Below are 40,659 nucleotides of genomic sequence, written 5' to 3' on the forward strand. Positions count from 1 at the left end.
AAATGGTGAGACCGTCATTGCAAGGAGAGGGGAGAAGTTTTTTATTTAAGACGGACTTCAACTCCCCCGAAGCAATCACATTTACGATGTTTATATGTGAAGCATCAGCGGTGAGATGACGGGAAAAAGGAGTCCAGCCAAAGATGTAGAAATAATGCATTATGACCACCAGGACCGTCCAATAGCCTCGCAGAACGGAAATCTGAGGGGGCAAAACAAATGGTACTACACCAAATATGATGCACTAGGTAGGGTAATCATGACCGGTATCACTTCCCAATCCCCTACAGGTGCCGGTTCCGGTAGCAACATGCCGAATTAAATGCGCGTACAGCTGAAATAAAAACAGGATCCCAAAGGTGGAGGTTTAGGTGCCGGACTTACAGGTGGTGATTTTTGGAGAGGGGCGGCAGTAGGTGCGACAGTGGCAGGATTGAATCACTTAGCACACCGAATGCAAGAAAATCCTTGGGAAAATACAGGGAAATATGAAAAAAGCGGAAGGTTAATTGGTGTCCATAGGGTAATCAGCCAAAAGGATGGATATATAACCAATGCGGATAAAAGAGGTACCTTTTTTACCTTGCATACAAATGGTGACATTGTAATTAATAGTATTATTAATGACCCGGTTATTCCAGATAGTTATATCTATACTTCAAAATCACCAAAAATTTAATATTAACATGAAACCAACAACAATTTACAAGACTAAAGAATTTAAGTTTGATTTTATAAAGAATGAAGTGCAGTTGTTTAGAAATAGGTATAACTATTTAACTATACCTTTTTCAGAGGTAAAATATATTGAAATCAAGAAAGAGAGGGTCGTTCAAAATGTTTGGCTTTTGACATTTATTGGTGTATCCCTGTTTTTCTTAGGAATATTTCTCGTGAGCAACTTACTCTTTAAACTAAATGAAAGTCCGAATTACATTCCTTTGAACCATAGTGATATCAGAAGGATTGGAGCAAACATAATCCTTTCTATTTCAACTTTATTTTTTGCTTTTTATATTTTTTATTCTATCACAAGAAAAGATGTAATCCTTAAAATTAACCAAAAAAGCAAGCCTTTTCCCTTAAAAGAACTGTCAAAAAAAGGATTACAGGAACAGTTTATTGAAGAGTTAAAAATTGTATTTACAGGAGTTAATTTCGATATATAATGTTTATATAACGAAGATCAGTATTAATTAAATAAATATTGGTTTAGTTTGTTGTTTTTCAGCTGGATAGTAGACAGGGTTGGAGTATATTGAACCTATTTGAGCATAGCGAGGTCTTTAAAAAGGTCGAACTTTTCTTTTTCGGTAGCCTAACGTAGTATCCAGATCTTTGCGAGTTTTTTGGCAGCTTCGATAGAAGGGGTCATATTTTCCTTTTCAAAATTTAACGATAGTGAGGCCGTGGTCCAAATGAAGGGGGGGCAAGATCGTTCAGTGTGCTGCCGGGGGATACGATCAGAATGGAAGTTTATGGAAAATACATAGATCTGGCCAAAACCAATCCTGCAGTGATGTCAGTATTGATGGGGCTGACAGGAGGAAATGCTACAGGTTTAGGTATAGACGGCAATGGTGTCGCCCAGACCGGATCATTGGCAGGAGGCAACAAAGGTTTATCTGGTCTGCTTGGAGGTAAAAAGCAAAAGGGCGATGCACCTCCCGCTTACCTGAACTACCTGTTCTTTGATACCGAGATGAGGTTTAAGTACGGAGGCTTTGTCCAGATGAGTGAGGCGGCCTACGAGGACCGATCCAACACCGCCCATGAAAGATTATCTTAGGACCGAGCGTATAAAAAGCTTTGATAAAGCTTTTAGCGAGGGGCCAGCAGGTGGGGAGGCGTGGCAGATGAAGCGGGATATTTCTATATTTACTTGAGTAACGGCCGGGCAGTTTCGTCTACAAGGTAATCCACCGTTACGCTGAATGCATCGGCGATTTTCTTTGCCGTCTCTACCGAGGGTAAGGCTTCGTTGCGTTCATACTTGCCAATAGCCTCTCTTGAAGCTCCGATTTTTTTAGATAGTTCATCCGTTTTGCTTGCGTAGCTGCGCTATCCTGTCACCTGTTTTAGTCATGATTACACTTTTAAAAGGATGATCATGCAGTAATAATCCAAAAATGCGGTAAAAAGATGCATAAAAAAGATGATAGTAGTTTTTTTGAGTATAGGGATGATTTTATAGATTTGCGTCTGATTATACACATTATAAAAAAAAAATAGAGATTTTTGGTATGGAGATCCAGGCGATAAAGTCCCGGCTTGCGCTATCCCAGGTACGCTACCAATACGGATTCAAGCCTGATTTTAGAGATCATTTATTTGTTCATGAATATGGGCATTATTTGCAAAGCCAAAGAATGGGACCTCTTTACCTGCCATTTGGAACAATGCCAGGACAACCTTATTTTGGGCCAGGGCTGCCACAAATAAATCCTCATAATAATAATTTTATAACACTGTTATGAGTAAGATAGAGGATTTAAATTTTAAATTAACTTCACAAGGTATTCATTTGACAAGAAACAAATATACTTACCATATAATTTTATATGATGAAATTGAAAAATCATATTTAATAAAAGGTAAGTCTATAAAAAACTATGTTTTGATTTTTATTATTGGAATAATATGTATAGTTTCTTCTGGGATTTTATTATATAATTTAATAATGGGATTAAATATTGGAGAAAAGTCTGTTAGGTTTTATAATTTATTGGGCAATGGTTTAATTGTGGTTATTATGTTAGGAGGAGCTGGGTTGATTTCAATTATAAGTGCTCTTAAAAATACACCTGTTATAATAATTGTAGTAAAAAATAAAACCTATAAACTTAGAATCAACCGTAGAAAAGTAACAGAAATCTTGGATTTTTTAAGTTTGTATGGAATTAATGTTGATACACGCAATTAGAGTGATTAATTTTAGTTCTGTTTAATCATAAGTCAATGCCGATTAGTTTTATATTTTCGCTCAAATTTTCTTGTCAGCCATATTATTTCACGTGTTTTGTACACAAAAGTAACATAGGGCAAGTTGGATTAAGGTATACTACTATAATAGGAAGATTTGCCGGTAGAGCAGTACCTGTTATAGGATAGGGTATGGTAGCCTACGATTCCGGTAGTATTCTCTATCATACTCAAGTAAGGTACAATCAAATAACAGCGAGATAATATGAATAATGAATTGATTTTTAACCAAATTGTTGACTTGGTAATTAAACATAGAGGAAGGTATAAACGAAATCTTACTCGAGACACTCGGTTAAGTGAAGATTTAGGAATGAGTGGTGATGATGCTGGTGAATTTATTCAAGACTTTGCAAGATCTTTTAATGTGGACTTATCTGAATTTAATTTTGATAATTATTTTGCTAATGAAGGGTTCAATTTATTCAGTTTTATTTATTCCATAATAGGGGGGGATTATCAACCTATTACAATAGGAGATTTAGAGAAATCCGCAAAAAATGGAAAATGGATCAAGGGTCGATAAACCATCTAAGCCTTCTTTCATACTTTCAATGTTGCTGCCCAAACACTGCCTTTAGCAAAGCTTGTGGAGGTAGTGGTAATCCAGAGGTTCGGTAAGCATATTTGGAGGCAAGGCTTTACATGAACTAGGAAGAGCAGCGGCTCATGGTTATGGTAATATGATGGTTGGAAATGCATTTGGTCAGCAAGCTAGATTATCAACATTTGCACCTGCTGGGTACCGGCGGCGGAACTGACAATAAAAACAAATAGGTTTATGGATATATTTAGTATACTATTTGGAGTATGCCTAATTCTTATTTCAATAATTATTTTTACAATTCAAATGAGAGATAAGACATATACAAAAAAAGAGTTTCATATGGGGAATGTCAATATATACTATGCTGGAATAGCCTCATTATTGGCGGGATTGTATTTCTTTATTAGTGCGTTTTAGTACAAGTGGGCAAAGGAAAAGCACCGTATGCCGGTGCTTTTCCAATTCAATAAATATCCTTTCTGTGTCCTAAATCAATCACATCCACGAGAAGTACGCTTTCCTTAATCTCGTAGATGATTCGGTAATCGGCCACACGTACACGTTAGCCGTCCCTTCCTTTTAGCTTCTTGCAGCCTTTTGGGCGTGGATCGTTTCCCAGGTCCAGTATGGCGGTTTTGATATTGGAATAATACGGTTCCGGAATCTTGGCGAGCTTTTTCTGCGCTTTGCGCTCAACACGGACTTTGTACATTATTTTTGTTTTTGTCCGCGTTTTTTCTCAATCTCCCTTAAAGCCTGTTCCGCGTCTATAAACTCCTGTTTGCCCTTTTTGGCGGCATCATAGAGTTTAATGTCTTCGAGTTCTTCCAGATCATCCACCATTTTGTTGTACTCCTTGATGGGAAGAATGACGGCAAGTTTTTTGCCATCGTCGTCAGTTATAAATTGTGTTCTCATTGCATATAAGCTTTTTGGGCGTTTCTGTCCCGGATCACCGTATCGATCAAAAAGAAAAGTTTGTCCTTTATCGTTGGGCTCAGGGCTTCGATATCCTGCAGCCGCTGTACTGTTTTTTTGTCAAACCTGGCGTTTTGCCCTACTCCCACGAGATAATCCAAAGACACCTCAAAGGCATCTGCGATTTTCTTGGCGGCATCGATGGACGGAATGGCTTCCCCCCGTTCGTATTTACCGATCATTACACGGGATACGTTGCTGTTGTTGGCCAAATCGGTCTGTGACCAGTTCTTGGAATCCCTTAAAGTAGCAATTATTTTGCCTGATTCCATACCTGATAGGATACAATTGTACTTCGTAATCCATGTTTAAGACTAATTTACGTAAATAAAAGATAGATTTTAAAAATCACCCTAATGATTTCGAAATTTAAGCGATTGAAAGCGCAACAGGAAAGTCTGATTGAATTAATTTCCGAACAGCAGAAAAAGCTGGAGGGAGGACTGAGAGATATGAATACGGGGGAATGGAGTTTTCCACAATCGGACCCTGTATAGGAAAGTGTATTAACCTCACACATGATGCCTGATAACCACCGATTATCCGAAGATGCGGAACCGGATGTTCGTGACTCCTATCTTTGATATCAAAAGCTAATGGAAGGTCTGGGTAAGCATTTTAAGATGCATCGGATGCGGCGGTGCAAGCCATATATCCGGAAGCAAAATTGGCCGTACCCGAACATTTTTGTCCGTTCACATGGGCTGAAATTATCCAATAGGCCTTATAAAGTCATTTTCAACAATGATTTCTTGGCATAACTATAGAACAGTATCTTGAAATCCAAACATGTTTTGGAAGAAAGTCTTTATTGTCCAGTGTCATTGAAATAAATTGGCCTATGCATGGTAATATCCTTAAAATAGCCTTCAGAAATTTCTGGAAAAGCAAATCCATTTCCTTAATCAATATTCTCGGGTTTTCTATGGGAATAGCGATATGCATGGTCATCTCGTTGTTTTTGGTAAACGAACTGAGCTATGACCATCACCATGAGCGGGCAGACCGCATCTATCGGACCAATACCACTTTATGGTATGGAGGAAACCACCTGAACATGGTGTATGCGCCGGCCCCACTGGCAGAGACGCTCAAAACGGAATTTCCCGAGGTGGAGGCAGCCGTTCATTTCCGTAATCAGGGTGCTTTTTTGGTAAAACGTGAAGAGGAGAATATCAAAGAAGGCAAAGTCATTTTTGCGGGGAAGGATTTTTTCCGGATTTTCACGGTCCCCATCCTGGAAGGGGCTGCCAAGGGAGCGCTGGATCAGCCCAGAACGATGGCGGTCAGCCGGCAAATAGCGGAAAAGTTCTTCCCCGGTGAGGAGGCGGTAGGCAAACAACTGATCCTTAACAATCATGTGGCTTATCAGATCACCGCGGTTTACGAAAACATGCCGACTACCAGTCATTTTGACTTTAATATGATCCTGGCCGCCGAAGGGCTGAGTGAAGCCAAATCTGATTTTTGGTTGGCCAATAATTTTCAGACCTACCTCCTGCTGCAGCCCGGTGCGGATCCTGCCGCACTGCAATCGAAACTCCGGGGCTTGGTAGATAAGCACATTTCACCTGCCTTTTCACAGATTATCGGAGAGGAAACTACCCTGGATAAATTTGAGGCCGCCGGAAATAAACTGGAATATACCCTCCAGCCCCTGCTGGATATCCACCTGCAAAGTGATCTGATGGGTGAATTTGAGCCCAACTTCAGCATCACCTACATCTACATGTTTGGTGCCATAGCCCTTTTTATCCTGCTGCTCGCCTGTATCAATTTTATGAACCTTTCCACGGCCAAATCAGCCACCAGGGCCAAGGAGGTAGGGGTGAGGAAGGTGATGGGATCTTCCAGAAAAGACCTGATCGGCCAGTTTATGCTGGAGACGATCCTCATGAGTCTGGTTTCCTTTGCAGTGGCCACCGTGTTGGCCAGCCTGCTTTTACCATTTTTTAATGAAATTTCCGGCAGGACCCTAACTGTTCCTTTTACTTCTCCGATCTTTTATATGGTGGTATTGTCCGGGGTGGTGCTGGTGGGTATAGTGGCAGGGATATATCCTTCATTCTTTTTATCCGGATTTTCGCCCGCTAAGGTTCTCAAAGGAAATGTAGCTCTGGGAATGAAAAGCGGGACCATCAGAAGTAGCCTGGTCGTCTTCCAGTTTGCTGTTTCCATTATATTGATATTTGCCACCCTGGTGGTCTTTAACCAATTGAATTTTATACAGAATAAAAACCTGGGCTTCAATAAGGACCAGGTGATCATGATAGAAGATATCTATACCCTAGGGGATCAGGTCCATTCTTTTAAAAATGAGCTGGTACAGAGCGATCTGATAGAGCAAGGTACCTTAAGCAGTTTCCTTCCAGTCTGGGGCACCAGCAGGTCGGACAATCCCTGGTGGGTGGAGGGCAAGGATCCCCAGCTGCCGGAAAACATGGTCAGCAGCCAAAACTGGTCCGTGGATGTGGACTATATCGAAACCCTAAACATGAATATCCTCGAGGGAAGGAATTTCTCCTTGGACTTCCCCTCGGACACCAACAGTGTAATCCTAAACGAATCAGCGGTCCGCCATTTTGGCTTTCAGGGAGATCCGATAGGCCAGCGGGTGGCAACCTTTGATGGGGATGAGGCGGGTTTTGATAAAGATAATCTGCTTTATAAAACCGTGATAGGGGTAGTGGAGAATTTCCATTTCGAATCATTGAAAGAGAATATAGGCCCCGTCATGATCTATCTGCAACTAAAGCCGCAGGGCTATGCTTCATTTAGGTTTCAGGCACAAAGTACAGGGGAGGTGGTAGAGCTCATCGAAACCAAATGGAAGGCGATGGCACCCGGACAGCCTTTTAACTATTCTTTTTTGGACGAAAGGTTTGATAGGATGTATGAGGCAGAGACGCGTATAGGCAAGGTCTTTCTGGTATTTACATGTTTTGCCATATTTATAGCCTGTCTTGGATTATTTGCATTGACGGCTTTTACCGCAGAGCAGCGCAGGAAAGAAATAGGCATCAGAAAGGCTCTAGGTGCCGATACCATCAGTATTGTTTATTTGCTTTCCAAAGAGTACACACGCCTGGTAGTCATCTCGTTTGTGATAGGTGCGCCCCTGGCTTGGATCGGCATGGGCAAATGGCTGGAATCCTACCAATATAGGACCGAAATGGGATGGGAGGTATTTACGTTTTCGGTCGGATTGGTCATCCTAGTGGCCTGGGCGGTGATGGGGTATCAGTCCATAAGGGCTGCCCTGGCCAACCCCATCAAAAGCCTCCGCAGCGAATGACCACTCCCTATCGGCCGGTCGAAAAAAACGACGTATTATGGTTTCCGTTTCCCCTCCCGTCCCCTCCATACGCCGTCCTCTAGAAACCCTTACCCATGACCATAAAAGGGTCAAACCCATCAGTAGCCATGGGTAGCCCCTCATGGGGAACAGGGATTCGTCATCCCCACGACCCTATAGGGGTGGAACTTACCCTACGCCGTCACGTCGACCGGAGCGGAGAGGTCTCCCATACGGATCCAATAACGTGCGTCCCCTAGAGGTATCCCATACCGATTCAATCCCGTAGCTGAGATTTCTCCGCTCCCTATCGGTAGGAAAAATGAAAGGTAAAGATTACACCTGAGGGAACTTAATGGTGCTGGGAAATAAAAAAGCCTCGCCTTTTGATTATTTAATAGGGGGATGACCTAATTTAGAGGCACAAAATGATGGTACAGCGCACGGCATTGGCCTGTGGTTAAACTGCGCTTTCCAAGGTCCATTATTGTCTGGGAAAAAGAATGAATGAAAACGACACAAAAAGGCTTTCAAGGCTGACGGCCATACTCACGCAGCTGCAGACCAGAAGGCTTTTGACCGCTACCGGTCTGGCAGATAAATTTAAGGTGAGCATTAGGACCATCTATAGGGACATCAGGGCATTGGAACAGGCAGGCGTTCCCATAGTCACCGAAGAGGGAAAAGGCTATACCTTGATGGAGGGTTACAAAATTCCGCCCATTATGTTTTCTGAAAGCCAGGCCAATGCCCTCATCCTGGCCGAACAGCTGGTATTGAAAAACAAAGACATATCCTTTATAAAAGATTATTCAGAGGCAATAGATAAAATCAAAGCGGTATTAAAACCTTCCGATAAAGACAAGGCAAATTTACTCGGTGAAAGGACCCGCTTTGAACAGAACATCAACAGAGAAAGGAACAGTAACAATATCTCCCGGCTGCAATATGCCCTTACCAACTTTTACCTGGTCAAAATTGACTATACCAACGAAAAGAATGTAGTTTCCAGCAGGACCATTGAGCCCTTTGCATTGATCAGCACGACAGATAACTGGTTGATGATCGCCTGGTGCCGTTTGCGGATGGGGTTCCGGTATTTTCGTTTAGACAGAATTACAGGTATGATGATTCTGACAGAGAAATTTGAACCCCATAAACTGACATTGCAGGAATATTTTGATAAATTTTATTAGGATCGTTTTACCCCTGACATAAGGCTGTCATAAGGGCCCGCTACTTTTGTATATCACTATTTAAACAATGTAAACATGCAAAAGAAAACATTCGACCCTTGGGCCTGGGGCAAAAACACCAATTCAGTACAGGCTGTAGAAATTAAAAACCCAGAAGGAACCCTTTACTGTTCGGGACAGGTGGCCCTGGACGCTAATGGGGTACCCAGTGCTGAAGACATGAGGACGCAGCTCGTCCAGACCATCCAGAACCTGGAGCAGCTCATCATGGAAGCCGGATATGACTGTGGGGGGATAGTACGGCTGAATGTATATACTACCTCTACCCAGACATTCTTCACCACCTGTATGGATGTCTATGTGCCTTTCCTACAGAAATACGGCATCCAGCAGGCCACCACTTTGCTGGAAGTGAAAGGGCTTTTTGCTAACTTGACGGTGGAGCTGGAAGCCACTGTAGTAAAATAATATGGAAAAAAGTAAAATAGAAATATTTTATCCGGCAAGCCTTACCGCGTGGAGAAGATGGTTAGAGAAAAATCACCTTTCAAAACAGGCGGTATGGCTTGTTTTTTATAAAAAATGCTCGGGTAAAAAATCCATTACCTGGAGCGGGGCAGTGGAGGTGGCACTTTGTTTTGGCTGGATAGACAGTAAGAAAGTCAAAGTGGACGAAGAAAGGTCACACCAGTTTTTCAGCCAAAGGAAACCCAGGAGTACCTGGTCAAGAATCAACAAACAGAAAGTCGGGGAACTTATCCAAAAAGGGCTGATGACCGAAGCCGGGTATAAAAGCATCACAACCGCTAAAAATAACGGCTCCTGGAACATCTTGGACGAAGTAGAAGATTTACTCCTTCCAAAGGACCTGGAAGCAGCCTTAGACCTCAGCCCTAAAGCTAAGGATTTTTATCATAGTTTGAGTCCATCCAATAGAAAGGCCATTCTGCAGTGGCTAGTAATGGCACGAAAGGCAGAAACCCGGCAAAAAAGAATAAATGATATCATCCTGAATGCAGAACAAATGCTAAAGCCGGCACACTTACGGTGAGCCATATTATCTGTAAAAGCCATTATCGCATCTGGGGTCTCCCCCATATGCTAAACTTCCATGGTTCTTGCCGATTTATCCCCGGTTAAATCACCGTCTCTTTTTTTACGTACAGCTTACCCTCCATAAGGACTGCACAGCTACCCCAAAAAAAGCTGATAGCCCATACCATCCCTACCGCCGAGCATGGATAATGGTGAATGTTCACATTATTCCGATAATTATTTTCTACAAAAACCTCTTTAAACCTAAAATAAAATAGAATTTAAATTTGTATTTAGCATTTTTAAGTTGTTTCATTTTAATTTTTTAACTAAAAACAAAATATAATTTTTATATATTTTTAACAGGGCCTTTTACGGTATGCTACCTTAAAATTATCAAACGGCTAAAAAGTTAACATTTTGAAAATATTCAATAAAGCTTATTGAATATTTGATCATATATTTTTGTCATATGTAAAAATAATAAAAATCTAAACCTGACTTATTTTAAATTACACGATATAAAAATAAATCTTTTTTAAAATATTTAAAGAAGTATTGTTTTTAACAATCCATTTTGGTTTATTTGGTAAATGGCTGTCTATCAAAATTAAAAGTAGGTCCATCTGCCTGGGGACAAAAAATAAACAAAGGCTATTCAGACCGGAAATAAAGAAAACCAAATCCGGAATCGGCTCAATTCAGTAAAAAATCTATTCACAATCAATCAACTTATCATTATGAACCAAAGATTACCAGTAAAATGTAAGAGGACCGGTACTAGGATGCTGCCACTGCTCTTGGCATTGATTGGCCTACTGCCTTCAAAAGGCTTTGGATCCGTCCTGCATACAGCTGAGGTATCTTACCTGCTGGAAAATTTAACTTTATCCATGGAAACCCTCGTAGATTTTCAGGACACACAGGTTACCGGGGTGGTCAGAGATGGTGAGGGGCAGCCTTTGCCAGGGGCCACCGTAGTTTTAAAAGGTACCTCCCGCGGTACAGTGACTGATTTGGATGGCAGGTTTACCATCAGTACAGCAGGAAGCCCACAGCCTGTTTTGGTCATTTCTTATATAGGATACCATTCACAGGAAATCATAGTGGGCAACCAGGCTTCCTTTGACATATCCATGCAGGAAGATGCCACCTCCCTTGATGCCGTAGTGGTGGTAGGATATGGTACCCAAAAAAAGGCCACCCTTACAGGAGCAGTCAGCCAGGTAACTGCAGAAGTATTTGCCAATAGGCCTATTACCAATATAAACCAGGGTATTCAGGGCACCATGCCCGGAGTCACCATAACAGGGGCATTGGGAGCGCCCGGGCAAAATGCCGGAACGATACGGATCCGAGGTATAGGTACCTGGGGAAACGCTACTCCGCTGGTGGTCATCGATGGGGTACCCGGGGGAAATCTGAATATCCTGAACCCGGATGATATCGAAAGCATCTCGGTACTGAAAGATGCAGCGTCCTCCTCTATATATGGAGTAAGGGGGGCCAACGGTGTGATAGTGATCACTACTAAAAAAGGGGCAGGTGCCCAGCCGAGTATTTCTTACACCAATTATTTCGGTAGACAGGCCCCCACTGCTTTGCCCACTTTTCTGGGATCCCCTGATTATATGACATTGTTAAATGAATCATTGCTGAACGTAGGCAGAAATCCCACTTATACCGAGGAAGAGATTGAAATAGCCAGAAATGGTTCCGATCCTAATTACTATGCAAATACCAACTGGTTAAATGAAATATATAAGCGGAGTGCACCACAGCAAAATCACAGTCTGAGCATTAACGGCGGGGATAATGACTTTAATTACTATTTGTCTTATGCCAATCTCACTGAAGGGGGATTGGTGACAGGAGATAATTTTCACGCCAACAGGCATAACCTTCGTACAAAATTCACTGCTAAAATATCGGAAAGACTGGAAGTAACGGCCAATCTGGGGTATATAGAAAGGTCATATACCGGGGCAGCATCCGGAACAGGCCCTATAGCAGCAGCCCATTCCATACTGCCCCTGGTACCTGTAAGGTTTACCACCGGCACCTGGGGATACATAGGAGGACAGTCCAACCCCATAGCAAATGCCACGGATGGAGGGACGGATGATTTTTCCTCCCAGGAATTTACCGGAAATCTGAATGCAGTACTGACTCTGGCAGAAGGCTTACGGTTAAGAGGGCAATACGGTATGTTCCGTTCTAATTCGAAGCGAACCATATTCACCAAAACCATAAACTACTTTAGCCCAGAAGATGGGTCAATGATCTATAGGACCGGATATCCCAATAAAATTGATACACGGGATTATACGGGACTGGACCAGTCCTTCATAGGAACGCTGGAGTATGACAGAATATTCAATAACCAGCATGATGTAAAGCTAATGGTGGGGGTGTCCCAGGAACAAGGGTTTACCGATAATTTTGAAGCGTCGAGAACCAATCTCGCCTCCCAGGTGGTAGGGCATATTAACCTAGGGACAGAAAACCAGCTAAACAGTGGTAGTGCTACTCAGTGGGGGCTAAGGTCACTTTTCGGCAGGGCCAATTATACGTTCAGGGATAAATACCTGGCTGAGGTTACCTTCCGCTATGATGGTTCAAGCAGGTTTGCCGAAGGCCTCAGATGGGAACTCTTTAAGGCCGCTTCACTGGGCTGGGTCTTCTCCGAAGAAGGGTTTTTTGATGGGTTGAGAAATAAAATTGAATTCGGTAAAATAAGGGCATCTTACGGTACCCAGGGAAACGATAGGATAGGGGATGGATCAGCTGCTAATAATAGGCTACAGAATTATGCCTTTAGGGACATTTTGGGCCCAGTAGCTACCATGCCCATAGGCAACACTAACACAATAGGTTACCGGCAGACTGTGGTAGCCAATAGGTTATTAAGATGGGAAACGGCCATTAAAAAGAACTTAGGATTGGATCTCGCCCTTATGGACAACAGACTGGATCTTACTGCTGATTACTTTATCAATGAAAGTGACAACCTGCTGCTTACTTTGCCTTTGCCGGATGTATTTGGCGCCCCTTACCCCACCCAAAATGCCGGAAAAGTAGAAAACAGGGGCTGGGAGATACAGGTAGGCTGGAAAGACCAGATCGGACAGGTTCAGTATGGTCTGAATTTTAATATGTTCGATGTGCGCAATAAAGTAGTCGACCTGGCCGGTACTCCTCCGACCATCGGTGATAGGGTCAGAATGGTGGGCCATCCCCTGGACGCCTTTTACGGATTAGTGGCAGAGAGAATAGCACAGGAATCTGATTTCAGGTACAATCCCGAAACGGGTACCTTTGTCCCCGATTTTCCTACCGTGGTGGGGGATCCTGTAGCGCCCGGAGACATCATATACAGAGATCTGAATGGTGATGGTGTGATCAGCCTTGATGAAGACAGACAGGTGATAGGCAGCCATATTCCAAGGTTTACGTATGGTTTGAGAGGAAATGTAGCCTGGAACGGTTTTGATTTCAGCTTCTTTTTCCAGGGAGTGGGCCAGGCAGAAGGCTATCTTACCGGCTCTACCCGCCATGCTTTTATCGATCAAAGTACAATGCCCCAAACACTGCACCTGGACAGATGGACGCCGGAAAATCCAGGGGCCAGCTACCCCCGGCTAGCCTTCCAGCAGACATTCAACCAGCGGCTGTCCACCTATTGGCTTGAAGATGCCTCCTATATAAGACTTAAAAATATCCAGTTGGGCTATACGCTCCCATCCGAACTTACCCAGCGGTTTAGGATCAGCAGGTTCAGGGTGTATGCCTCGGCAGACAATCTTTGGACCATGACCGACTACTTCTATGGATATGATCCAGAATCTCCTGTAGGAGGGGCTAGTTTTTATCCACAGGTAAAGACATATGTAGTAGGCCTTAATATCAATTTTAAATAATATTTGCCATGCAGAAATATATAATTTTCAGTTTACTGGCCGGTACCCTCTCATTGGGGGCCTGCAATGATGATTTCCTGGATATGCCCCCCTTGGATGTGGTGACCAATGAAACCTTTTGGGAAAGTGAAGAGCAGTTGATCCTGGCTTTAAATGGGCTCTATGCGAATGTTAAGGCTAAGAATACCGTGGATATGGAAAACCTGGGGGACAATACCCTTTGGCCATCTACCACCGCCTATCAGCAAATAGGAAGTGGAAATTTCGGTATAGATTTGGGAACCTTAAATACGGAATGGACCACCCAGTACCGTGCTATACGTCAGGCGAATGCATTTCTTGAAAACTATCAACGAGCAGAAATGGACCCTGACCGGAGGGAGGCCCTCGCTGGAGAGGCCAGGGTCATCCGGGCTATGGGCTACCTTTTTCTTACCAGTTTTTTTGGAGACGTACCTTTGGTTACCACTACCCTCACGGTAGATGAGGTTTATATCCCGCGCACCCCCCGCAGGGAGGTAGTGGATTTTGTCCTCCAGGACCTGGATCTTGCTGCCCGGCATTTGCCTATTGAAAGGCGTACCGGTGCTGAATTAGGTAGACTGAACAGGGGGGCAGCCTTGGCTTTGAAAGCCAGATTGGCTATCTATAACGGTATGTATGAAGTAGCAGAACTGGCAGCTAAGGAGGTGATGGATATGGGCGTATATCAACTGTACAGTACAGGGAATCCAGCCACTGATTATAATGACCTTTTCAGCTATAAAGGAAGGCAGGCTAACGGCCTGAATAGGGAAACCATCATCGCCAGGCTCCATCTGCCAGACATCGATCTTCACAATTTAAGCAGGGAGATCCAGGTTCCTGATCAGGTAGCCAGGTGGAATCCTACAAAATCCCTGGTGGACACTTATCTGATGGTAGATGGCTTACCCATAGATAGGTCACCGCTTTATTCGGAAAACAACTATAAGGAGGTTTTTCAGAACCGGGATCCCCGAATGACCCAAACCATCCTTTCTCCAGGGTCTGCCTGGGGAGGCCGGTTTGACGGCAGGGCGGTGAACCCCAACCCTGATATATTCATGGAACCCAAATTCAACAATGACAGGAGGGGATCTGTCACGATCACCGGTTACTATTTTACTAAATATGCTGAAATATCCACCATAGGACTGGTAGGAAGAGACCATAATGACATACACCTGCTCAGATATGCCGAAGTGCTGCTGACCTATGCCGAAGCCAGAATGGAACAGGGCAGGCTGACCCAGGCAGATGTGGATATGACCATCAACCTATTGAGAGACAGGGTCGGTATGAAGAGAATGGATTTGATCGAACTGGCACAGTTGGGCCTTGATGTCAGGGAAGAAATCAGGAGGGAGCGAAGGGTGGAATTGGCACTTGAAGGGCAGCGGTACTTTGATTTGTTAAGGTGGGAGAAAGGGCCTGTTTTGGCCGAAGACGTGAAGGGAATGAAAAAAGCCTGGGCCTCCAACCCCGCCCATGTGGCAAATTTTGCAGAAGATTCCCAGGGGTATATTGTGGCATTTTCCGGACGAACTTTCGTAGCCCCTAGAAATTACTTATGGCCCATACCGCTGGCTCAGCTCGAACGGTTTCCTGGTCTGGGCCAGAATCCAGGCTGGTAGGTACTATCCAAGAGATCCTTAGTGGGATAGGGTGGACAACAAAAAGTAACGGCATCAATATAAAAATATGAAAACACGATATTATAAACTATTCTTCATCAGCCTCCTGTTAGGTGCCGCATTTTATGCCTGTACCGAAGACGAATTTGGGGATATGCTTCCTCCCAGTGCTGAATTTAATTTTACTCCCGCATTGCCTATAGAAGGACAGGAAATGTTGTTTTATGCAGACCCTACAGAAGGGTCGGGTGCCATTACCTCCTGGCAGTGGGATTTTAGCGATGGGAGCACAGCTGCTAAAAGAAATCCTTATCATACCTTCCAGCAGGCAGGCACTTATGAGGTCATGCTGACCGTGGGCAATGCAGCGGGTGCCGTTCATCAATTTAAAAGATCGGTAGTGGTTTCTCCTCCCCCGAAAGAATTCGTAGGGGAACTCGTATGGAGTTTTACCAACAATACTACGGTAAGTAATATTAACGAGGGATCCAATAAACCTGCTATAGCTGAGGACGGTACCATCTACTATATAGAGGGCAACGCTGCTGCCCAGAGCAAGATGGTGGCGGTGACGGATGAAGGAAGCACAGCAGTTTTAAAATGGGCAACTGTCCTGGGTAACCAGGTTTCCAATGCTCCTTCCATAGGCCCGGATGGCAATGTATACATCAATACTTGGGCTGCCAACCGGGCCATCGCTAAAGTGGACGGGGGTTCTGGGGCTATACTGTGGAGCGGATCAGTAGGGACAGGGGTGTCAAACAATACCCCGGCAATAGATGCCCAGGGCAATGTATACCACGGGTCCCGGCAGCAGGGCTCAAACGGGGGGGCATTTTCCTGGTCACCATCCGGAGAAAAGCGATGGGAGATCACAGGAGTGGGGGCATTTTATGCCGCACCCGTCATCAGTAAAGATGGACAGACTGTATATTTCTTAAATACAAACGAAGGAAAAATCTGGGCAGTCAATGCTGCAGACGGTACATCTAAATGGTCCGAGTCTGTAGGTCCCGGCAGCGGAACCCACGGTACCTCTTTATCCATGGATGCAGACGGTACGGTATATTATACCACCAATGCCCACGTGGTAGCCATACGGGATGATGGGGCCACAGGCGCTATCAAATGGGCAGCCGCTGTAACGGGGGCTGCACAGTCGGGGGTGGTGATAGGACCAAACGGTGACCTGTATACAGGCTCTGGTGCTGGACTGCTGTCCCTTAACCCTACCAATGGAGAAATCAACTGGACTTATGACATGCAGACTACCGAAAGTGTACCTGCCGTGGATATAGATGGCAATATTTATATAGGCTCTACAGATGGCAAATTGGTAGTGGTCAACTCAGAAGGGCTGTTGTCAAAAGAATTTTCTCTGGGGACCGGAGCGGTAAACTCACCGGTGATTACCGGTGACGGGACTGTATATGTAGAAGGCCTTGATGGTACTGCCATTAAACTCCATAAAATAGCAGTGATGGAAAGCGGGCCAGCAGTATCTCCATGGCCTATGAAAGGTAAAAACCTAAAAAACACATCACTTGCTGACTGATTCAGTTTCATCCAAGCATACATTTGATTAGGGTTTATAGTTAGATAGGGCCGGTATGTTGTCGGCCCCTATTTTACATGGATCATCCCTGTTATAAAGTTTTTGACCAAAAATTGAGACCTGAATGAAAAAAAACATTGATACATTCTTGCTGGTGCTGGCATGCATCTGTATAGGCGCAGCTTCCTGTGCCCCGGCCAAACCGAAGCAGGAGGCTGCGTTATCCAAAGAGCCTGAATACTTAAGGGTTTTATGTTATAATATCCATTATGCCAATCCCCCCAGTAGGCCGGGTTACATAGACCTGGATGCGATAGCCAAGGTGATCAATACCGAAGATCCGGATGTGGTGGCGCTTCAGGAAGTGGATGTACACGTGGGTCGTTCGGGAAAAATCAATGAAGCCGAAATTCTGGCTGAAAAAACAGGTATGAAAGCCTATTTTTTTGCCAAAGCCATTGACCATGATGGGGGGGATTATGGCGTGGCCATCCTTTCTAAATATGATATCCTGGAATCCCATAATTATCCACTCCCAGATGATAGGAGTACCAATCCGGAACCCAGAGTCCTGGCTACCGCCAGGATGAAGACACCTGGAGGGTTTGAATTCGTTTTTGCCTCCACCCACCTGGAAGTAAGAAGAGAAGAGAACAGGCGCCTTCAATTGGAAGAAATAGAAAAAATCGCGGTTTCAACTGGCCTTCCTATGGTAATAGCAGGGGATTTTAATGCCAAACCTGAAAGTGAAACCATCAGCTACCTGGATAAAATATTTACACGTACCTGTGATGACTGTCCCCCCACTATTCCGGTGGTCAATCCAAACCGGGCCATTGATTTTATAGCATTCCGGCCAAAGGCTGCTTTTAAGGTGCTGGAGCATAAAGTGATCCAGGAAACATACGCTTCTGATCACCTGCCCGTGTTGGCAGTCCTGGAAATCAATAGGAAAAGTTCTAAGGAAAATTAAATATGAAAATACAGGGCTTTATACTTTCCGTAATATGGATACTGTCCCTCTGGGCTTGTGGCGAGAAAAATGAACCAGATGTGGATGCACCGGATACGGGTACATCACCTGTGACCTCTTTAAAAGTAATGTCCTACAATGTACATTACTGTAACCCCCCTTCCATGCCGGCAAACTTCATTGATGTGGATGCCATCGTCAATGTGATCAACGGTGAAAAACCGGACCTGGTAGCCCTTCAGGAAATTGATGTTAACGTCACCCGGTCGGGAAAAATCAACCAGGCACAGTTAATAGCCGGGAAACTGCACATGCGTTATTTCTTCGCCAAAGCCATTGATTTTCAGGGAGGAGATTATGGAGTACTGATTTTGTCCAGATACCCGATTACCGAAACCACCGTCCACCGGCTGCCTTCTGAGGCGGGCAGTGGGGGAGAACCACGGGTGCTGGCCACCGCTAAAGTATCACTTCCGGATGGCAGGATGCTCCGGTTTGGCAATACCCATCTGGATGCCCAGCAGGATCCTGTGAACAGGATGCTGCAGATGGGTAGGATTATGGAATGGGCAGATAAGGAGGAACTTCCGGTTATCTTGGCAGGTGACTTTAATGCCGTCCCTGGATCGGAAACTATCCGGCATCTTGATACAGGATTTACCAGAACCTGTGAAATCTGTCCACCTACCATACCGGTGATGCATCCTACCCGTGCCATTGATTATATAGCTTATCGACATCCGCAGCATTTATTCCGATCAGAAAGCCACAGGGTGTTGAACGAAACCTATGCTTCAGACCACAGACCGGTAGTGGCCACCATAGCTATCCATCCATAAGGAATTGGGAGCCACTTATTAAAGATAGATATTGCAAATAATAATTTAATAAGAGACTAGTTTTATAAAAAATTTATAAAAGTATTTGCTTATTTGTTTAATTTAAACCTTCTTTATGCTACTGGAGCTTATCTGACATCATTGTAGGTAAGAATTCCAAATATCAGTCTGAATCTTTTTATTATAGCCAATTATGAATTCAAAACTCCACGCTTCACGACGTGACTTTATCAAAAAAGCAGCTTTGGGAATGACCGCATTTTCTATAGTTCCCAGATTTGTACTGGGAGGCAAGGGCTTTATAGCGCCTAGTGACCAGCTGACCAAAGCAGTGATAGGAGTAGGGGCCATGGGAAGAAACCACTTCCCGTATGCAGCGACCAGGGTAGTGGCCGTATGTGATGTGGACCGTAACCATATAAAGAAAGCGGTGGATCTATTAGGGTCAGGCGTGAAGACCTTTGATGATTATAGGGAAATGATTCAACTGGAGGAAGTGGATATAGTCCATATCGCTACTCCGCCCCATTGGCACGGGATCATGGCTGCCGATGCGGCCAGGGCAGGAAAGGATATCTGGTGTGAAAAACCGATGACCCGGACCATAGGAGAAGGGAAGCGGGTAGTGGAGGCTGTAAAACAGCACGGAAGTATTTTCAGATTGAATACCTGGTTCAGGTTTAAAGACAACTTTTATGGCATGCGTACCCCGGTAAGGCCTATAAAAAAGCTGGTGGATAGTGGGATGCTGGGCTGGCCGCTAAAAGTTACCGTAGGCAGGCAGACCGGATATGATTGGAAGTTTTTCTGGGTGGGTAAAACCAGCCTGGAACCTATGAAAGTACCCGAAGGGCTGGATTATGAAAAATGGCTGGGTCCAGCTCCTTATAAACCTTACCATCCCCACCGGGTCCATGGTACCTTCAGAGGGTACTGGGATTATGATGGTGGAGGGCTTGGGGACATGGGGCAGCATTACCTGGATCCGGTCCAGTATTTTCTAGGAAAAGATGACACCAGCCCTGTTTCCGTAGAAATCGATGCGCCGCAGCAGCACGTGGATGCCGTAGGCACCTGGAGAAGGATCGTTTATACCTATGAGGACGGCTGTCAGATCATCCTGGACGGTGAAGGCAAAGAAGACAATAGTGCCTATATCGAAGGTCCACTGGGAAAACTCTATCCTGGTTTCCGATCAGACATACCTGATCTTGAAAGAAAACTGGCAGCCTTCCCGGACCCTGATCCGCAGGAAACCGATTTTGTAGAAGCGGTAAAGATGCGAAAGAAATTTGCCCTGAATGAAGAAAATGGCCACCGTTCATGTGTATTGGTGAACATGGGGCTGATAGCCCTCCGGCTTGGCAGATCACTTCATTTTGATCCTGTCAAACAGGAGTTTATAAACGATGAAGGCGCAAACCGTCTGGTCCATCAGCCTATGAGGGCAGATCATGTCCTAATTTGAAATTTACCCTCCATCCTTTTACCCGATGTCACGGAATGAAAATGTTCAATAAAATAACCTTAATTTTTATACTGCTCAGCCTGAACCTGACTGCCTATGCGCAAAGAACAGGTGATCAGCGGACCCTGTCCACTAAAATCGTGGATTTATTGGCTGTACTGCCTTCCCAGGACCAAAAGCATCTGGAAGAAAATATGGAGGAAATATCCGGACTCGGAATAGAAGGATTGATTGAACTTGCTGGAATGATGTCTTCGCCTGGTTCGGGGGATAATACCAAGATAGAATATGCACTGGCCGGGTATTCTTTTTATGTGTCCGATGATAGCAGGGATGCGTTAAGGGCAGATGCAGTAAAGGCTTACGGGATGGCACTGGAAAATGCCAAATACCCAGAAGTAAAAACTTTTATCCTCAATCAGCTCCGGATGGTGGGCAAAGAGGACGGGATTGCCAGTATATCCCGGTATCTCAATGATGAAAGGCACTGTGATGCGGCTGCCAGGGTCCTGGCAGGTATACCTGCTTCAGAGTCCGGAGAGGCATTAAGGCTGGCTTTAGAGGGATCTGGCAGTGTGTGCAAAGCATCAGTTTTAGCCGCTTTAGGGAGTATCAGGTACAAAAAAGCGCTTGAAGATATAACCGCATATGCCTCAGATCCATCCCTGCACCTCCGGAAACCTGCCTTATCTGCCCTAGCAAATATAGCCGATGCCTCTTCCTCCAGATTATTGAAAGAGGCTGCAGCCAGGTCATCCTATACCTATACTGAGGACAATGCCACAGGCGCTTATCTTTTTTACATACAGCGTTTAAATGAAACTGGAGATTCAGACCGGGCAGCTAAACTGGCCAGGGACTTACTGAAAATAGCGGGTCAGAAAGGTCAGGTGCACACTCAGTCTGCCGCTTTACATCTTTTGGCTGATATACATGGGCCCAAAAGCATGAAAACTTTAGTAGCAGCTGCGGGAGAGGGAGACCCTACTTTGAGAGCTGCCGCGCTGGATGCAGCCGTTCCATACATCGATCCGTCCAATCTTTCTCTATGGACAGGTAGGCTAAAGCGCATGGAGCCTGCGGCCCAGGCAGCCATCATGGCCATGTTTGGCAAGGTCGGTATAATAGAAAGCATGCCTGCACTCAGGGAAGGAATGTCCCATCCTGATATTAATGTACGGCTGGCAGCTATCGGTGCTGCAGGTAAAATAGGACATGTTGAGATGTTGCCTGCGTTTATTGAAATGATGAAAACGGCGGACTCCCTGGAAATCCGAGCAGTGAGCAATGCTGTCCTGGTGATGAAAGGAGAGGGAATATCCGATCAGGTGGCTGATGCATTAAGCGAAATGGAGCCGGCTGTCCAGGCAGCTTTTATAGCTATACTAGGAGCAAAAGCGGCCTCCCACCGGTTTGATGATGTATTTTTTTATATCCATAGCGATGACATTAAAGTCCGCCAGGCCGCAGTGTCCACACTGCCAAAAATCACGGAAGCAAATCATCTTCCTAGGCTCTATGAACTGTTGAACAATATGGAGGATTCTCCTGAAATCCAATACGTACAGCAGGCCATTATAACTGGTCTAGTAAGAGGTGATCAGGAGAATATATCTAAAGTCATACAAACGCAGATGGCCGGAATATCTGAGGATAAGCGCATCCGCTATTTCAATATATTATCCAGTATGGGAGGTCCTGCAGGTATTTTGACTATAGAAGAGGCATACAGGAAAGGGAATACGGCTACCCAACTGGCCGCACTGGAGGCCTTATCATCATGGTCTGATTTCAGTGCAGCGGATGGGCTTTTTAAGATAGCATCAGCTAGCCAGTTGGAGGGACATAGGGAGATGGCTTTAAAAGGATATGTGAGGGCGGTAAGTTTATCGGAATTTCCATCAGATCAAAAAGTGCTCTTACTTAAAAAGGCCATGAACTTGGCCAATACTTCAGAAGTGAAAAGGACCATCCTCGCTGAAATTGATAAAAACAGGACCTTTCCCGCGCTTATTTTTGCCGGAAAGTACCTGGATGATCCAGATGTTATGCAGGAAGCAGCGCAGGCTGTAATGAATATTTCATTATCTGACATGCAGTTTCACGGACCTATAGTAAGGCAATTGCTCCAAAAAACCATAAATACCCTCAAGGGTCCCGACAGCGAGTACCAGATAGCTTCCATCAAAAAGCACCTATCAGAAATGCCGTCCGAAGGAGGGTTTGTGGCACTGTTTAATGATACAGACCTGAGCGGATGGAAGGGTGTGGTAGCCGATCCTCTGGTTAGAAATAAGATGTCTCCACAGGCTTTGGCCAAAGCCCAGGCCAAAGCAGACCAAAAGATCCCTGAAGCATGGAAAGTTGAAAATGAAGAAATGACATTTCTAGGAAAGGGGGACAACATAGCCACAGCAGGTGCATATGGTGATTTTGAGTTGTTTGTGGACTGGAAAATAGTAAATGATGGGCAAAAAGAGGGTGATGGCGGTATTTATCTGCGCGGAACACCCAAGGTTCAGATATGGGACATATCCGGAGAAGATGTCGGCGCACAGGTGGGCTCAGGAGGGCTATATCATAATTCCATCCACAAAAGCACGCCTTTAAAAGTAGCTGATAATCCAGTGGGAGAATGGAACAATTTCCGGATATTGATGAAAGGGGACCGTGTGACCGTGTATCTTAATGGCGAGCTGGTGACGGATAATGTCATTATGGAAAATTATTGGGACAGGACCAGGCCTATATTTACCAGAGATCAGATAGAACTTCAGGCTCATGGCTCCAAAGTAGCATACCGGGATATATTTATCAGAGAATTACCCAGTCCAGCGCCATTTGAACTGGATCCTGCAGAAACAGAGGATGGCTTTGAGGTACTTTTTGACGGTACCAATATGTATCAGTGGCAGGGAAATACGACTGATTATGTCATCGAAAACGGTGAAATGGTGGTACACAAACCTAAATTTGGGAGCGGAGGGAATCTATTTACTAAAGAAGAGTACAGTGATTTTGTATTTAGGTTTGAATTCAAACTGACACCCGGTGCCAATAACGGCTTAGGCATAAGAGCGCCCCTTGAAGGTGATGCAGCCTATCAGGGCATGGAGATACAGATTCTGGACAATGATGCCGACATCTATAGGAATCTCAAAGAACACCAGTATCACGGATCTGTATATGGTATCATTCCGGCCAAACGGGGACATCTCAAACCTGTAGGGGAATGGAACTATCAGGAAGTGACAGTAAAAGGTCCGAATATCAAAGTCATACTCAATGGTACTACCATCCTGGAAGGAAATGTAGAAGAGGCGAGCAGGGAAGGGACTTTGGATGGCCGGGATCATCCCGGCTTAAAAAGAAAAAAGGGGTATATAGGTTTTTTGGGACATGGGTCTACTGTATGGTTTAGAAATATCCGGGTTAAAAAACTGGAATAAACACCCTTCAGAGATCGTATAAAGCGTGCGGTCAATACCTCCCAGTTCGATAATTGAATATAGGTGGAGCCATCAGTTGAATAGGATCCTTCCTGTAATCTACATGGCCGCTTATTTCCTAAGCAGGTGAGTCTAAAAGGGCGTCGAAAGCTTCATTCATATAGATGGAAATGGCACCGAGCATACGGGCATCTTTTCCCAGTTGGGAAAGTTCTATAGTGGTCTGATTTCGCAGCTGGGGAAGACTGGAAGTATTGAGGGACTGGTAGATGGGGGTTAAAATATATTGTCCGGCTTCAGCTATCTTACCTCCGATGATGATGATTTCCGGATTGAAAAGCTGTATGAGTATGGCTATGCCCTTACCGAGCTGGCTGCCTATTTCTGTCAATATGCCGATAGCATGCTGGTCTCCCGATAGTGCAGACTGGATAATAAAATCTGGATCGATGTCATCAGGATTTTTGGAGATTTCTTCATTCATGATCGAAGGCTTTCCGTTTTGATAGGCCTCTTTGGCTAGCCGTACCATGGCCATACCGGACGCTACTGTTTCCAGGCAGCCCTGTTTGCCGCAGGAACACAGGTGACCGTTTTCTACCATGGTTATATGCCCAAATTCTCCTGAAAACCCTGAAAAACCCTTGTAGATTTTACCTTCCAGCACTATTCCGAGTCCTATGCCCCAGTCGGTGTATATGCCCAGGATCTGGCTGGTGCCTGCTTTTGACCCAAATTGATATTCGGCCAAGGTCATTGCTTTTGCATCGTTTTCAATGACTACCTGTTTGTTGAATTTTTCCTGAAAAGTAGCCTTCAACGTTGACTTGGAAAAATTTTTGTTGATATAGGTATAGTTTATACCTTTTTTGGAATCAATCAGTCCTGGCATAGTAATCCCTATCCCCAGGAGCTTATCAGGGTTGATGTTTGATTCTTTGATAAAGGTATCTGCGACCTCATAGATGGTGTTGATATGGCCTTCCTGACCATCAAACTTTAAATGAACCGTATGAATATCCGTAATCCTTTCATGGCTGTTATTGTAAATGGCCATCTGTGTTCTGTTCTGACCTATGTTTATGGCCAGTATAAATATGGAGTTTGAGGCCAATCCATATAGGTCAGGCTTTCTTCCACCACTGGATTTGGCCTGCCCCTTTTTTTCTATGACCTCGTCTTTTAAAAGCTCATTGATTAAAATAGTGGAGGTGGGAAGGCTTATGCCCAACTCATTACAGATATCCATAGCTGTCTTGAATCCCTCGGTATAGATGGATTTTATGATTTTGATCTTATTATTAATCTTTTTTTTCTCTGCTGACTTCAGTGAGGAATTTTCTGAGGACAAAGGATAAAATGTATTCATGTAATGTAGGTTTCCTGCTATGTATCTCTGAAATAATTATTTCTTTTAGAAGGGCTCAAAGAATGAAAGTTTATTTTATAACACTAAAAACTACTGTTTTAGAAAAAATAAATAACTTATATTGATACTTGATTCTTTATATCAACCCTTTCTTGAAAGCCTTGTTCACCTTTACATTGGACTTTTTTGCTAAATCGATCAGGCAAGGGTGATTGAGGTAAGATAATAAGAAATATTATAAAAATATGCTTCTTTTTTAAAGATTTTAATGAAGATGCTCCAAAAGACTATTTCTTGGCTTTGAACCATCGGAATTCCGGGAAGGCCGAGCACTGGTCAGTATGGATAATAGATTAGAAAAGTAATATTATTATATCTTTAATTATCAAATAATTATCTATGGAGTGTTTTTTAGTTCATTTAGAAACCAATCCTTTTGGTACATTCAGCTGGGTACAGATCCTATGGGCTAAGGGAATTCTTATAGTCGCCTATATTTTCAGGTTCCGATAAGGTATACCTTGGGGACCGCTCAGGGCATTGAAAACCACTTATACTCCCTTCATACCATCGCCGCAACAGCCATTTTTTATCTATCTTTCGGCGTATTTAGGAGAGGCTTTCAACCTCCCCTTACCATCCCGGGCCCTTCCTGATCAGGAAAAATATTAACAATAAATTCTAAGGAATAGTATGAACGGGTTATAAATGTGTAAATTAAGAAAAAAAATATCAACGAGTAGCCTAACTTTAGTTAACCCTGCCCAATTATAGTAAATGGAACCCAAATTAGATAATAATAGAAGCACTGAGGCCAGTCACCTTCAAGCAGAAAAATTTATTATAGGTATAGGGGCATCAGCAGGGGGGATGGAAGCCATTCATGAACTTTTTGATTATACCCCTACGGATGCGGTTTCTTACGTCATCGTGCAGCACCTTTCTCCGGATCATAAGAGTTTTATGAAAGAGCTGCTCATCAAGCATTCCAAGTTAAAGATCCATGTGGCTGAAAACGGAATGGAGGTAAAATCCAACTGTGTGTATGTCCTGCCGGAAGGCAAAAACATGACCATATCCAAAGGCAACCTTATATTAAAAGACAGGCCCGGTTCCACACCCAATTCTGCCATAGACATATTCTTCAATGCCCTCGCCGAAGACCTGGGAAACAAAAGCATAGGCATAGTCCTTTCTGGCAATGGGGCAGATGGGACCAAAGGGATAGAGGCCATAAAAAAAGAAGGCGGTATGGTGATCGTACAGGATCCTGCCTCTACGGATTATAAGGACATGCCTAAAAATGCCATAGCTTCCGGCTATTATGACCACATACTTGCCCCTAAACTCATTCCCCTACAAATTGTAAAATACATCAAACAAAAAACCTTGGCTGGAAGCTTATCCCTTCCGCTATCTGATATCAATGAAGCAGCGCTGTCCAAGATCCACGGACTGATAAAAAACAGTACCCCACTTGACTTTTCGGAATATAAACAGCCTACCATTATCAGGAGGATCACCAGAAGAATGCTGGCCAGAGATGTGGAAAATATAGGAGATTATATAGAAATTCTGAAATCCTCTCCGGAGGAAATTGAAATCCTGTCCAACGACTTTTTGATCAGTGTGACCACTTTTTTTAGAAACAGGGAAGCATTTGAAGTGATCTCCAAAAAGGTAATACCTGACCTGGTCGAGCAGAAATTACGGGTAGATATTTTAAAACTATGGGTGATAGGTTGTGCTACAGGGGAGGAAGCCTATTCTCTGGCCATACTGATCAAAGAGTACCTGATAGAGGTAAAGAAAGATATGGAGGTGAAAATATTTGCATCTGACATAGATCAGGAAGCGTTGAACAAGGCTTCTAAAGGATGCTATCCGGAGAGTATCAGTAAAGACGTGTCGGAAAAACGGCTCAACCTGTTCTTCACAAAGGAAGGCCATGAGTATAAGGTAAAGGATGCGATCAGGAAGATGGTCATTTTTGCCAAGCAGGACATCATACATCAGCCCCCTTATGGAAAAATAGATCTCATCAGTTGCCGTAACCTGATGATTTATTTTAACCCCACCCTACAGAAGAAAATATTTGCCACTATAAATTATTGTCTCAATGCTGAAGGATACCTTTTTTTGGGACCCAGTGAAGGTATAGGAGACTTGAAGAAAGTATTCATCGAAATTGACAAAAAATGGAACATATACAAAAATACGGAAGAGAATAGAGAGGCTCCCTTTTATGCCTTCGATCCAAAACGCTTGAAAATAAAGAAGCATTCCTATACTTCCAGGACTTTGAAATCCCGTAAAATCAATCTTACCGAAAAATTGCCCACACTGCTGCACTTATCTACACTTGAAGAAACGGCCTATTCGGCAGGGGTCGGTGTAGATGAAAATTTTCAGGTCACCCTGTCGTTTGGCAATATTGAAAAATTCCTTCTGCCAAGGCTTTTTAATAACCAGCTATTGGAACTGTTACCCAATGAATTGGCCATCGCCACAGGATCTTCCATCAAAAAAGCAACAAGGGAAAATATAAACGTAAGACTTAACGATATCACTTTTATGTCAGATGACCAGGTTCGATCGGTCAATATATTGGTCAAGCCGCTAATGGAAGAAGACAAAACGGGGCAAAGGATGGTGTTTATATATTTTGCCGAGGGGGAAGCTAAAAACAACTCCCGAGGGAAAGGAGAAACTTTTGATCTGGAAAAATATGCGGAGAGCTATGTGAAAGAGCTGGAGCAAGAACTTGCAGAAACAAAGCAAAGGCTGCAGGAGGCATATGAGTCTATAGAAGAATCGCAACATGACATCCAGTCCTACAATGAGGAACTTCTTTCAGGAAATGAGGAGATGCAAAGCTACAATGAAGAACTACAGTCCATGAACGAGGAATTGAATACGGTGAACCAGGAATACCAAACCAAAATAAAAGAGTTGGCCGAATTGAATGATGATCTTGATAATTACTTTAAAAGCACGCACATCACCCAGATATATGTGGACCAAAACATCATACTGAAAAAATACAACCCGATTACTGTAAAGCAGATCAATATCAAAGAAAGCGATGTAGGAAGGCCTTTGGCTGATATCTCTACCAATATCATATTTTCAACTTTAATAGAGGATATCAAATATGTAATAGATAACCAGGTAGGCAGAGAAAAGGACATTGAAACTACGGATGGCCGGTGGTACTCCATGATGATAGTGCCCTATATAAGGTCTCAGGACAATAAAGCAAACGGTGCTATCCTCACTTTCAACGATATCACAGAAATGAAAAGGACAAATTTCATCATACAGGAAGCAAACAGAAAGCTGTTGGAGATCAATAAGGAGCATGATACCTTCATATATGCTGCCTCACATGACCTTAGGGCTCCTTTAAACAATATGGAAGGCCTGCTTGATCATATTAGGGACAGTGGTGACCTTGAAGAAGTAAAGACATATACCGTTCCGCTGATAGAATCTGTTATAAGGCTGAAAGACACGATAGCAGAGTTGTCAAAAATCGCATGGATAGATCAGGAGATAGAAATGTATGAAAAGGTAAACCTCCTTCAGCTGTTGAAAGAGGTGAAGCTGAGTATCAATGATTCTTTGGTGAAATCAGGCGCCAAGATTTGGGTTGATCTTAAAGAACCGAGTGTTTACTACTCCAAGAAAAATCTGAGAAGCATATTTTTAAACCTCTTAAGCAATGCTGTCAAATACCGGTCAGCAGACCGAGAGCTATCCATCGTGATCAAAAGCAAAAGAGTTGATCATACATTTGTTTTATCATTTGAAGATAATGGTATCGGTATAAAGGAGGATAAGATAGAAGAGCTGTTCTCCAAATTTAAACGGGTCCATGATGATAAAATAAATGTAGAAGGATCAGGACTGGGTCTCTATCTGATAAAAAAGATCATCACCAATACAGGGGGCTCCATAGGGGTGGAAAGCAGCTATAACCATGGCACCATATTTACTATTACCCTTGCAGAAACGCTACAAAATCCTTAAAAAGATAGTTTTATTGGAAGGAGGTATCCCTATCCGGCATAATGATGATGGGTATAAGATTACAAAGACCCCAAAGTGTCAGCATGCTTTGGTTCAGTGCAACATCACTATCATAGAGGCAACCTTAGCTTAGGATCCCAAAGGAACCGGAAGCGAATGTAAAACTGTGTAGCAAAATCTGCATGCTAGCTAAGACATAAATACTCCGGGTATTTTTTTAATATTATGGTTACCCGACTTTTTTATCCTCGTACCTATGGTTACAGGTTTTATAAAACAGGAGATAGAGGCATAATTTTTAGCTGCAGCCCATTATACCATCACCATATCCGCTTATCACTTATCGCTCATAGTATTGTGCAAAGGCTTTAACTTTTGCATACCATGTTATCTGGGTTTTGATCCAGTATAAGACGGCTGCTATTCGGTATGTATAAGCGTAAACATAAACTTCCCTTATGCTACCCTTTTGGCATAAAGCATTGCACTTCAGTCTAAAAAAAATGGGACTAGGCTCAATATCCTGGCCTTTGAAGGAGCTTATATATTAAGCAATCTTTATGAATGCTTAACATGTTAAAAATTAACATTTCTGCCACTTCCCTGAAAATAACTTTGCGGTATAAGGGTATAAAAATTCACATATAATAATACACCTATCGAAATATGAAAAATATTAGACTGTTTTTACTATTGCTGTTTTGTATTGTTTGGGGCAACTCATATGGTCAGCTCATCCATGCTTCTATCTATGGTACGGTGAGAGATGAACAGGGCAACACATTGCCGGGAGCAACGATCTTAGTAAGAAATGAAAACACAGGTTTTACCGCCGGTACTACCAGTGCGGCCAATGGTAGTTACGAGATAAGGCAAATGCCGCTCGGTGACGATTATACCGTCTCCTGTAATTTTATAGGCTTCGGCGGCCAGCAGAAGATGGGCCTCAGTCTTAACCAGGGGGATAATGTCCAGCTCAACTTTGTATTAGAAGAATCTATGACTGAGCTGAGTGCGGTTAGTATCAATTCCAACCCTATGACGGGCAGAATAGATAGGATGGGAGCCTCTACCGCAGTTACGGCTAAAGACATGAACGTATTACCGGTCAACGGGAGGAATTTTACTTCATTAATGGATCTCTCACCTGTAAGTAACGGGGGGAATTTATTGGGCCAATTGGCTTCTTCCACCAACTATACTATAGATGGGATGACCAATAGAAGCCCGCTCTCCAGTGGGACTACGACCAGGGGGCCGTTTTCGATATCCATGGAGGCCATCCGAGAGTTTGAGATCATTACCAATGACTATGATGTAGTAAACGGCCGCTCAGGTGGGGGCAATGTAAGTGTGGTCACCAAATCCGGAACCAACGAATTTCAGGGCTCTGCATTTATTTTCAATCGGGCAGACTGGCTTTCCAGCCCATATGATACCAGGGGAAATGAACGGGAACAGGAGTTTTCCATCCAGCAATATGGCTTTACCCTAGGAGGGCCTATCCTAAAAGATAAATTGCACTTTTTCTTGGCCTATGATGGTCAGATGGATGCAAGACCGTTATTTATAGCTGATATAAGAACACCTGAAGATGAAGCCCGGTACAATATTTCCCAAAGTTCTCTGGATAACTACTTGCGTACAGCCCGTGAATTATATGGCGTGGATGCCTCAGCACAAACCGGGAGTTTTCCGGTAAGGAGGGTAACCCATACCATGTTTGGTAAGGTAGATTGGCAGCTAAATGCCCATAACCTTTTGAGCATACGGAATAATTACACCAGGGATTTGAATTCCTTGGGCGTAAGTGACAATAGCAGTATCAATCTTTACGAAGTGTATGGTGATCACTTGTCCACGGCCAACAGCTTTTTGGCTTCCTGGCGCGCCATAATCAATAATAAGTTTACCAATGAGCTGAAAGTTCAGCACTTGTATACCCTGGACGATGGCAGACCAAACCAGCAGCTTCCGGCAGAAAACATTCCCAGAGCCATAGTAGAACGGGTGGCTTCCGAAATAGGGGGCAATACGGTCAATACTACTGTACAGCTGGGGGGGCAGAGATACCTGCCGGAAAGGTTTGAGTCGAATGTATTTCAGGTGGTCAATAACTTATACTATACCACTGGTAGGCTAAGCTATACTTTTGGGGTGGATTTGATGCTCAATAACCTTAGCTCTTTGGCGACCAGTGAAATGAACGGACGGTTCTTTTTTCTGGGTCAGCAAAACTTTGAAAACCTTACCCCGTACCGTTATGCCCGTGAAGTGGCAGTGGTAGATCCGACGGTGGATCAGCGTATCCTTGCTTCCGGCATTTATGGGCAGGCGCAGTACAGGGCCCCCAGGGGCATGGATTTTACCTTAGGGCTAAGGGCGGACTATACCGATTATATGGACAAGCCGAATTTCAACCAAACGGTGTTCAATGACCTGGGACTTAGAACGGACAACTCCGCCAGGGGACTTCAGATTCAACCACGGTTTCAGTTCACCTGGGACGTCAATGAACGGCAGCGGGACATTATCAGAATCGGTGGAGGTATGTTTGGCTCGAATATGAACAATTATGCCATGGTCAATAACCTGCAGTTTGACGGCACCAAAATTTACGCCGTAGATATCCAGGGGGAAAACGTACCCACGCCGGATTTCCCTGGCTACAGGAACAACCCTTCTACTGCGCCGGGAGCAGAACTGTTTGACCTTCCAGGAGTGGAAAGGTTGACCACCATCAATATGAACAATGAAAACCTTAAGATTCCTATCATCTACAAAGCGAATATATCTTATAACAAGTTGGTCTCTGACAAAATAAGGGTCGGTGTCAATTTCATAGCTTCACTGGGAAGAAACAATTACATGTATATTGACCGGAACCTGGTGGACAACCCCTATTTCCGACTTGAAAATGAAGCTGATCGCGGAGTATTTGTACCTGCTGCATCTATTACGACAAGTGGGGTGACGGATTGGACACAAGGTAGAAAATCAGAAAATATAGGCAGGGTACTGGAGCTCGTGAGTGAGGGCAAAAACAACACCTATTCCTTTATATTAGACGGTACATACCGGTATTTCCGCGACGGGCAGATTACCGGTAGCTACACCTGGAATGATACCAGGGACAATACCTCCTACAATGGCAATGTGGCCAATAGTGCCACACTAACACAAATGGTAGTGGATGATCCCCGGGATTTGAGCAGGATGCAATATTCAAATGTGCATTTTAGGCATAAAATCGTGCTATATGGCAATCTCCCTTCTGTTTGGGGTATCAATGTAGGTGTCCGTTACTCAGGGCTCGGAGGCACTCGTTACTCTCTTCGTGTCAACGGTAATGTGAATGGTGACTTTGTCAACTCCAATGATCTGGCCTTTGTATTTGACCCTAATAATTCGGGCTATGGTGAGACTTTCGATCAGGCCATGACGGCTGTGCTGAACAATCCGGATAACCTCGCAAAAGAATACATAAGGAACAGTATCGGTAGGGTAGCTGAAAGAAACGGCGGTATTAACGGTTTTTTTGGATCATGGGATATCCGTATCACTAAAAAGATACCGTTTTATGGCCAAAAATCCGGTATTGAACTAGGTGCTGATCTTTTCAATGTGGCCAATCTGATTGATAGAAACAGAGGCCTTACTAGAAATCTTGGCAATCAAAACCTGCTGAACATCTCAGGGTTTGATCAGGCTACCCAGCAGTACAATTACCTGGTGAACTCCAATGTAGGAGTGGTGGTGCCCGGGGGGAACCCCTTTCAGTTTCAGCTGTCGGGAAGGGTTTATTTTTAAATGGTATAACTATTAATCTAAGGTGATGATCTGTTCAAATACAATGAATATTTGGCTTTTATCGGTTGCTTTGCAGCTGGTTTGTTTCAGTGGCATAGCGCAGGAAAAAAGGCTGTCCGACCATGTAGTCCTGATCTCTATCGATGGTTTCCGCCCGGAGTTCTATTTGGAAGAAAAATGGCCGGCACCGAATTTAAAGCAGATGGTCCTGGAAGGCACACATGCAGTGGGTGTACGTGGCGTTTTTCCTTCGGTAACCTACCCTTCGCATACCACCATTATAACAGGCCAGATGCCTGGAGCCCATGGTATTTACTATAATGTGCCATTTGATCCTACCAAGCAAACCAAGGATTGGTATTGGTATGCCGATTCTATTAAGATGCAAACGCTATGGCATGCCGTAAAAGAAGCTGGGCTGAAAAGCGCAAGTTTCATCTGGCCGGTATCAGTAGGTGCTCCTATCGATTATAACATCCCGGAGTTCTGGGATGCTGCCGAGGGCCACGGAAACACCGGTCCGATGCGGAGCATGGAAAGCCCAGCAGGTCTATTGGCAGAAATGGAAAAGGCAGTTCTTGGCGAATTAAACGAAAGTACGTTTAATGGTGACTACCTCAACAGAGAAGATCGAACAGGTGAAATGGCTGCCTATGTCCTAGAAAAATATAAACCTGACTTTACGACCGTTCATCTGATCGCCACTGACCATTTTCAGCACTCGGAAGGCAGGGAGGGACCAATGGTGTTCAAATCATTGGCAGCCATTGACAGGGCCATTGGCAAAATAATGGAGGCGGCAGAGCGCGCCGGCATAGCGGACCGGACCACCTTTATCATTGTGGGAGACCATGGTTTTGTGGATATCCATACTTCCTTAAGCCCCAATATATGGCTGAAGGATGCCGGTCTGTTAGAAGACAAAGAGGATAGGGGAGATTGGAAGGCCGTTTTTCATACCTCAGGGGCTTCAGCTTTCTTGCACCTTAAGGAGGTCAATGATGAAAAAACTGTAGCGGCAGTCAGAAAATTGATTGAGGATCAACCCTCGGATGTAAAGCAGCTGTTTAGAATCGTGGAAAGAGAAGCACTCGACAAAATAGGAGCTGATCCCAATGCAGTTTTGGCTTTAGCCCCTATAGAGGGGATATCGATGTCCGGAGCTCTTGCCGGAGAATTATTAAAGCCTGCCAAAGGTGGGACACATGGATTCTTCCCCGATTTCACAAATATAGAAACAGGCTTTGTGGCTTGGGGTGCCGGTATTGCTGAAGGAAAGGAAATTAAGAAGATGGGATTGGAGGATGTCGCCGGTATCGTAACCAAGCTGCTCAATCTTAAAATGGATATCCCAGCTACTAAGCTTTCAGAAGTGTTTGTTAGATAGTACCAGAAGAGGAAACCGCTGAAGCTAAAGCAATGCTGGTTAGCCTCCAGGATTTCACTTCATGGCAAAGACAAAGGTTCAGTTTATCTCATCACTATTCTTCATGAGCAAAGGATACCGGTATCTGTGTGGACTAAAAGTGGGGAATAGAATCGGCCTGACAGGACTTTGATCTTTGGAAGATGCATGATGCATAAGATGTACCTTGCCGTAACCCAAAATTAACATAAAAGTCATTTTAGATAAAGCCATGTTACCGGGATATTAAATTTAATTGCCGGATAGGGAATAGAACTTTTATCTGCTTTAAAATATGGAACTTGTAATGCTATTTTACAGGCCTATGAACTTAAGAAAACATATTCAGGACGTCATACGGCCTGAAAATATAGATGCTATAGTGAGTGAAAGGTTTTATAAAAAGGGAGAATATATATACATGCCCCCAGCTAAACCTAACGAAATGTTTCAGCTCGAATTAGGCGTGATCATGATAGGTTCTTACAGCCCTGTGGGGGAGGAAGTATGTTATGATATATTATATCAAAAGGAAATATTTGGCAATATGAGGTACCTTAACGGGCAGTTTTCAGAATTTGCCAAAGCCGCTACAGACTGTAAACTCATTACTTATGAACTTCAGTTTTATAAATGGATGATCGTCCATGAGCCCATTGCTTCTGAATGGTTCAATAAAATGGCAGTTTCTCGCTGGTGCAGGATGGAAAACCGCTTATTTAAGGTATGTACGCTCACTCCGGCCCAGCGGCTATTGGAATTATATAACGAACTTAAATTAGAAGCCACAGATGCCCAACATAAAAAAGTAGATCTTCCCTCCATTTTAAGCGATACAGAGATAGGACAGCTCTGTGGCCTTTCCCGTCAAACCGTGTCCAAACTTTTAAAATCATATCAGAGGGTACATAAGATCCCTCTGTTTAAAAAGAAAAAACTTAAACAGTATTTAAAATAATCAGTATGAACATAAAATTCCAATTGCCATTCCTTATAATTTTATGCTGTGCCTGTGTTTGGACCTCAGAAGCCCAGACCAAAATGAACCAGATGCAGCAGATAGAGCTGATCGCTTTTGGATCCTGCAATAAACACGATCTCCCTCAGCCTCTCTGGAAACCCATCCTGAAAGAAAAGTCAGATGTTTGGATTTGGCTTGGTGACAACGTGTATGGGGACACTCATGATATGGCCCTTCTTCGATCAAAATATTTGGCCCAAAAGGAGCATGAAGATTATAAAAAACTAAGGACAAGCAGTAAGATTATAGGTGTATGGGATGACCATGATTATGGCATCAATGATGGGGGCATACATTACACCCAAAAGGACAGTTCGCAACAGTTAATGCTGGATTTTTTGGATGAAGCAAAAGATAGCCCGAGGCGAAAGCAGAAAGGGGTGTATGCATCATATACCTATGGAGTGGGGGACAACAAGGTTAAGGTGATTCTCTTAGATACCCGTTATCATAGGGATACCATCTTAATGGAAAATAAAAACTATGTACCAAACCTAGAGGGATCTCTTTTGGGAGAAGAACAGTGGGCTTGGTTGCAAAAAGAACTCAAAAAGAACGATGCATCGGTAACCCTGATCGCCGGCGGGATTCAGTTTATCCCTACTGAGCACCCTTATGAGAAATGGGATAATTTTCCCAATGAAAGAAAACGCTTACTGGATTTAATCTCTACTTCCAAAGTAAAAAATCCTGTGCTCATCAGTGGGGACCGCCATATAGCGGAGATATCTTTACTAAAAAATGAACAGTTCCCAAATGGTCTATATGAAATCACTTCTAGTGGACTCACCCATACCTGGAGGGAGTACCGGGAGGAGTACAATCCATATAGAGTAGGGAAAATGATAGCAAGTCTGCATTATGGAACTGTGGCATTTGACTGGTCTGAGAACCGTATGGTATTTCAAATCAAAGGCGAGCAGGGCCAAACCTTCCTTGAGCAACAGATCTCTATAAGGTAATATGGAGATCTATTCATTGGGTACCATACAGGATATTGGGGTCGGTGAAGGCTGTATACCAGTAGAATGTCCCCGATGGCCCCTATACACAGCACCACTGTCTGCAAATGCCTTCAGTTCCTCATGTGATACAAGTTGAAACCTGCCCTTACCCAAGATAGGATACCGGCATGCCTAACTGTTGTTCTATTTATACAGGTTTAATGAAAGCGGCCCACGTGGTCATACTTTCTTGCGCTTCTCAAGGGCGTTTACATTGAAGGTATACACTTATGTTTCCAAATTGACCCATGCCGGATCAGCGCTATCCATATCTTCATTAGTCTATTATTATGAAGGTATCGGTCAGAAACTGCTGATTACTGCTTTATGGAAAATTAAATGAAATACCAAAAATAAGTCGCTATCTACCTGCTCATACCATTTTTTCGCATCGCGTCTACTTTTTTATAAGGACTTATCTAAAAAAGGGAAATAGGATAAATTATTTTTTTAATATAAAATAACTCGCAAATATTTCCTCAAATTCTTATTATTTGATATATATTTTATTTTGGGTTATTTTATATTACCATAAAAAATTTCTTTTCAAATAAGTTTAAAATATAGAAATTATTTTTTTTAGTAGGGAGGTTATACATAGTTAGTGATTTTGAATACCAATTCGTGTTACCTAAATCCAGATAAATGTAATTAATTTTTATTTTTATAATTTGTCATTTACTCATTTTTTATACTATAATTTCAAAAATCTATAGACGCTTTTGTGTCTAGAATATCATTATGGTCAGTGTAGTTTCACATTTACTAATATAAATATTCTCTTAATAAACATTACTAATTAACAATATCTAAATATTTATTTATTACCAATTGATCAGCTTGCTTATGTTTAATGATTACAAAAAAATACTAAAGGTGAAAATCCTTTGCCTGATTTTACTATTAAGTGGTATATCCCTAAGTGCACAGACCATTGCCCTCCCTCCTGGTGACGGTACACCGGGAAATCCATTTAGAATAGCAACCTTAGAACATCTTCAATGGATGGCCATTACTCCTTCTTCATGGAATCATCACTTTGAACAGGTAAATGACATTGATGCTTCCGATACTAAAAACTGGAATAATGGAGAAGGTTGGATTCCAATTGGTTGGGAAGTTCCCTTCACAGGATCTTATAATGGTAAGGGGCATGCCATCCAGCATCTTTACCTTAATAAAAATGAATTTGGTAGCCATATTGGTTTTTTTGCTCATATCGAAGGTGCCAACCTGTCCAATATGAACTTGGTAAAAATAAAGTTAGAAGCTTATTCTAAAGACAGACAATTTAATATGGCCGGATTGGTAGGCAATGCTGTCAATGCAACTATTAAAAATTGCTATGTATCAGGGACACTTCATAATAACGGAGGATTTAATAAAGTAGATAAACTCATTGGCCAAAACGATGGTGGGACGGTCAGTGGATGCTCAACTGACCTTGAGATCATTAATTAAAAAAAATACAAGTTTAAAAAACGATATATGAATAAAACTTTTACTTATCTATTAAATCCAAAATACTGGCAAATATTTTTATTGGGAGTGTTTTTGGTAACAGGAGCGTCTTTGCGGGCACAAACAGCCACCAGGGTTTCCGTATTTAATTATCCCAATTTAAATGGGACAGGAACAGGCTGTGGTCATGAAAACTACAACCTGATCAGCATTATAAATCTTTTGCCTGATTATGATGTGGATGCTAGTATTGTAAGCTTTGCTAACCCCACGCTGCTCGCCGACCAACTGGACGCGAGTACTTTTTTCTTTATGACGGACATGGAAAGCCAATCACCTGCCAATTCAACATTTTTTCCTGTTGCCTCCAGAGAAGTATTCCGTAACTGGGTAGAGGGTGGAGGTGTAATGGTGATGACAGGGACCTATGGCCCTAATGATACTGATTTTTTAAATCTCATTTTTAAATGGGATTTAGGAACAGTGAATGGTTCAAGCTGGGCTAAAAATTATGCCAATACTAAAGATACTCCTTTTGAAGCGGTAACAGCTACCAGTTTGCCTAATTTAAGTGCTACGGATGCCATTAGACGAAATTCGGTTCCTGGTTTTACTACGATGTGGGGTACTGATAACGATGCTGTAGTGGCTGTGATACAGTATGGCGCTGGATATGTAATCTTTATGGGTTTTGATTTTTATAATACAGGACCTTCTTGCCCACAATATAATTCTGCTTGGGTACAACAGATTATTCCGGCAGCTTTGGAATATGCAGCAGCCCTTTCAGCTTCCATATCAAATAACACATTTGATAAAGCTGAATTAAACTATAAATTTAATCAAAATGCTACGGTCCACTATATTTTGGTGCCTGCCGGATCTCCTGCACCCACATCGGCCCAAATTGAACGCGGCGAAAATTATGGGGATGTCGCTATTGTCAGCAGCGGGAAAGATCCTGTGACGGCCAATCAGGACCAGAAAATTACGTTCAGTGATTTGGATTATGGCACCAGCTATGATGTGTATGTGGTGTTTAAATATGATGACGGAGGAACATTGGTTTTCTCAGATATTAACAAATATAATTTTACAACCCTTCCTAATGACGCACCTGTATTTGATAATTTGAAAGATCATGTAATCTGTGTCAATGAGTCCATTTCTTTTGACTTGACTATCGTTGATGATTTTCCGGGTGATGATACATTTACAGTAAGTATAGTCGCTTCCAATGAAATGCTTTTTAAGGAAGACATGATTTTGGTCAAAGGTTCTAATAATAAACGGAACATTTCCCTGGTACCTGCAGAAGACCAATTTGGGGAATCTGTTTTTACAATAGAGATTAAAGATTCGGAAGGAGCTTCTACTATTAAAACCTTTAAAGTGGTAGTAGTACCCTACCCTGTGATTGCTTATACTATTGATGAAATTGATCTCCCGGTAGGAGAAGCTATTGAAGATTTGGTCCCCAAAAATACCGGAGGTGAGGTGGCTATAGGTGGATGGTCCATCTCCCGATCTTTGCCTGAAGGTTTGCATTTCGATACCAATTCCGGAAGAATAAGTGGTACACCGACGAAGGTCTCACCGAAAACCTCCTATACCGTTACCGGGACGGCTAAAAATTGTGGGGATAGCTTTACATTTGCTATCGGGGTTAAAGCCAGACAGGTGATAACTTTTGATGAGATACCTTTAAAATCATATGGGGATGAAAGCTTTTTATTAGGTGAGGCAAAATCTTCAGAAGGGTTTACCATTACATATACTGCAGACGATCCTGAAATGGTCAAAATTGAAGGTAACCAAGCGACGATCCTAAAAGCAGGAAGTACAAAAATCACCGCTAGTCAAAAGGGAGATGAGTTACATTATGCAGCACCAATAGTGGAACAGATTTTAACTGTAGAGAAGGTGGTGTTGATAGTTAAAGCTGATCCACAGGAAAAAGTTTATGGGGATGAAAATCCTGAACTTACATTCCAGTACAGTGGATGGGTTATCGGTGAGGAAATTATTGATACGCCTCCGAGTATCATGACAACGGTGGACAAGACTACCGAAGCAGGCAGTCATGTAGGAGTGATAACCATGAGCGGTGGGGAAGACACCAATTACACGTTTGATTTTGTACCAGGTACTTTTAAAATCACCAAGGCTGTATTAACAGTTACGGCGGATCCTCAGGGAAAAGTGTATGGTGATGAAAACCCAGCACTCACATTTCAATACAGCGGATGGGTCAATGGAGAGGAGAACATTGATACGCCTCCCAGCATCAGCACCACTGTAGACAGGACCACTGTGGCAGGCAGCTACAAAAATATCATCACCCTTAGTGGTGGGGAAGATAACAACTACACATTTGATTTTGTGTCCGGTACTTTAGAAGTTGCTAAGGCGCCTTTAACCGTCAGGGCTGAAAAGAAAACCAAGGTTTACGGTTATGAAAATCCGTTGCTTACTTTTCATTATGAAGGTATGGTTAATGGCGAGACGGAGACCCATATTAAAGCAATGATCCATACAACGGCTACGAACAGTTCGTCGGTAGGGACCTATCCTATAACTGTTTTTGGAGCTAATGACCCAAATTATGAAATTACTTATATAGCGTCGTCCCTGGAAATCACCCAGGCTTCCCTTACGATCCGTG

The 40,659-nt window shown here is 43.2% G+C and carries 29 protein-coding genes and 1 pseudogene; 25 read left to right on the top strand and 5 right to left on the bottom strand.

Going from position 1 to position 40,659, the window contains the following annotated elements:
* Positions 1-115: 115 nt before the first annotated feature.
* The 4 genes from EL17_RS21810 to EL17_RS21825 all read left to right on the top strand — a co-directional run bounded on the left by EL17_RS21810 (position 116) and on the right by EL17_RS21825 (position 1,789).
* Entirely contained in the window at positions 116-322 is a 207-nt protein-coding gene (locus EL17_RS21810) for a hypothetical protein (RefSeq protein WP_035079701.1), read from the top strand.
* 132 nt (positions 323-454) lie between these two features.
* Entirely contained in the window at positions 455-679 is a 225-nt protein-coding gene (locus EL17_RS21815; RefSeq protein WP_035079703.1) for a hypothetical protein, read from the top strand.
* Positions 680-686: 7 nt separating this feature from the next.
* Positions 687-1,169 carry a hypothetical protein gene (locus EL17_RS21820; RefSeq protein ID WP_035079706.1) on the top strand — a complete coding sequence of 161 codons (483 nt, stop codon included), beginning with the start codon at positions 687-689 and terminating at the stop codon, positions 1,167-1,169.
* A gap of 275 nt (positions 1,170-1,444) precedes the next feature.
* A complete protein-coding gene (locus tag EL17_RS21825; RefSeq protein WP_035079709.1) occupies positions 1,445-1,789 on the top strand; it encodes a hypothetical protein in 345 nt (114 codons plus the stop codon).
* 89 nt (positions 1,790-1,878) lie between these two features.
* Here the strand turns inward: EL17_RS21825 and EL17_RS23320 are convergent.
* Positions 1,879-2,034 (bottom strand): annotated as a pseudogene (locus tag EL17_RS23320) (helix-turn-helix transcriptional regulator); the annotation flags it as partial.
* A 439-nt stretch (positions 2,035-2,473) separates the two neighbouring features.
* Here EL17_RS23320 and EL17_RS21840 point away from each other — a divergent pair.
* Together EL17_RS21840 and EL17_RS21845 are read left to right on the top strand one after the other, a co-directional pair.
* Entirely contained in the window at positions 2,474-2,923 is a 450-nt protein-coding gene (locus tag EL17_RS21840; RefSeq protein WP_035079713.1) for a hypothetical protein, read from the top strand.
* A gap of 264 nt (positions 2,924-3,187) precedes the next feature.
* Positions 3,188-3,508 (top strand): DUF1493 family protein, encoded by a 321-nt coding sequence (locus EL17_RS21845; protein WP_084166321.1) that lies wholly within the window; start codon positions 3,188-3,190, stop codon positions 3,506-3,508.
* 583 nt (positions 3,509-4,091) lie between these two features.
* On the opposite strand, the gene EL17_RS23965 is transcribed toward EL17_RS21845, so the two are convergent.
* The 3 genes from EL17_RS23965 to EL17_RS21860 are packed head-to-tail and all read right to left on the bottom strand — an operon-like array spanning position 4,092 to position 4,779.
* On the bottom strand, positions 4,092-4,241 hold the full coding sequence (locus tag EL17_RS23965; RefSeq protein ID WP_205623611.1) for a type II toxin-antitoxin system RelE family toxin: 150 nt from the start codon (positions 4,239-4,241) through the stop codon (positions 4,092-4,094).
* The gene (locus EL17_RS21855; RefSeq protein ID WP_035079719.1) at positions 4,241-4,447 is read right to left on the bottom strand and encodes a hypothetical protein; all 207 of its coding nucleotides are present in this window, start codon (positions 4,445-4,447) and stop codon (positions 4,241-4,243) included. The genes EL17_RS23965 and EL17_RS21855 overlap by 1 nt, the downstream gene beginning before the upstream one ends.
* A complete protein-coding gene (locus EL17_RS21860; RefSeq protein ID WP_035079722.1) occupies positions 4,444-4,779 on the bottom strand; it encodes a helix-turn-helix domain-containing protein in 336 nt (111 codons plus the stop codon). The genes EL17_RS21855 and EL17_RS21860 overlap by 4 nt, the downstream gene beginning before the upstream one ends.
* Before the next feature lie 84 nt (positions 4,780-4,863).
* On the opposite strand from EL17_RS21860, the gene EL17_RS23720 reads away from it, so the two are divergent.
* The 12 genes from EL17_RS23720 (at position 4,864) to EL17_RS21915 (ending at position 23,892) form a co-directional block, all read left to right on the top strand.
* Complete coding sequence (locus EL17_RS23720; RefSeq protein ID WP_164675221.1) at positions 4,864-5,004, top strand: hypothetical protein; 141 nt, start codon at positions 4,864-4,866, stop codon at positions 5,002-5,004.
* A 344-nt stretch (positions 5,005-5,348) separates the two neighbouring features.
* Positions 5,349-7,802: an ABC transporter permease gene (locus tag EL17_RS21865; RefSeq protein ID WP_035079725.1), complete on the top strand. Its 2,454-nt coding sequence runs from the start codon at positions 5,349-5,351 to the stop codon at positions 7,800-7,802.
* Positions 7,803-8,305: 503 nt separating this feature from the next.
* Complete coding sequence (locus EL17_RS21870; RefSeq protein ID WP_035079728.1) at positions 8,306-8,998, top strand: helix-turn-helix transcriptional regulator; 693 nt, start codon at positions 8,306-8,308, stop codon at positions 8,996-8,998.
* Between the two features lie 75 nt (positions 8,999-9,073).
* A complete protein-coding gene (locus tag EL17_RS21875; protein WP_035079731.1) occupies positions 9,074-9,466 on the top strand; it encodes a RidA family protein in 393 nt (130 codons plus the stop codon).
* A gap of 1 nt (position 9,467) precedes the next feature.
* On the top strand, positions 9,468-10,049 hold the full coding sequence (locus tag EL17_RS21880; protein ID WP_035079734.1) for a YdeI/OmpD-associated family protein: 582 nt from the start codon (positions 9,468-9,470) through the stop codon (positions 10,047-10,049).
* Between the two features lie 724 nt (positions 10,050-10,773).
* The gene (locus tag EL17_RS21885) at positions 10,774-13,953 is read left to right on the top strand and encodes a SusC/RagA family TonB-linked outer membrane protein (protein ID WP_084166322.1); all 3,180 of its coding nucleotides are present in this window, start codon (positions 10,774-10,776) and stop codon (positions 13,951-13,953) included.
* 8 nt (positions 13,954-13,961) lie between these two features.
* Positions 13,962-15,608 (top strand): RagB/SusD family nutrient uptake outer membrane protein, encoded by a 1,647-nt coding sequence (locus EL17_RS21890; protein WP_035079737.1) that lies wholly within the window; start codon positions 13,962-13,964, stop codon positions 15,606-15,608.
* Between the two features lie 67 nt (positions 15,609-15,675).
* The gene (locus tag EL17_RS21895) at positions 15,676-17,163 is read left to right on the top strand and encodes a PKD domain-containing protein (RefSeq protein WP_035079741.1); all 1,488 of its coding nucleotides are present in this window, start codon (positions 15,676-15,678) and stop codon (positions 17,161-17,163) included.
* A 124-nt stretch (positions 17,164-17,287) separates the two neighbouring features.
* The gene (locus EL17_RS21900) at positions 17,288-18,136 is read left to right on the top strand and encodes an endonuclease/exonuclease/phosphatase family protein (protein ID WP_035079744.1); all 849 of its coding nucleotides are present in this window, start codon (positions 17,288-17,290) and stop codon (positions 18,134-18,136) included.
* A gap of 2 nt (positions 18,137-18,138) precedes the next feature.
* Positions 18,139-18,975, top strand: coding sequence for an endonuclease/exonuclease/phosphatase family protein (locus EL17_RS21905; RefSeq protein ID WP_240486053.1), 837 nt, complete (start codon positions 18,139-18,141; stop codon positions 18,973-18,975).
* 193 nt (positions 18,976-19,168) lie between these two features.
* Complete coding sequence (locus tag EL17_RS21910; protein ID WP_035079747.1) at positions 19,169-20,443, top strand: Gfo/Idh/MocA family oxidoreductase; 1,275 nt, start codon at positions 19,169-19,171, stop codon at positions 20,441-20,443.
* Between the two features lie 35 nt (positions 20,444-20,478).
* Positions 20,479-23,892, top strand: a complete 3,414-nt coding sequence (locus EL17_RS21915; protein WP_084166323.1) for a family 16 glycoside hydrolase — start codon at positions 20,479-20,481, stop codon at positions 23,890-23,892.
* A gap of 118 nt (positions 23,893-24,010) precedes the next feature.
* On the opposite strand, the gene EL17_RS21920 is transcribed toward EL17_RS21915, so the two are convergent.
* Positions 24,011-25,261 (bottom strand): ROK family protein, encoded by a 1,251-nt coding sequence (locus tag EL17_RS21920; RefSeq protein ID WP_035079749.1) that lies wholly within the window; start codon positions 25,259-25,261, stop codon positions 24,011-24,013.
* Between the two features lie 777 nt (positions 25,262-26,038).
* On the opposite strand from EL17_RS21920, the gene EL17_RS21925 reads away from it, so the two are divergent.
* The 7 genes from EL17_RS21925 to EL17_RS21955 all read left to right on the top strand — a co-directional run.
* Positions 26,039-29,293, top strand: a complete 3,255-nt coding sequence (locus EL17_RS21925; RefSeq protein WP_051720347.1) for a CheR family methyltransferase — start codon at positions 26,039-26,041, stop codon at positions 29,291-29,293.
* A gap of 666 nt (positions 29,294-29,959) precedes the next feature.
* Positions 29,960-33,103 carry a TonB-dependent receptor gene (locus EL17_RS21930; protein ID WP_035079752.1) on the top strand — a complete coding sequence of 1,048 codons (3,144 nt, stop codon included), beginning with the start codon at positions 29,960-29,962 and terminating at the stop codon, positions 33,101-33,103.
* 43 nt (positions 33,104-33,146) lie between these two features.
* Positions 33,147-34,490 (top strand): alkaline phosphatase family protein, encoded by a 1,344-nt coding sequence (locus EL17_RS21935; RefSeq protein ID WP_035079755.1) that lies wholly within the window; start codon positions 33,147-33,149, stop codon positions 34,488-34,490.
* Positions 34,491-34,833: 343 nt separating this feature from the next.
* Positions 34,834-35,466 (top strand): Crp/Fnr family transcriptional regulator, encoded by a 633-nt coding sequence (locus EL17_RS21940; RefSeq protein ID WP_164675222.1) that lies wholly within the window; start codon positions 34,834-34,836, stop codon positions 35,464-35,466.
* A 5-nt stretch (positions 35,467-35,471) separates the two neighbouring features.
* On the top strand, positions 35,472-36,491 hold the full coding sequence (locus EL17_RS21945; RefSeq protein ID WP_035079761.1) for an alkaline phosphatase D family protein: 1,020 nt from the start codon (positions 35,472-35,474) through the stop codon (positions 36,489-36,491).
* A gap of 918 nt (positions 36,492-37,409) precedes the next feature.
* The gene (locus EL17_RS21950) at positions 37,410-37,994 is read left to right on the top strand and encodes a GLUG motif-containing protein (protein ID WP_164675223.1); all 585 of its coding nucleotides are present in this window, start codon (positions 37,410-37,412) and stop codon (positions 37,992-37,994) included.
* Positions 37,995-38,021: 27 nt separating this feature from the next.
* Positions 38,022-40,659, top strand: a 2,638-nt coding sequence (locus EL17_RS21955) for an MBG domain-containing protein (RefSeq protein WP_035079780.1), incomplete at its 3' end; no start/stop codon positions are given.

The sequence above is a fragment of the Anditalea andensis genome (genome assembly GCF_000714815.1).
Taxonomy (GTDB): domain Bacteria; phylum Bacteroidota; class Bacteroidia; order Cytophagales; family Cyclobacteriaceae; genus Anditalea; species Anditalea andensis.

Coding starts and splice junctions, on each gene's coding strand:
- EL17_RS21810 (WP_035079701.1), top strand. CDS start 116: ATGACGGGAAAAAGGAGTCCAGCCAAAGATGTAGAAATAATGCATTAT.
- EL17_RS21815 (WP_035079703.1), top strand. CDS start 455: ATGCAAGAAAATCCTTGGGAAAATACAGGGAAATATGAAAAAAGCGGA.
- EL17_RS21820 (WP_035079706.1), top strand. CDS start 687: ATGAAACCAACAACAATTTACAAGACTAAAGAATTTAAGTTTGATTTT.
- EL17_RS21840 (WP_035079713.1), top strand. CDS start 2,474: ATGAGTAAGATAGAGGATTTAAATTTTAAATTAACTTCACAAGGTATT.
- EL17_RS21845 (WP_084166321.1), top strand. CDS start 3,188: ATGAATAATGAATTGATTTTTAACCAAATTGTTGACTTGGTAATTAAA.
- EL17_RS23965 (WP_205623611.1), bottom strand. CDS start 4,241: ATGTACAAAGTCCGTGTTGAGCGCAAAGCGCAGAAAAAGCTCGCCAAG.
- EL17_RS21855 (WP_035079719.1), bottom strand. CDS start 4,447: ATGAGAACACAATTTATAACTGACGACGATGGCAAAAAACTTGCCGTC.
- EL17_RS21860 (WP_035079722.1), bottom strand. CDS start 4,779: ATGGAATCAGGCAAAATAATTGCTACTTTAAGGGATTCCAAGAACTGG.
- EL17_RS23720 (WP_164675221.1), top strand. CDS start 4,864: ATGATTTCGAAATTTAAGCGATTGAAAGCGCAACAGGAAAGTCTGATT.
- EL17_RS21865 (WP_035079725.1), top strand. CDS start 5,349: ATGCATGGTAATATCCTTAAAATAGCCTTCAGAAATTTCTGGAAAAGC.
- EL17_RS21870 (WP_035079728.1), top strand. CDS start 8,306: ATGAATGAAAACGACACAAAAAGGCTTTCAAGGCTGACGGCCATACTC.
- EL17_RS21875 (WP_035079731.1), top strand. CDS start 9,074: ATGCAAAAGAAAACATTCGACCCTTGGGCCTGGGGCAAAAACACCAAT.
- EL17_RS21880 (WP_035079734.1), top strand. CDS start 9,468: ATGGAAAAAAGTAAAATAGAAATATTTTATCCGGCAAGCCTTACCGCG.
- EL17_RS21885 (WP_084166322.1), top strand. CDS start 10,774: ATGAACCAAAGATTACCAGTAAAATGTAAGAGGACCGGTACTAGGATG.
- EL17_RS21890 (WP_035079737.1), top strand. CDS start 13,962: ATGCAGAAATATATAATTTTCAGTTTACTGGCCGGTACCCTCTCATTG.
- EL17_RS21895 (WP_035079741.1), top strand. CDS start 15,676: ATGAAAACACGATATTATAAACTATTCTTCATCAGCCTCCTGTTAGGT.
- EL17_RS21900 (WP_035079744.1), top strand. CDS start 17,288: ATGAAAAAAAACATTGATACATTCTTGCTGGTGCTGGCATGCATCTGT.
- EL17_RS21905 (WP_240486053.1), top strand. CDS start 18,139: ATGAAAATACAGGGCTTTATACTTTCCGTAATATGGATACTGTCCCTC.
- EL17_RS21910 (WP_035079747.1), top strand. CDS start 19,169: ATGAATTCAAAACTCCACGCTTCACGACGTGACTTTATCAAAAAAGCA.
- EL17_RS21915 (WP_084166323.1), top strand. CDS start 20,479: ATGAAAATGTTCAATAAAATAACCTTAATTTTTATACTGCTCAGCCTG.
- EL17_RS21920 (WP_035079749.1), bottom strand. CDS start 25,261: ATGAATACATTTTATCCTTTGTCCTCAGAAAATTCCTCACTGAAGTCA.
- EL17_RS21925 (WP_051720347.1), top strand. CDS start 26,039: ATGGAACCCAAATTAGATAATAATAGAAGCACTGAGGCCAGTCACCTT.
- EL17_RS21930 (WP_035079752.1), top strand. CDS start 29,960: ATGAAAAATATTAGACTGTTTTTACTATTGCTGTTTTGTATTGTTTGG.
- EL17_RS21935 (WP_035079755.1), top strand. CDS start 33,147: ATGAATATTTGGCTTTTATCGGTTGCTTTGCAGCTGGTTTGTTTCAGT.
- EL17_RS21940 (WP_164675222.1), top strand. CDS start 34,834: ATGAACTTAAGAAAACATATTCAGGACGTCATACGGCCTGAAAATATA.
- EL17_RS21945 (WP_035079761.1), top strand. CDS start 35,472: ATGAACATAAAATTCCAATTGCCATTCCTTATAATTTTATGCTGTGCC.